A 57,671-nucleotide genomic window follows, 5' to 3' on the forward strand; every position below is an offset into this window, starting at 1 on the left:
CGAAGCCGACTCATCGACGACGATGTCCCAGGAACTGCCTACCTGTGCGCACTCCAGCTCAGCCGCTAGGTGTGCTGGCGTAGGCTCCTCGGGGCCACTGGGTGGTTCCGGCGCTTCCGGCGCGACAGGTTCATCGGGTGACTCATCACCAGCAGGTGATTCCTGTACGGTAACGGTGATACGAAGCTCCGCCGCCTCGTAGCCGGCGGCAGTAGCGCGCAGGGGATAGCTATACGTACCGGCAGCGAGCTGACTGGTATCCACCGAGACCGTTACTTCAGCAAAAGATTCCCGCGCGGTGCCGCTGGTACGGTTGACCCTTACCCAATCCGGCAAGGCCGATGCATCGATCCGGTAGATCACTTCGTCCTCCGCGCTGTAGTTGACCAACAGAGCAGTGAGGTTACTGGTGGTGGAGGCATTGACGTTAAATGTAGCCGGGTAAAAACCGAGGTCCTGCTCGGTATTCTTGCCGAAATAGGTAGCACGCACATCCCGGGCGGGTACATTGACGGCGATTTCACCGCCGACCATGACGTAGAGCACTTCGTCGTGTACCCGGGCACCGGGAGCGATGAGCCGCAGGGGCAGCTCGAGGTCGTCACGTACACGCCAGCGGTCTTCCTCCGGCGTGTACTCCCACACCTCGTCGCTGCGTTCCGCCTGGCCGCCCAACGAATAGATCTTCTTATTGTAGGTGAATGTGCTCGGCTCGGTGTGCGACTGTACATCCGGCAGGTCCGCCAGACGGGTCCATTTATCGGTCAGCGGATCGTAAACGTGTACCAGTCGCATGTTCTTCCCCTTGAGGCAACCGTCATGACCGTACTGACCGCCCACGGCGTACAGCTTACCGCCAAGCACCGTAGTACCGAAATGGTTACGGGCGTTTGGCATGGGGGAGCTATCCGTGTAGTCCTGCCAGCCCGCCCTGGGGTTATCCAAGTCATATACCCAGTGGTCATCAGCATCGCACTGTGCTAAGGCATCAAACCCACCTACCCAGTGTAGCTTGCGACCGAGCCGGGCCAGTCCGCCGGCTCCCCGTGGGGCAGGCAGGGCGGGTCCCTTCGACCAACTGTCGGCAGATATATCGTAGAGGTATACCGCGGAGGTGACCTTACCGGGGTGACTGCCGATGCGGCCGCCTACGATCCAGACCACGTCATCGACCAGGGCGATACCGACGTGGGTGGCAGCAATTTCTTCCCCATCGGGTCCCAGGGGGTGGGGAGCCAGTGGGGTCCAGGTATCGGTAGTCGGATTATACTTCTCGTTGTTGGACTGCAGGAGCAGTCCGCTATCGAAACCGTTGAAGTGGTAAAACTCCCCCCGGTAGGTGATTATTTGTCCTTCGGCACGGAGGTGCTTGGAGGAGGTCCGCTTTTCCCATCCATCGGCAGCAAGCTGCGCCCGATCACCTATGGGGACAACCCCCCAAGCGCTTTCGGTATTCCCATGCCCAGCGGTCTGAGCAACTAATGGTGAGGTGGTGAGTACTCCAAATAGTAGGAGTAGAAACAAATGTTCCTTACGTAAAATAGTAGCCATAATACAGTGTGTTCCAGTCTAGCGTGTCGTCGCGGTAAAAGTACCTACAATGTATCGGCGGACGATTATTAAATAATGCTATTTCAGCGGCTCAGGGCAATACGCTCGAACTCCGTCGGGTGGATTGGTTATACGCTATGCCAGCTAAGGTGTTAGCGGGCGGATTTGTTCGGCCTCAACCAGCTAGAACTGCCAAATAAATCAGAGATTAATGACTGACAATCAAAGAATTAATGCCCTAGTCCAGTTGGGCAATCACCTAAAACGTGCTCCGGATGAATTTCTGATCGCCCTGCAGAAGCGCACCGAATTTCACAACGCTTGGTTCACCCCGGCCTTCCAACAGCGCGCCTTGGAGCAGTTGGCAGACAGTCTATTGAATGAAAATTCGCTACAAAAGTGGCTCGCGCGGTACACCCTCACCGCACCGGCGGCCCCGCCCCCTACTACCGTGGGCCTGGTGCTGGCGGGAAACATCCCACTGGTCGGACTCCATGACGTGCTCAGCGTCTTCCTGGCCGGCCACCGGGCCCAGATCAAGCCGAGCAGCAAGGATCCCTACGTACTGCCCTACCTCATCAAACTACTGGCCGGTATCGATCCGGCTACGGCAGATTACTTCCAGCTGGTGAGTCAATTGCGCCACTTCGACGCCATCATCGCTACGGGTAGCAACAACAGTGCCCGCTACTTCGAGTCTTACTTCGGCAAGTACCCCCACATCATCCGCCACAACCGCAACGGGGTAGCCTTACTGACGGGCCGGGAAAGCGCCGAAGAGCTGCACCGGCTGGGCGATGATGTATTCGCCTACTACGGCCTGGGCTGCCGTAACGTGTCCAAACTCTACGTGCCCCGCGGCTACGACTTCACGCCCCTGCTGGAAGCCTTCCACGACTGGAAGCACTACCAGAACCACGTGAAGTGGAAGAATAATTTCGACTACAACTTCGCGCTACTGACCCTCAATAAGGAGCCGTTCTACCATAATGGCGCCATCATCCTGCGCGAGTCGCCCGAGATCGCTAGCCACATCGCCGGCCTGTACTATAGCTACTACGACAGCATCGGGGCGGGGACGCAGGTGCTACGGGACCAGCAGGAGCACATTCAGCTCGTCGTAGCGCAGCCAGGTGTACTCGACCTACCCACCCTCGATTTTGGCCAGGCGCAGCAACCGGGGCCCGACGACTATGCAGACGGAGTAGATACGATGCAGTTTCTAACTACCGCGCTATAACCACCGTACGGTGCCAGTGGCCCTCCGCGCCGCGTAGCTTAAGGAGGTACACGCCTGCCGGCAGGCCGGACACTTCCAGCCGCCCCGTCAGTACCTCTCCTTCCTTACGGTAGTCCCGTCGCTGTACCCTGCTGCCGTTTAGGTCGACCAGGTCCAGGGTAAGGCTACCCTCGCCCTCATCCTGAAGGGTAAAGCTGATCTCGTTGAGAGCTGGATTGGGATAGACCGCCAACGCATTAGCCTGGGTAGCAGGACCACTAGCAGCAGTTTGCTGAGATAAAGCAGACTGCGTCTCAGCGCTGCAGTTAGTGGCAAGTCCACCACCTCCGCTAGGTGGCGGTCCGCTGGCGGAGAGGTAGATCTTGTCGAGTCGTGTACCGGCCTCCCGATTGGCTACGGTGATCGTATGTGCTCCGGCGGATAGCTGGAGATCCAGCGCGCGACCATCATCGTTGACACGCACCCATTCGAAGCCCTTGGTGAGCAGATTCTGACCGTTGGGTAACTTCCAAAACTTGATCCACGGTCCGTTGTCTACCCGGACCCAGAAAGAATTTTTTCCATTGTCGATGGCATCGAGCCTGAAGTACAGCGGGTAGGCACCCGCCCGGTCCAGCGTGACCCAATAGCGGAGGGCGTGCGAAGGATTATTCGCGGCGGGTGCGGTAAACTGGTGGTTTCCGAAATAGGCAACATACCCATCTCCGGAGCTACCGCTGTGACTACGTTGGTACCAGCCTGCGGGTTGATCGGTACATTCTGCTTCCAACCACACGGTATGGCAACCATCGGGACTAGGTCTGGGCCGGTTACAGCTTGCATCTACGCCGCCCAGGTCGGACGGAAAGTGACTGGTAGAGGACAGCAGGATCTTATCTAGTTCCAGCCCGTCTTCCCGGTAGGCGATGTCGAGGGTAGCGCGACCGGCGGGCAGGTAGGATGGACCGGTTGGTGCCCTACGCCAATCAAACCCATTGCCGTAGGTTGTCAGGCCACTAGACCAGCGCACCCAACTCCCGCCGTTGAAGCGATAATAGAACGAGTCATCCGCCGTGGTAGGGGCCTTGATCCGGCTGAAGAACTGGTAGTGATCGGCACGGGGCAGGTCGAAGTCGAAGGTCACAAGATTAGCAGCTGTAGGGGCCGGCGCCCCGGCGGTGCTATTCAGGCCGGGTCTGATGTGTACCGCCGCTCCGGCGGAGGCATCGGCTTGTTTTTTGAGCACCCAATTGCCGCCTACGGTAGCACACTCCGCTTCCCGGAAAGCGCGGTACGGGTTGGTGGTGGTTCCATCCCGGCCTACCGTAAAGGAGACCTCCAGCTTCGCCTGAGCATATCCGATGGCCGTAGCCCGCAGGGTATACCGATAGCTCCCGGGGGTGAGTCCGCTAGGGTCTACGCTTATGCCAAGTTCAGCGAAGGACTCCCGGGCCCGGCCGGTCTTATGGTCGACGGACAGCCAGGGGGGTAGGTCATCAGTTTGTACGGTATAGACGACTTCTTCCTCTGCGGAGTGGTTGGCTAGTATCACTTCGGTCGTACTGCGTACGCGACCGTCGACCGGCAGGCGTGCTGGATGAAATACCAGGCGACGGTTCCGGTTGGGCAGGAAGTTGCGGACCCGGGTAGTGGCTCTGGCCTGGTTGACGGCAACTTCCCCACCGGTCACCACTACCAGGTTACCCTCGAATACCCGGGCACCGGGGGCGATGAGGCGTAGAGGTAAGGTGTACTCAGGCAGCGTGCGCCACGTATTAGTCGCCGGATCGTATTCGGCTACTTTGGCACTTTCGGCACCCTGCCCTCCCAGGGAGTAAATCTTCCCGTTGTAGGCAAAGGTGCTGGGCTCGATGTGCGACTGAACGTACGGGAAGTCAGCCAGCCGCTCCCAGCTATCGGTGTGGGGGTCGTAGGCATGGACGACCCTGAGGTTCTTGCCTTTTTCACAGCCTTGGTGGCCGTGCTGTCCGGCTATCGTGAAGAGCTTACCTCCCAATGTGACGGCGCCGAAGTGATTGCGGGCTTCCGGCATGGGGGAAGTGCCGCTGTAGTCCTGCCACCCGAGATCGGGCCGATCCAGGTCGTAGACCCAGTGATCGGCTACATCGCAGGCCGCTCGTTCGTCGAAGCCTCCTACGTAGTGCAATTTGCGTCCCAGCCGCGCCAGGCCGCCACCGCCGCGACGGGCGGGAAGCGGTGGCCCCGGTTGCCATCGGTCGCGGGGTATGTCGTAGATCCATACTTCATTCGTCGTTCGGTAGCCGGGGTTGCCCGACCGTCCGCCGAGTAGCCAAACCGTATCGTCCACCAGGGCCACACCGGTGTGGGTGTAGCCCCCAAAGGAGCCGTCGGCACGGCGGGGGATAGGACTTATGGTACGGTAGGTATTGGTTGCCGGGTCGTACTCCTCGTCACGCTCCAGAAAGCGCGTACCCGTAGTGAAGCCGTTGAACAGGTAGTACTTGCCGCGGTACGTGACCAGTTGCCCCTCCGCACGCGGGTACGTGGCTGCACCGATGTTAGTCCAGCGCGGAAAGTCACCCGCCGCAGACGTTTGGCCGTAGCCTGTGAACGGGAATACTATAATAGCAGACAAGACAAGGTAGATAAATCGTAGCGTAGTGGTTAATGTCATGGGTCAGAGGTTCGAGGGGACTGATCTACCCTACGGGTATTCAATCCTCCTTCTATAGGTGATTGAGACTGAATTAGTCAAATTTAGCGAATCATGATTATTCGCCGCATTTGGATCTCACATTTAACATACCATCCTATCTTGGCCTATAACCAGTACCAAGACATGTCCGAGCCCAGCCTACCCCTGCAGATCACAAGCTTCCAAGAGTACCAACAGGTATACGATCGCAGCATCGCGGATCCCGAAGCCTTCTGGGCGGAGCAGGCCGAGACCTTTCACTGGCACAAACCGTGGGACCGCGTACTGGATTGGAACTTCACCGACCCCCGCGTCGAGTGGTTTCAGGGGGGCAGCCTCAACATCACGGAGAACTGCCTGGATCGACACCTCACGACGCGGGGCGATCAGACGGCCATCCTCTTTGAACCCAACGAGCCGGGAGATCCGGAAGTAAAGCTGTCCTATACCGAACTACACACCGCTGTCTGCCGGGTCAGCAACGCACTGCGCGCACTCGGCATCGGTAAGGGCGACCGCGTGTGTTTCTACATGCCCATGGTACCGGAGCTGGCCGTCAGCGTGCTGGCCTGTGCCCGGATCGGCGCGATTCACTCCGTAGTATTTGCCGGCTTCAGCGCGCAGGCCCTGGCTGACCGGGTCAATGACGCGGATTGCGCTCTGATCATCTGCTCCGACTACAACCGCCGGGGGGCTAAGAACATCGCCGTAAAGGATGTGGTAGACGATGCGATCGCACTGGGCTGTCCGAGCGTGCGTCACGTACTGGTACACCGCAATACCGGGGAGGCCGTAAAGTGGAATGAGAATCTAGACCGCTGGTACCACGAGGAGGTAGACGGACAGCCTGCCAGCTGCGCCGCCGAGGTGATGCAGGCCGAGGACGTGCTGTTCATTCTATACACGTCAGGCAGCACCGGCAAACCGAAGGGCGTGGTACATACCTGCGGCGGCTACATGGTGTACACCGCCTTTAGCTTTCTCAACGTCTTTCAGTATCAGCCGGGCGATGTCTACTGGTGCACGGCCGATATCGGCTGGATCACCGGACACAGTTATATCCTGTACGGTCCGCTGCTGTGTGGTGCTACCACGCTGATGTTCGAGGGAGTACCCACGTACCCCGACGCCAGTAGGTTCTGGCAAGTTTGCGCCAAACACAAAGTCAATCAGTTTTACACCGCACCCACCGCGATCCGGGCGCTCATGGCCCGCGGTAATCGCTTCGTGGATGGTCACGACCTGAGCGACCTAAAGGTGATCGGATCAGTCGGTGAGCCCATCAACGAAGAGGCCTGGGAGTGGTACCACGAGCACGTCGGAAAGGGTCGGGTACCCATTGTCGATACCTGGTGGCAGACCGAGACCGGTGGCATGATGATCTCCGGACTCGGCGGACTGAGCCCCCAGAAGGCCACCTTTGCGGGCTATCCCCTGCCCGGTGTCCAGATGGCGCTGATAGATAAGAACAGCGGCGAAGAAGTATCGGGGAATCCGGCCAGCGGCTTACTCTGCGTGAAATTTCCCTGGCCAAGTATCCTGCGTACGACCTGGGGGGATCACGAGCGCTGCCGCACCACCTACTTCACGACCGTACCGGGCATGTACTTTACCGGAGACGGCGCCCGCCGGGATGCGGACGGGATGTACCGCATTATCGGACGGGTCGATGATGTAATCAACGTAAGTGGTCACCGCCTGGGCACCGCCGAAGTCGAGAACGCCATCAACGAGCACGCTCAGGTGGTAGAGTCTGCCGTAGTGGGCTACCCCCACGACATCAAGGGGCAGGGCATCTATGCCTACGTGATCGTAGCGGACGGCGTACCCGCCGGCGACACCCTACGGGAAGAGATCGTGGCGATGGTACGTCAGGAGATCGGTCCTATTGCCAAGCCCGACAAGATCCAGTTCGTCGACGAGCTACCCAAGACCCGCTCGGGAAAGATCATGCGCCGCATACTCCGTAAGGTCGCGTCAGGAGATACCGGAGCGCTGGGAGATACCTCTACCCTACTTAACCCGGAGGCGGTAGAGTCGGTCATTGCAGGAGTCGTGTAGCCGCCCCGGCCTGCTAGTCGAGAAAGGGGTAGCGGTGGTCGACGGGGGGTGCGAAGTTCTCCTTGATGAGGCGGGGGCTGATCCAGCGTTGCAGATTCAGGGCACTTCCGGCCTTGTCGTTCGTACCCGATGCGCGGGCACCGCCGAAAGGCTGCTGCCCGACTACGGCTCCGGTCGGCTTATCGTTGATGTAGAAGTTACCGGCGGCGTTGCGCAGCGCCTTGCTGGCCTGCTCGATGACGTGGCGGTCCGTAGCGAATACTGCTCCGGTAAGGGAGTAGGGAGAGGTACCGTCTACTAGTTCCAGGGTAGCTTCCCAGTCGGCATCCTCGTACACGTAGATGGTGATGACCGGACCGAACAGTTCCTCTTCCATCGTAGCGGAGTGCGGATCCTTGGTAAGCAGGATCGTAGGCTCGATAAAGTAGCCTTCGGACTTATCGTACCCGCCACCAGCGATGACCTCGACCTGGGGGTTTTCCTTGGCCGCGTCGATGTAGCCCGCAATGCGGTCAAAAGCCCGCTCGTCGATGACGGCGTTAACGAAATTGCCGAACTCCTCCACGGTACCCATCTTCAGGGAGGCGGTCTTTTCGAGGCTCAGGCGTTTGATCTCAGGCCAGAGGCTGGCGGGTACGTAGGCACGGCTTGCCGCTGAACACTTCTGTCCCTGAAATTCGAAGGCGCCGCGGACGATAGCTACCGCCACCTGCTCCGGGAAGGCCGAGCCGTGGGCGACAATAAAGTCCTTACCGCCGGTCTCGCCGACAATGCGGGGATAGGTCTTGTAGGTGCTGATGTTCTGTCCGATCTCGCGCCACAGCTCCTGGAACACCTTCGTGCTACCCGTGAAATGCAGTCCGGCAAAGTCGGGGTGCTTGAAGACGATGTCTCCTACCTCGGGGCCGTCCGTGTAGATCAGGTTGATCACACCCTTGGGTAGTCCGGCGGCTTCAAAGAGCTCCATGATGACTACGGCGGAATAGATCTGCGTTTCGGCCGGCTTCCACACTACGGTGTTGCCACAGAGGGCCGGGGCGGCGGGCAGGTTACCTGCGATACTCGTGAAGTTGAAGGGCGTGATGGCCAGGATAAAGCCTTCCAGCGCGCGGTACTCCAGGCGGTTCCAGATCCCGGGGGGAGAGTGCAGGGGCTGCTCGCGGTAGATCTCCTGTAGGAAGTAGGCATTGAAGCGGAAAAAATCGCACAGCTCAGCCACCGCGTCGATCTCTGACTGGTAGGCGTTCTTGCTTTGTCCCAGCATAGTGGCTGCATTCATCCGGGCGCGGAACGGGCCGGCCAGCAGATCAGCGGCGCGCATGAATACGGCGGCACGTTGCTGCCACGGCAGGGCCTCCCAGCTGGGCTTGGCCGTCAGGGCGGCATCGATGGCACGGTGTACGTGCTCCTGTGTGCCCCGGAAGAAATGACCGAGCTCGAAGCTGGTCTCGTGGGGAGGATGCACCGTGACCCGCTCGCCCTCCGTAATGCGCTCGCCGTTGATGAAGGCAGGAAGTTCCTGAGCATTCGCCTTAGCGTCCTTCAGGGCCTGCTGCAAGTCCCTGCGTTCTGCGCTACCGGGGGCGTAGCTGAGCACGGGTTCATTGTACGGAATGGCGATGTTAAAGATGGCGTCGGACATGGTGGATTGGCTAGGGTAAACAGAATCTTGAGCCGCGAAGGTAGCCAACCTACTTTTTGCGGGCCGGTACTGCGTCCGTCACCCGTTCCAGGGCTACCCGCACGTACCGCCGCTGCTTGTTTTCCAGACTCACGATCAGGGTGCGTTTACGGTAGCCCGGCGCACTGACCTGCAGGCGGTAGGTGCCGGGTGCGAGGTAGCGATAGAAATCACCGGACTGCAGACTACTGTACACCGAGGACTGCATTTCGTCGTGACCCGGTATGGTGATGTGCGCCCGGACGGGCCGTCCGGTGAGCCGATCCGTGACCATGCCATGGATGCCATACGTGGCCTCGAGTAAGTAGCCCAGCAAAGCACCACGCAGGGAAGTCCAAAGCAAGGGTAGTTCCTTCGCGGGCAGTCGCTTAGCCGTAGTGATCTCTACCGTTGCTTCGCGCGTACGGTGGTAATAGTTCATATAGTCCTGCCGGGAGCCGGCGATGGGGTACCAGTCGTGGCCATTGGTGACGCCATTACTCCGGTCCTTGAAGTAGGTACCGTCGGGACTATCGTGCTGCGCGCGCTGGGCGAACTCGCGGCTCACCTTACGCCACCAATCGGTATCCGGATGCCGGGTGCGAAAGGTATCCCAGGGGTAGTTGAACAGCTCGGCCCCGCCGTGAAAGTTGATCGCCAGGTCGAAGGCGCGCTGCTCGGCCGCACGCATAAAGATGCGGGTTTCGGCCTGGTGCACGTTGCCGTCCGGGTAGCGGCCGTCGTCGGGATCGGGGTAGTTGCGATTCAGGTCCACGCCGTTGGCGTTGCCGCGGCGGGCACCGGCCAGGGTGTGGTTGCCGCCGGCAAACGCTCCGTCGGGGTTGGCCAGGGGATTGATGTATACAATGGCCTGCCGCAGTAAGTCGTGCTCGTCATTGCGCAGCAGGTCTTCCGCCAGGCGCAGCAGTACCCAGTAGCCGGCCAGTTCATCGCCATGCATCGCCGCGGTACACAGCACCCGCGGCCGCGGCCAGTCAGTGTGAATGCCCTGCGTGAGGCGCAGCGTCAGGATGCGACGACCGGAGGACAGTGTGCCCCAGACCTCTACGCGGCAGCGATCGGGGTAGCGGCGGGCCAGCTCGAACAACAGGTCTTCGTAGGCACCGTACGTCGGATAAGCAGCCTCGGGAACGATCCGACCACGTGTGGGGGGCCGCTGATCGTACGTCTGTAGTGCATCCTGGGCGCCCACCGGGCCGGGCCCGCTGACCCATATGATGACTAGCATGACGATCCACTTCACAACCGTAAGGTACCACCGGAACCACAAATTGTTTAAGGATGGGGCCTACGGGGCAATGCTACGGACTAAGTCCGCAGATGTTACCTTAACCGCCCTTACCCCCGTCACCCATGCAGCTTACCTCCCTGGACTGGATCATTGTTTTTGCCTTTTTTGCCATCACCCTCGGGATCGGCCTGTGGGCCAGCCGGGATTCCGGCAAGTCGACCAGCGAGTTTTTTCTGTCGGGCCGTAACATGCCCTGGTGGCTGCTGGGCGTATCGATGGTGGCTACCACCTTTTCAGCCGATACCCCTAACCTGGTCACGGATATTGTACGCAAGCAGGGGGTAGCCGGTAACTGGGCTTGGTGGGCCTTCCTGCTTACGGGGATGCTGACGGTGTTCGTGTACGCCAGATTGTGGCGGCGCTCGGGGGTGCTTACCGATCTGGAGTTCTACGAGCTCCGGTACGCGGGAGCTCCGGCCCGCTTCCTGCGGCAGTTCCGGGCGATCTATCTGGGGGTGTTCTTTAACGTGATGATCATGGCTACGGTCTGTCTGGCAGGCATTAAGATCGCCGGCGTACTGCTGGATATCGATCCGGTCACTACGGTGGTGATGGTCTCGGTAGTTACCGTAATCTATTCCGCGCTCGGCGGACTCAAGGGGGTGATCCTGACCGACTTCGTGCAGTTCATCTTCGCCATGGTGGGGGCGATCTGGGCGGCCTACGTGATCGTCAACCTGCCTGAAGTAGGCGGGCTGGACGAGCTGTTCGCGCATGCGGAGGTCAGCGAGCGGCTGGATCTACTGCCCGACTTTACCAACCCCGAGATGTACGTTCCGCTATTTGTGGTCCCCATTGCAGTGCAGTGGTGGAGTGTCTGGTACCCCGGGGCCGAGCCCGGCGGCGGCGGCTACGTGGCCCAACGCATGCTGGCGGCAAAGGGAGAGAATCATGCGGTAGGGGCTACCCTACTATTCAATGTGTTCCACTACGCGCTGCGGCCCTGGCCGTGGATCCTGATCGCGCTCTGCTCGATTGTAGTGTTTCCCGACCTAGACAGTATTGCAGCGGCATTCCCGAACGTAGCCAAGAAGGTGATCAACGACGACCTGGCCTACCCCGCTATGCTGAGCTACCTGCCCACCGGCCTGCTGGGCCTGGTGATCGCCTCCCTGATCGCCGCGCTGATGTCTACCCTATCTACCCACCTCAACTGGGGATCGAGCTACGTGGTGCACGACTGGTACCACCGCTTCATCGATCCCGAGGCGAGTGAGGACCGGTTGGTGCTCATCGGCCGCATCAGCACCGTCGTACTGATGGTGCTGGCGGCGTTCTTTGCGCTGGCGCTGTCCAATGCCCTGCAGGCCTTCAATATCCTGCTGCAGATCGGAGCCGGTACCGGACTGATCTTCATCCTCCGCTGGTTCTGGTGGCGCATCAATGCCTATACGGAGATCGCGGGCATGTTCGTGAGCTTCGTCGTGGCGCTCTTTCTGGAGTTCGGCTGGGATGATCTAGGGCTGCCCGCTCTGCTGGATTACCAGAAACTTTTACTGGGGATCGGACTCACTACCGTCGGATGGCTCGCGGCCACCTTCGCGACCCGCCCCACCGATATAGCCACCTTACAGAACTTTTATACTACTACACGGCCGGGCGGACCGGGCTGGAAACCGGTGGTCACTACCCTACCGCAACCCATTAGCACCGGGCACGACGGGCAACTGCCGCTGCGTATCCTGGCGATGCTGGTCGGTGCGATCGCGATCTACTCCCTGCTCTTCGCTACCGGCTTCTACCTGTATGGTGAGTGGACCAATGCGATCACGGCCGGCGTAGTCGCCGCCGCCGGTATCGGTGGTTTGCTGCTGATCTGGAACAATCTTAATCCATCTCCTCCCGCCGGCCGGACTCCGTAGCCATCGGCAGGTACACCCCATTACTCCAGCCGAAGCCGTCCTGCACGGGGTACTCTCCACCGCCGGCCTCTAGGGTGATGTCCTCGACGTTATACTTCTCGACCATCTTGTCTACGTTCGCGTAGACCCGCTCGTTGTTGTCCATCCAGCGGCTACGGATCGTTTGGGCCAGGGCATCGTGGCCATAGTCGCGCAGTCCGGCATAAGCCATCCACTGCAGTGGGGGCCAGCCGTTGGGGGCATCCCACTGCTGTCCGGTGGCCTTTAGGCTGGTGCGTAATCCACCGGGGGCAAGGAAGTCCGTCTCGATGCGGCGGGCTACGGCGGCGGCGCGGTCGTCCGGTGCGGCGCCCACGAACAGGGGGTATACACCCGCGAGTGTGAGGTAGCCGGTGTGCTGGCCGCTGGTCCAGTTCAGGTCTTCGTACCACTTGGTCGCGTCGCTGTAGAGGTATGCATTGATGGCCGCACGCCGGCGTTCGGCGCGGCGGGTCCAGGCCTCCTTTTCCGGGATCAGTTCGGTGTGCTCGGCGATCAGGGTTTCGAGTTTGTACAGCAGCGCATTCAGATCCGGTGGAATAATGTCGGTGGTGATGATGGTTGCGATATTCGTCCCGTCAGCAAACCAGCGGGCGGAAAAATCCCAGCCTGATTCTGCCCCGCTACGCAGGTGGCGGGCCACGAGCTGACTATCGCGGCCGCTCTCGCGGATGGTGAGCACATCCTCCCGGTAGCTCTCCGCCCGCGGCCGGTCGCCGGCATCGTAATAGCGATTGAGTACGGTGGAATCGGCCAGCCAGACCACGTGCTCTACGGCGCGATTGTTGCTGCTGACCTCCGCTTCCCCCTGCATCCAAAATGCGTGCTCGGCCTCTAGTTGTGGCATAAATTCCGTGTACACCGCCTCACCTTCAAGACCGGCCAGCACCTCGACCATGAGACCGAAGAAGGGCGGCTGGGACCGTGTGAGGTAGTACGTCCGGTTGCCGTTGGGGATGAAGCCTAGCTCGTCGATCTGGTAGGCGAAGTTGGTGACCATGGAGCGGACCAGACCATCCCGGCCGGCAGCCGCCAGGCCCAGCAGGGTGAAGTAGCTGTCCCAGTAGTACACTTCACGGAAGCGGCCACCCGGCACCACGTAGTCTTCCGGCAACACGATGAGGCTACCGGCGCTGCCCTCGTCGCTACCCGCCTGCCGGGTCAGTACCGGCCAGAGGGTGTTGATGTGGTCCGTGATGCTGCGCTCGCCGTTGGTCGTGAAGCCGCTGTCGGGGCTGGCGGGCGGGTCGAAGTAGCGTTCCACAAAGGTCTGCAGATCAAAGTTTTCCGACCGCCGTTCTTCCTCGTAGGCGGCCATGATCGCGGCGGCCGATTGTTTCGGGATCATATCCACGAACGTCTTCCCATCGGCAAACACCTGCTCCATCTGCACGGTGCGAAACAACGCACCGAATAGCTCGTCGGGTGCCTGCGGCCGCTCTGCGTCGAGGGAGTCGGTGACCACCCGCACGGTCTGGGCCGTGCTGGCGTCCGTCGGCCGGCTCTGCGGATCACGGTCGGCGTTGCAGCTGTAGGTCAGTACAAGGAGGGCGAGGGCGTAAAGTAGACGTAGCATAGCGTGTGTTGGCCGGGAAAGGTACGCAGGAGAAATTCGGCTGGCGGCGTATTGACCCCGGGCGTATCTTAAGGGTATGCGACTCCTCTACTGCCTCTTCCTCCCACTTTGGCTCGCGGCGCAACCCGGTACGGCACCGGTCGTACCGCTGGACCACGACTTCGATACCGTGACCTGGACCAATCACTTGCGGTTGACACAGCCAAGTCTACTACTGACGCCGGAACGCGTGGATACGCTACGGTCGATCCTTAGCGAAGATTCCACGGTGGCCGACTACTTCCGTGGCCTGCAACACCGAGCGGATGCACTGCTCGACGTCCCGCCACTCGAGCGCAAGCTGGTAGGCCGCCGGCTGCTGGCTACCAGTCGGGAGGCGCTACGCCGCATCAGCACCCTGGGCATGGTCTGGCAAATGACCTCCAAAACCGCCTACCTGGATCGTATGGGCAGCGAGCTGCAGGCGGTGAGCGAATTCAGCGACTGGAACCCCGCACACTTTCTCGACGTGGCCGAGATGTCGCTGGCCGTAGCCATCGGGCTGGACTGGGGCGGCCGGGCCCTTCCGGGGTCGGTGCAGTCCGTAGCCTACGACGCGCTGCTCAACAAGGGGCTGCGCCCCGCCGTAGCCAGTACGGACTGGTGGGTAACGACTGACAATAACTGGAACCAGGTATGCCATGGGGGCGCGATCGCCGCCGCCCTGGTACTGGGCGAGCGGGAACCTAAGTTATCCGGACAGGCGATCGCCCGGGCACTGGAGAATCTACCCTACGCTTTGCGGGCCTACGCACCCGACGGAGCCTATCCGGAGGGCCCCACCTACTGGACCTACGGCACGAGCTATTCGGTGACCACCATTGAGATGCTACGTAGCGCATTGCACACCGACTTCGGTCTGGCGGAAGCGCCCGGCTTTATGGCCAGTGCCATGTTCAGGACGCTCAGCCAGGCCCCCAGCGGGGACTACTACAACTACGGGGATAGCCGGGCGGACGCAGGTACCAACGGGGCCGAGATCCTCGCCTGGTTTGCTGCCGAAACGCAGCAGCCCGCCTACTATCAGGAGAATACCCTAGACCGCGTATACGTAGCCAACCGGGCCTCCACCCGCTTTTCCGCTATTGCATTCCCCTGGGTGGTGCGGGCCATGCAACGGGTAGGAAATACCCCGAACGATGACCTTCCCCTGGCCTGGTCGGCGGCGGGTGCTAACCCCATCAGCTTCCTACGGGATGCGAGTGAACCGACCTTCTTCCTAGCCGCCAAGGGTGGTCGCGCATCCATCAGCCACGGGAATATGGACGCCGGTAGCTTCGTCTTCGAACTCGATGGCGTGCGCTGGTCGGTCGACCTGGGTATACAGGAGTACAATGCCCTGGAGCAGCTCGGATTCGACCTCTGGAGCGATGGACAGGATGCCCCCCGCTGGACCCTGATCTCGAAGAACAACTTCAACCACAGCACCCTCACCGTCAATGAAAGCTTGCACCGGGTGGATGGGTACGCACCGCTGCAGCAGACCTCCGCCAACTCGCTGCGCATCGACCTCAGTGATGTGTTTGCCGGACAGCTCGATGCAGCCAGCCGCAGTTTTACTAAAACCGGGCCCCGAAGTCTCCTCGTTTCGGATACTCTGGATACCAGCGCCGCCACCGAATCGGTCACCTGGCAGCTGATGACTACCGCCAATGTCACCCTCACCCCCTACGGCGCACGCCTGCGGCAGGGAGACCAGTGGCTGGATGTGCGTATCGAGCAGCCCGCCGGCCTGCAGTTCTCCGTTACGCGCCTGAACCCACCGCCGCTGAGTTACGATATGCGCGTATCGGGTCTGCAACGATTGGAGCTACACATCCCGCCCGACCTGCTGGAACTACAGACGGTACTGCACGTACGGCTTACCGGAGACGAGCCGGAGCGATAACTTCGCCCCCTCAGCTTCGACCCCTCTATGCCCCACTTTACCGCCGACTACGTCTACCCCATTGCCTCGCCACCCATCCGCAACGGTATCGTAGAGGTGGACGAAGGGGGGACCATTCTCAGCGTGACCGACCCGATCGGACCGGAATTCACCGCACCGGCGGTCCCGCCCCAACGCGTAGACGGCATACTGATCCCTGGTTTCATCAATGCGCACTGCCACCTGGAGCTCAGTCACTTGCGGGGAAAGAGTGCCACGGGCAAAACACTGCTGCCCTTTCTGGTCGACGTGATCACGCTGCGGGAGTCAACACAGCAAGCCATTGATCAGGCCATCGCCGAACAGGACCGGCAGATGTGGGAACGCGGCATTCAGGCCGTCGGCGATATCTGCAATAAGCTGGATACGGCGGAGGTAAAGCGGGTCAGCCCCATCACCTACTACAGCTTCGTGGAGATGTTCGACTTCCTGCAGCCGGACCGGGCGGAGGCCAGCTACGCCATGTACCGACCGGTGTACGACGGTCAGCCCGCGCCGAAAAGTGCCGTGCCCCACGCACCCTATACGGTAAGTGATGCACTCTATCCCCTGATCAATCAGCTCAATACGAACAGTGAGACGGTCAGCATTCACAATCAGGAAACCGTGGCCGAAGACCGGCTCTTTCAGACGGGGGAGGGTCCATTCCGGGACTTCTTTACCGGTTTCGGGGCCACGCTGGATCACTTCGATGCGCCGGGGACGCCGTCCATCTACCACGCGCTGCAGCGCATGGATCCCGCTAAGCGGACGCTATTCGTGCACAACACCCTCACCACCGAGGAAGCCATCCTGGCCGCCCAGGCCTGGGGCGAGAACGGTGTATACTGGGCCACCTGTCCCAACGCCAACCTCTACATCGAGAACCGCCTGCCCCGCTACGACCGCTTCCTGAACACGGGCGCCAAAGTATGTGTAGGTACCGACAGCCTGACCTCCAACTGGCAGCTCGACATACTGGAAGAGCTCAGGACCATCACCCGCTACCAAAGCTATGTACCCTTTGCCGCCCTACTACGCTGGGCTACGCTCAACGGCGCCGAAGCCCTGCAACTGGACGACCGTATGGGAAGCCTGGAAGTGGGCAAACGGCCGGGGCTACTGCAACTCACGGGTCTGCAGGGGCAACGGCCGGAGCACTTTACTATCGGGGCGCGGACGCAGGTGCGCAGGTTGGTATAACAAGCGGACCAACTCTGACGCCGCACTGGGTGTCTTATGGCTATGCTCAGACTCTTCGTGCTCCTGCTGCTTAGCTGCCCCCTAGTTGCCCAGACCGCCCGACTAGACCCCGAGGCGGTGGCCGCGCCGGACAAGAGTTGGGAAGAATCACGCCGCTGGCTGCAGGTTGACGAGCTCGCGGGCCGCTTTCGCATTGAGACGCCCGGTCCGCTGGAGCACAAGATCGATACCCTGGACACCGCTGTGGGGGAGCAGATCTTCCACACCTACTTCTTCAAGGTTCCGGACCTGGAGCGGGCCGAGAACGTGATCTACGTGCTTAGCTACGTCGACTACCCGGCGGGCGCGCTGCACCAGGATAGCACGGAGCTGGTACAGGAGCTGCTGCGGTCTACCGAAGAATCCGCCGCCGAAGCCCTGCGGGGCGAGGTGGTGTACGCTACGGAGCGGGAGGTCACGGGCTTTCCGGGCAGGATCTGGCGCATCGACTACAAGGAGGGGGCGGCTACGGCGCGCACGCTGGCCTTCGTGGTGGAGCAGCGCTACTACGAGCTCAAGACCTTTTCCCTGACCGGGCGGGGGCTGAGCGAGTCGTCCGATAAGTTCTTCAAGAGTTTTCGGCTGCTTTCTACCGGCCCCGGTTGATCGGTAAACACTCCACGTATATCTCCCGCGATGTGCCGGCCGGTACGCGCACCTTCTCCCCCCGCCAGTGCAGGCTGACGTCCCGCCCTGCGCTGCTCACCGTACCCCGAATGCCCGATTCACCGGATCGTTGCAAGTCAAAGCGCACTCCACCCCGCCCCCGTAGGAAGGGGTAGTACCCCTGCATGCTAGTCAGGTGTCCGAAGGCCGGCCGCATAACTACCTGCCCCTCAGGATTTATATCGTCGATCCCTGCCAACAGGGTATAAACGAACAGCGCCGGTGCTGCCCCCCAGGGATGGGCCTCCGAACGGGTGGGCTTGGTGGGTGTCTCGAAGCGCTCGACCTGGGTGGTGGCCCCCTCGGCAATCATATCGTACCAGGGTTGCAGGGCGTGGCGTAGGAGATCGGCCCGCTGGTGGAGTCGCAGGGCTTCCAGCAGGTAATAGCGGAAGTAGTACGTGGCGGGCACCAGGCTACTATCGCGTACGGTGGTTTGGAGTACGGCATCGATAGCTGCTTCGGGAATCACCCCCGTCAGGACCGCCAGGATGTTGCTGTGCTGATCAAAGAAATCCAGACTGGAGCGCTCGGCGACCAGGTGACGATCCGGGAGGTAGTACTTGCTACGAATGGCCTCCACGACTTGCCGGTGACGTGTCCCGTAGTCGTCTCCCGTTTGCTCCAGCGCAGCAGCCAGCAAACTTGCCGACTGAAGGGCATGCGCGTACTGTAGGGTATAGGGGACCGAGGCATTGGGGTCACCCCCCTCGGCCAGGCCGTGTTTACCGTTGGGGTACCAGTCTACGAAGGGTTTGTACATCACCCCCCTAAGTAATCCACTGGCCGGGTCGTAGTGCCGGGCAAAGTAGTCCAGCGTCAGGCGAATACCGGGCAGCAGGGGGCGCACGAAGGCTGTATCATTGGTGCGTGCGAAATAATCCCATACCATATCCACGTACACCAGGGAATAGCTGGAGTGAAAGAAGTTGTGCCGTAGCGGGAAGCAACTTTTAAGCATACCCTCCGGGTTGCGTCCGTGGTGAAAATCCAGCAGGGCGTTGCGGGTATGGCGGTCGTCGCCACTTAGGGCCTGCCAGACTAGGGCGTGCACCTTCGTGTCACCGACGTACTGCATCGTCTCGTAGTACGCATCGCTCAAGAAATAATCCTGCGTGCAGAGTTCGACCGTGCGCCGGCCCGCGGCCACTATGCTATCCAACCGGGCGTCGTCACTCTGCCAGCTAGCCGTAATGGGGATACTACTCGTAACCCGGTCCAGCGTAGGCGCATACAACTGTAGCGGGTGTGCAGCCGTCTCGACCAGGATCTCCAGGTAGCGGCACGTCCGGTACCAGGTGGGCACGTAGCTGCGCTCCGCGCTACCATCCGGTAGCACCACGTCGAAGTACCCCTTGACCAGCTTACCTGCCGTACTATCCCGGTGGGGCTTCGTTCGATCCTCGTTGAAGAGATTTTCCGCCCAGGTATACTTGATCCTGGCTCCCGCCCCGCCCGACCAGCGTAGGGTAGCAAGGCCCAGGGTCACTTCCTGCATGTCCAGCAGCAGGCGGTAACTGCCGTGGGCGGGCAGGTCCACGGCTTCGCTACCGGCAGTCCAGTCCGGGGGCAGGCGTACGCCCTCCTGGATCGGCACCCGCCGAAACCTCTGCTGGCTTCGCCGCTGTGGTGGCACGGTACGCGGCTGTAGCATCCATCGGAATCCGGTGCCGTCCGTCACCTCACTGCCCTGCTCGATAAACACCGCTGGGCGCCAGTGCGCCGCGTCGTACACCGGCTGTTCCCAGCCCCACGGGTGGGCCGCGACGTGCAGGCTGTCGGTGGGGTTGTTGGCGTACAGACCGCCGATGATGTCGTTATTCCCCGTACGCCACTTCACCTCATGCGCCCTGATGCTGTTATCGATCAGGCATTGATAGTTTCCGTCATACCCCGTCGTAGTCAGCACCTCGGCCGCCCCGTAGCCCTGTACCAACAGCGCCGTGTGTACACTCTGCAGACCGAACATGCGGTGGTAGCCCCAGTTGACAACCTGCACCGCCAGCGTGTTTTGCCCGGGGCGCAGGTAGTCCGTCAGGTCGATACGGTCCAGCCGCCAGTGCTCGACATCGCCAAGCTGCGGACCGAACGCCACCCACGCTCCGTTCAGGTAGAGCCGAAAGTGGTTATCCGCCGTCACGTCCACCACGAAGCTATCCGGTAGCGTAGTCACCTCAAAGTCCCGGCGGAACAACACTACGCCATGCTCCTGCCCCGCTACCTCGGGATGGGTGATCCAGTTCGCGCCTAGGCGGTATTCCGCCGCGGGCCAGGGCGGGGCCGCCGGTGCAAGGGCCAGGACGGGAAGGGCATACCACAGCAGATTTAGCACGGTGAAGGACTGTAGGAAGCTCATCCTCCTAAGGTAGCGAACCGCTGCGTTACCCCAGTCGTTGAACGGACAAACCCTACCCATGCAGATTGATTTAGCCGGCCAGACCGCCATTGTCACCGGATCAAGTACCGGCTTGGGTAGAGCCTGCGCCCTGGGCCTGGCCGCCGAGGGAATGAACGTGGTCGTGAACTACCACAGCAGCAAGGAAGAAGCAGACGGCACGGCACAGGAGATCATCGATTGCGGCGGGAAGGCTATCGTCGTACAGGCCGATGTCTCCAAGGAAGAAGACGTGCAGCGCATGTTTGCCGCCTGCCAGGAAGCCTATGGCCACCTGGATGTAGTAGTGGCCAACGCCGGTCTGCAGGCCGATGCCGCGTTTACGGAAATGACCCTGGCCGAATGGAATCGCGTGATCAGCGTAGACCTCACGGGGCAGTTCCTCTGTGGTCGTGAGGCCGCCCGGGTGTTCCGCAGGCAGGGGGTAAACGGGCACAGTAAATCCGCCGGTAAGATCATCTGCATGAGCAGCGTACACGACGAGATCCCCTGGGCCGGCCACGTCAACTACGCCGCCGCCAAGGGGGGCGTCAAGATGCTCATGGAGTCGATGGCACAGGAACTAGCCATCGACAAGATCCGCGTCAACGCCATCTCCCCCGGCGCCATCCGCACCGATATTAACAAGGACGCCTGGAGTACCGACGAGGCAATGGACAAGCTGCTGCAACTGATCCCCTACGGCCGCATCGGGGAGGGGGAGGATGTAGCCAACCTCTGTGTGTTCCTCGCCAGCGACCTGAGCGACTACATCACCGGCACCTCGATCCACATCGACGGGGGCATGATGCTCTACCCCGGCTTCCGGTACGGGGGGTAGCCGAACAGGAGCATCACGAGGGTGAAGAGGGTAACTCCCGCGGAAGTCTCCAGCGTATTTTCTACCAGACAACTGAGTACGAAGACGGTCCACAGCGCAAAGAACAGCGGATCACGCCACCTACTACCCCCAAAGCCGATCAGCAGGAAGCACCCTATAGTGATCGCACACCCCACTACCCCACCCGCCGCCAGCGCACTGACGAACTGGTTGTGTGGACGCTTGCCGGACGTGCCGGGTAGCGCCTCGGCGTACTGTTCGTCCATTGCCTGCCGCAGGTTACCGTAGCCTACCCCCAGCAGCGGGTGCTCTTGCCAAACGTTTAATCCAAGGCGAATGCTGGTCAGCCGGCCGGTGTCCGAGTAGTCAGCGGTATCCTGAGTAGCATCGCGGTGTAGCAGCTCGTAGCGCATGTACTGTAGCTTAGTCCGGAAGGTGGGTACCGTCAGGTATGCAACTAGGGGCAGTAGACACAGCCCGACGAGTCCGATCACCAGCCCCCGGTACCGCCCCTGCTGCACGGCGCGCCAGAGGAGCACTACGCCCATACCTGCGTACGCCGTAGCCAGTCCGGACCGCACCGCCAGCAGGTGCAGACCTACGAACAGGCAGCCCCCAAGTCCCAGCAGCCACTGCTTCCTGTACTGTAGACCGCTGTGTACTCCTATGACCGCGGCCAGGGCCACCAGCAGGCTGAAGCGGATGTGATTATTTCGCGGTACTGGCATCGCCTGACCCTTGACAATCAGTGCGTTGATCTCCTTAAAGTGGAGTCCATAATTAACCAGTACGCCGGCCAGTACGACACCAATGAAGGCACAGAGTAGCGTACGGAAAAGCAGGGCGCGCCGGCCACCCGCGCTGGTGATAATCCACGTACCCGCCCAGGCGATCGGCAGGAGTAGCAAGGGAATCTTGATGCGCAGGCGTTCCAGCAGGTAGCTCCAATCCTCGGTCTGCCAGATCGATACCAGCATAACCAGGTAGAGCCCGGCTAGGCCCCAGAACAGCGAGCTGCGGAGCATGTCGGGAAGGTGGGTGAGCCAGCGCCGGTTGACCCCCGTGCGGGGGTGTAGGATCAGTACGATCACCGTAAGAATGGTGGCGATGGAAAGCACGACCGGCGAGAACACCATGCCGATGAATATGCCAGGGATCCCGATCCCCAGCCACCCGACCTCCCGCGCCAGTTGCTTAGCGTTCACCCGGGCAAGATAGCCTGACTCGCCGCAGCGTGGCTATCTTCGCCGCCCCATGGAAGTATTCGATCGCCTCAACACCCTCATTACCGAAATTTTATCTACCCCAGCCGCTACGACGGAGGAGGTAGAACGCTTTCGCATCACGTACCTGGGTACGAAAAACGTGCTCAAGCCCCTGATGGGGGAGATCCGTACCATACCCAATGAGCGCAAGCGGGAGTTCGGACAGCTCGTGAACCGCGCAAAGGAAGTGGCACAGCAACGGTACAACGATTTGCAGCGGGCGGTGCAGCAGGAGCAGTCCGAGCAGCAGGGCAGCAGCCTTGACCTCACCGCCCCGGCCGAACCCCTACCACTGGGTAGCCGCCACCCGATTGCACTGACCATGCGCCGTATCATATCCATCTTCGAACGCATCGGCTTCACGGTAGCCGAAGGACCCGAGATCGAGGACGACTGGCACAACTTCTCGGCCATGAACACCCCAGAGGACCATCCGGCGCGGGATATGCAGGATACCTTTTACGTCGCCGCCGGCATGCCCGCCGGACCCGACCACACCGCGATGCTGCTGCGTACGCACACCAGCTCCGTACAGGCACGGACGATGGAGTCACAGGCTCCCCCCATCCGCATCATCGCTCCCGGCCGCGTGTACCGCAACGAGACCATCAGCGCGCGCAGCCACGCGCAGTTCCATCAGGTCGAGGGACTCTACATTGCCGAGGGGGTGAGCTTCGCGGATATGAAGGCTACGCTGCTGCACTTCGCCCGGGAGATGTACGGGGCCGATACTAAAATTCGGCTGCGTCCCAGCTACTTCCCCTTCACCGAGCCCAGTGCGGAGATGGACATCTGGTGGGGACTGGAAACCAAACACGACCACCGCATCACCAAGGGCACCGGCTGGCTCGAGATCATGGGCTGTGGTATGGTAGACCCCCAGGTACTCACCAACTGCGGTATCGATCCGGAACGTTACACCGGCTACGCCTTCGGTATGGGCATCGAGCGGCAGGCTATGCTACTGTACAACATCACTGACATCCGCCTGATGTTTGAGAACGACGTGCGCTTCCTGCGCCAGTTTGCTTCGGTACTGTAGTCAGACTGAGCGGCGACCAGGCTACACGTAAATATCCAGGATGGAGATCACTCCGAAGGCTACGCTGGCCACCCCATTCGTCGTGAAGAACGCCAGATCCACCCGGCTCAGATCACCCGGCCGCACCAGGCTGTGCTGGTAGGCCAGCAGACACAGAAATAGCACGCCCCCCACTACGGTCAGCCAGCCAAACTCGGGATACAACTGCAGCTGCAAATACAGCGCATACGTCAACACGGCCGCACAGCACAGGTGCAGTAGTCGGCCTAGGCGCAGTGCATTGACCGTGCCGAGCTGCACGGGAATGGAGTAGAGTGCTTCCCCCCGGTCGAATTCTTCATCCTGCAACGCGTAGATGATGTCGAAGCCGGCTACCCAGAGCAGTACAACGAGCCCGTAGAGCAGCGGCAGCAGCGCCCAGTGTGCGGTCACTGCCAGGTAGGCACCCACGGGGGCGAGGGCTAAGCCCAGCCCCAGCACAAAATGACAGAGGTAGGTGAATCGCTTCGTGTAGCTGTAGCCCAGGATGACCAGCAGGGCCACCGGCGACAGTGCCAGACAGAGCGGATTGAGCAGGGCCGCTGCACCCACGAAGGCCGCACCATTCAGAATAACGAACAGCAGTGCGGCGCGTGCGGAGATCGTGCCGGCCGGTATTTCCCGCACGGCCGTCCGGCTATTCTTTCCATCGATGTCGCGGTCCAGGTAGCGGTTGAAGCCCATGGCGGCCGAGCGGGCGAACACCATACAGGCAATGACGAGCAGCAGCTTGCGCCCGCTGACTACCCCGTCGGCCAGGGTGGCCAAAAAGAAGCCAAGCAGCGCAAACGGCAGCGCGAATACGGTGTGGGAGAATTTGACGAGGGAAAGAAAACTGCTGACCCGGCGCAGGGTGGACATAGGCGGTAGCAACTGGCGGCGGAAGGTAAAAGCGGCAGCCCGCTACTTTGTTGCTCCACAAAATTTTGCGCGTCACCAACGAAGGTGCCCGGCCACTACGTCTAGCCCGACAAATTACCCCACTATGCGCATCCTACCCTACTTAGTTGCCCTGCCCCTACTGCTGCTGACTGCTTGCCTGAAGGACGAATGCCGCGACACGATCCGCTACCAGGCCTACGATCCGGTGTACATCACCGCCGGCGAGTGGCGCACGGACGATTTTACCTTCGCCCCCTCCGTAGAGGTCTGTGAGCCCACCGGGTTTTACGTCTACGGTGACTACCTCTTCATCGTAGACCGCAACGCGGGCATGCACATCTACGATAACCGCGACAACGACAGCCCCCAGGCGGTGAGCTTCCTCCCCATTCCGGGCGGACAGGGGCTGGCCGTGCGCAACGATATTCTCTACGTCAACCAGTACACTGACCTGCTGGCCTTCGACTTGAGCGATCCCAGTGCTCCACGCTTTCTGCACCGTAGCGAAGACGTCTTCGAAGCCACCAGCGTGTTTGCCGCCCAACTGGGTGGCGGCCAGTTCATCGTAGAGTACACCCCCTCTACGCAGACCTACGAAATGAGCTGCGAGGACGCCCGCTTCGGCTTCCCCACCTTCTGGATGGAAGACCAGATGTTCGTGAATGACATGCTCGCCTTTAATCAGTTCAGTTCTCCCCAGACTGGAGGAGCCTCCGCCGATGTAGTCGGTATGGGGGGCAGCCTGGCGCGCTTCACTATCGCCAACGGTAGTCTGTTCACGGTGGACGACTACACCCTGCGCACCTTTTCGCTGAGCGATCCGGCCCGGCCCGAACTGGTTACCTCCACCGAACTCGGTTGGGGGATCGAGACCATCTTCCCCTACAAGGACCAGCTCTACATCGGCTCCACGACCGGCATGCACATCTACGACGTGAGCTCCCCGCGTGCTCCGGAGCACCTGTCCACCTTCGAGCACGTCCTGAGCTGCGACCCGGTCGTGGTGCAAAACGACATCGCCTACGTCACCATGTGGGGCGGCAGCGACTGCGGTAGCCAGACCGATCAGCTCAGCATCATCGACGTAAGTGACCCCCGGCAGCCGCTTGAGCTAGAGTCCGTGCCGATGGAGCAAAGCCACGGCCTGGGCGTGAGCGGCGACCGGCTCTACCTCTGCGCGGGCACCCTAGGCATCAAGGTATTCGAGCTCACGGCGGAGGGCCGGCTCGGCAAGCTTTTATCCACCCGGCAGGACTTCAACGCCCGCGACGTGATCGTGCGCGGCGACCGCCAGGAGCTCATCGTATTCGGTTGGGAGCAGGCCGGTATCCGGCAGTACGACTACACGGCATCCGGTGAGCTGACGGCGGTGAGTGCGCTATCGGTCTGCCCACAGCCCCTATAGGCTGCCCCTCACCTACCGTATTTTACTCCCTTATCCCATCCCCATGCGCTACTGCATCCTTGTCCTGCTCTGTCTGTCTGCCCCGGCGCTGTTCGCACAGGCTCAGGCAGACGGTTCCTCCCCCCGCCCGTGGCTCCACCAGATCAGCACGACCGTCGGGCTATCCAAAACCGAACCGCCCGCCTGGACGGGCGAAGCGCCCCGCACGAAAACCGGTGTAGGCCTGGCCTACCATATCGTGCGTCCTTTGGGCCGACTCCGGCTAGGGCTAGGTGGGGGTGCGGAGCTTATGGATGAGCAGTGGCGACAGACGCTGCTGCAGCTGACCGGTCTGGCGGAATACCAATTGGGGAACCGCCGTGTGCGTCCGATCGCCCGCCTGCTACTGGGAGCTAACCTCCCGCTCGGAAACAATGATCTGCGGCTGGAGTCGCGCGCTATCGGTCCGGTCGTGCACCCTTCGCTGGGCCTGGTACTACACCCACCCCACGGTAGCCGGGGCAGCATCTTGCTTGACGTAGGTTACCGCTTCAGCCGGGTCGACTATTCGGTGCTCGACGTTAAGGAGGAGCCGATCGACCGGCAGATCGACTACCGCCGGCTCACGTTCACCCTGGCTACCCGCTTCTGAATGGACGGACCGAGCACAGAACGCGAATTAGTGGCGGCCTGCCTGAGGGGGGATCGCCGGGCGCAGGAAGCCTTCTACCGGCGGTATGCCCCGGCCGCTCTGGCCAGTTGCCGCCGCTACGCCCCCGACCGCGAAGAGGCGATGTCACTGCTCAATGGCGGCATGATGAAGGTATTCGAAAAACTACCCCAGTACCGCTGGGAGGGCAGTCTGGAGGGCTGGGTCAGGCGCCTGGTCTTCCGCCATACGGTCGACGAATTCCGTCGCCAGCGGCAACGGCCCGTACTGGAACTAGCCAACTGGGACCAACCCACGGAAGACGCCGTCACCCACCGCCTCTTTGCTGACGACCTCTGCAAACTCATCGACCTACTCCCCGAAACCAGTAAGGAGGTCTTCTGGCTGTTTGCCGTAGAGGGCTACAGCCACGCCGAGATCGCCGCTAAGCTGGACTTCAGCGAGGGCAACAGCCGCTGGCACCTCAACAAGGCCCGTCAACTTTTGCGTGAACGCCTGGCGCACTCCACCCATCAATACAGCCGCTATGCTGGATAAGCACACCCCCCCCTCCTGGTCGCCCGACGAAGCCTTCTGGAACGAAGGGTGGCAAGACATGGACCGCCGCCTCACCGCCCGCCGCCGGCGCGCCCTCCTACCCTGGTTCTTTCTGGGGCTGCTCCTGATCGGACTCTTCATTGCGGGGACGCAGGTGCAGTGGACGGGCCGGGAAACAGACGCTACCGCGACTGCACCCCTGATCTCACCCGTACCGTCCACTACATCCAATACCCCTTCGGCAACAGATTCAGCCACGGCTGCACCGCCCGTGCGTCAGCCAGTGCTCAAGCAGGAGGCCGGCGACCTGCTCACCGTCCGTCGGCCCGCCCGGTTAGCAGCTATTGAGCCTGATGGACAGCTAGCTGGTCGCAACCAATCGGCTACAGAAACCGCCCCCGCACCGGCGCGCCCCGCCCAGCTACCCAGGGAAGTCGAGCCGGGCCGTGACGCAGAAGACCCACGTGACGTACTGCCTGCAGCCGGTACCGTCGCTTCGCTTGCCATAGCACCTATTCCGGTAGCCTGGAGCCTGCCTGAGCTTGCAGCTAGCGCCGCGCTCTCCTACCGCATTGAAGCCCAGGGTCACCAACGATTCAGTATCGCGGTGGGTGCGAGCACCTTCATCGGTTCCTGGCGACCGGGGGGCTACGGACAGCTGGACTATCGGCTCGGACGGGGGCGGTGGCGCTTTCCGGTCAGTCTGCGCTATGACTACGGCCAACGGGATACTCGGTTGGACCAGGATGCTTTGCCGCCGCTGGAGGACTTGACCCAGGTGCCTGTGGTAGGTCTGGCCGGACTATCCGGCGATCCCCGCCATGAGGTACTCGTGTCTCACGAACTGACCCTGCGGGGCGGAGCCGAACGGCACTGGGGCTACGGTGGGCGATTTACTACCGCGGCTGGGCTGGGGCTAGCGTACTTCGCCGGGGGATACGGACCGGTGTACTCGGCCATTCCCGGCCAGGGGGCCCTGGAGCAGCTCGCCGTAAATGATCCAGTAAGCTACTTCAATCAATCGGGTAATCCGGCCCTTTCCGAGCAGGTGCTGCTGAACTCCCAGGTACACCGACTCACCGGTAGCGGCTGGTTACAGCTGGGCTATCGCATCCGGCGCGGTTACGCGGTTCGATTTGGCCTGACGCACCAACTCACGCCGGCTTATGAGGAGGCCGGAATTAGTGTCCATCGGACACGCTTGGACTTAGGCTTGAGTAAAGGCTTCTGAAAGTGCTACCTTCGCGGCCCATTTGCGAATGTGCCCATGAACAAAGACATCTCTCCCCCCGCGGTAACCGGTGTAGGCGTGGCCGTAGTGCCCCGCCAGGATACCGACGAGGCCCTCTGGGACATCTACCTGATCAACCTACGCGATACGCCCCTGGAAAATATCCTGATCACTAGTCAGGGGTATGGAAGCGTCGATGGGGTGGATAAGACCACCACCATTCTGCGTCATTTCCACCAGACGCTCCCCAGCCGGGAGGCCATTATGATCGAGCCCATTCAGAGTTCCCTCTTTGCGATCAGCAACGAGTACTGGGTGAGCTTCAACGACGGCGAGCATATGCTGGACAAGCGCTACGTCTTTGCGCCCGGCACCATTTCCGAGGATACACTGGTAGACCTGCCCGTGCTCGATCGCCCCGGAGTGATCCAGCAGTGAGCCGCCCCGACGCCAAGCGCGTAGCGGACAGCTTCACCACCATGTCGGAGCTGGTCATGCCCAACGACACCAATCCCCAGGACAACCTCATGGGCGGCAACATGCTGCGCTGGATGGATATCTGCTGTGCCATCTGTGCCGGCAAGCACTGCGCCCGGCCGGTCGTCACCGCCAGTGTAGATAACGTGGCCTTCCAGAGCGCGATCCGCAACGGAGAGGTCATCACCCTGGAGGCCAGCGTGACCCGCGCCTTCACCACCAGCATCGAAGTGTACGTCGAGGTCTTCGCAGCCACCATGCAGGGCACCCACCCCCGCCGGACGCACCACGCCTATTTTACCTTTGTGGCGCTGGACAAGGACAACGGCTCCCCCACCCCGGTCCCGGAGCTGCTGCCGCTGACCGAGATCGAGGAGCAGCGGCACGCCGCCGCCCTGCGCCGCCGCGAGCTACGCTTGGTCCTGGCTGGCCGCATGAAGCCCGCCGACGCCCGCCACCTGCAGGAGCTCTTTAGCGCTTAACCTTAACCCCCTTTACCCCCTAACCCCTTGAGAATAGTCACGTACAACGTCAACGGCATCCGCGCCGCCCTGAAGAAGGGACTGGCCGAATGGGCTGCTAATACCGATATCGACGTACTCTGCATTCAGGAGATCAAAGCGCAGCAGGAACAGGTGGATATGGCAGAGCTGGCCGCGATGGGGCTACGCTTCGGCGCCTGGCACAGCGCTACCAGTAAGAAGGGTTATTCCGGCGTCCTGACGCTCAGCAAGGTGGCGCCAGATTTGGTTGTGGAGGGCTGCCAGCTAGCCGACTACGACTGCGAGGGCCGCGTGATCCGTACCGACTTCGGGGAGCTTACCATCCTGAATTGCTACTTCCCCAACGGCGGACAGGGTGATCACCGGCAAGCCTATAAGTACCGTTTTCTGGATGACTTTCTGGCCTTCGTGCAGGACCTGCGGCAGACCCGTCCGAACATCCTCGTCGTAGGAGACTACAACATCGCCCACGAGGCCATCGACCTGCACGCCCCCAAGCGCAACGAGGCTACGACCGGCTTTCTGCCCGACGAGCGCGCGTGGATGACGCGCTGGTTTGCCGAAACGGAGACCGTGGATACTTTCCGCCACCTGTACCCCGATACCGTGGCCTACAGCTGGTGGAGTTACCGCGCCGGAGCCCGCAACAATAACAAAGGCTGGCGCATTGATTACCACAGCCTCAGCCGCAGCTACCTGGACCGCCTGGTCAACGTGCAGCACCTCTCCGACGCCAAGCATTCCGACCACTGCCCCATCCTGCTGGAGCTTAACTAAACCGCCCGCCCCTTGCCCGCCCGCATCTTCCTCGACAACGCCGCTACTACCCCCCTGGACCCCACCGTGTTAGCCGCGATGACCGAAGTCATGGCCGACACCTACGGCAACCCCTCCAGCATCCACGCCGAGGGGCGCAAGGCGCGCAGCCTCATCGAAGCGGCCCGTAAGACCGTAGCCAACGCACTCAACTGTAGCATCGGAGAGGTCTTCTTCACCTCCGGCGGCACCGAGGCCAATAACATGGCGCTGAAGAACGCGGTACGCGATCTCGGCGTGACCCGCATCATCTCCTCCCCCCTCGAGCACCACTGCGTACTCCATAGTCTGGACGCCATCCAGGCCACCGGCGCGGCAACGGTAGAGCAGGTACGCATCGACGCGCTAGGCCACGTAGACCTGGAGGACCTGGCCCAACGGCTAAACTCGGACGACGACCGCAAGACGCTGGTCAGCCTCATGCACGCCAACAACGAGATCGGCAATCTGCTGCCCCTGGAGGAGGTCGCTATTTTGTGCGCGGACGCGGGTGCACTGTTTCACTGTGATACGGTGCAGACCATGGGCTACTACCCCCTCGATCTTGCGGCTACGCGGGTGAATTTCCTGTCCGGCTCGGCCCACAAGTTCTACGGACCCAAGGGCGTAGGCTTCGTGTACATCAGAAACGAGAACATCATCAAGCCCTACCTGGACGGCGGCGCGCAGGAGCGCAATATGCGGGGCGGCACGGAAAACATCTACGGCATCGTCGGTCTGGCTACCGCCCTCGAGCGGGCCCTACTGGAGCAGGACGACCGGATGGTGAAGATGCACGACCTCAAGCGCTACTTCGTGGACCAGTTGCGGCAGCGGGTACCGGATGTACGCTTCAACGGCGATACGGAACGCAGCCACGCCAAGGTGCTGTCGGTGAGTTTTCCCGAGTCACCGAAGGGTGATCTGCTGCTCATGAACCTGGACCTGAACGGCATCTCCGCCAGTGGAGGATCAGCCTGTTCCAGCGGTATCGACGTGGGCTCGCACGTAGTGGGCCACCTGCACCCGGAGTCGCTGCGGCACACCATCCGCTTCAGCTTCAGCCACCACAATACGCGGGAGGAGGTGGATGAGGTAGTGCGCAAGTTGGGGGGAATGCTGTAGGGGATTATCTTTACCCTATGCCTCTAGTGAGAATTCTGCTTCTTATTTTTTTCAGTTGCCTGCTGTTTGCTTGTAACGACGACTACGAAATCCCCCATGCCACGGTAGAGGTTGTCATTGAAGTGATCGAGGCAGAAAATTACAGCGCGGTAGATCTGGGCTTTGATCAGGTAAGAAAACGTACCGCTACGGGCCAGGGAGCTGACGAGACGATCGGCAAATTCAGTCTCGCTCCCGATCTGCTCGATGCGGGTCAGGCCGACTTCACCTTCGATCTGGACCAGGCTACCACCCCATTCCTCACCCTGTACACCGGGGTAGGAGACATCGAAAGCGTGGCACCGCGGTTCACCTCGGCCACCATCCTGGATAAAACTACCGGCGAAGAACGCATCATCGACACCTGCGTCCCCGAGTGGATGGCACTACCCACAAGTACAACCATCGAAGCGGGGGCTACCTACCAGTTGACATTCACGATGGACATGAATCAGCTGCACGTGATCAACGGCGTATGGGCCGTAGATTTCACCTATACGGATCCCGTCCTTACCCGCAAATGATCCGATTGTAGCAGCTACGGGCTGTAGTGCACGCGGCCGAATTACGATCAGCCCCCCCCACCATGTACGAAACCACTATCGGGCTAGAGGCTCATGTTCAGCTAGCTACCGCCAGTAAAGCGTTCTGCGCCGATCGCAATCAGTACGGTGCGGCCCCCAATGAGCAGATCAGTATAGTCAGTCTGGGCTATCCGGGGACCCTACCCTACCTCAATGAGCGACAGGTCGAGTACGCCATCCGCCTCGGACTGGCCCTGGGTTGCCGCATTACACGCCGCAGCACCTTCGACCGCAAGAATTACTTCTACGCCGACCTGCCGAAAGGCTATCAGATCACCCAGGACGAGTCGCCGATCTGCGTGGGTGGTGCACTGCCCGTCCGCTATACCAACCAGCAGGGCGAGGAGGTCGTGCGCGGCATCAAGATCCACCACATCCACATGGAGGAAGATGCGGGCAAGTCCATTCATGCCGCCGGAGAGCCCTGCAGTCGGGTAGACCTGAACCGCGCGGGCACACCCCTGCTCGAGATCGTCACCGAACCCGATCTGCGCAGCGCCGAGGAGGTGGATTCCTTCATGAGCGGTATGCGGCAGCTCGTACGCTGGCTGGACATCAGCGACGGCAATATGGAAGAGGGCAGCCTGCGCTGCGATGTCAACATCAGCGTACGCCCCCACGGTCAGGAAGCCTACGGGACCCGCGCCGAGATTAAGAACATGAACTCCATGCGCTACGCCCGCCGCGCCATCGCCCATGAGGTAGAACGGCAGATCGGCATCCTGGAGTCCGGCGGCAAGGTGCAGCAGCAGACCCGGCAGTTCGATCCGCAGACCGGCACGACCTCCGCCCTACGTACCAAGGAGGACGCGCACGACTACCGCTACTTCCCCGATCCAGATCTGCCCCCGGTGGTGGTCACCCAGGCCTACGTAGACCAGCTGCGGACCAGCCTCGGCGCACTCCCCTGGGACGCCCACGCCGAGCTGCTTGCGCTCGGAGTACACACCGAAGACGCTAGCCTCATTTCCGCCGACCGCATGCACCACGCCACTTTCCTGCGCTACGCGGCCGCTTCTGCCGCCGTGCCGGAGCTCAGCAAGCTCTGGGTCAACCGCATCCTTCCCCACCTTCAGGAACGTCCCCTGATGATCAGCCCGGAGCAGCTTGTCGATGTGCAGCGGCTGATTACCGACGGCTCGGTGAGTGCGGCTAATGCCGCATCCCGTTTGCTGCCCGACCTGCTCGATCGGCCCGGTGATCCACACGCCAGAGCGGAAGAACTGGGCCTGGTCCAGAATACGGATACCGATTTTCTGCGTCAGGTCGCCACCGAAGTCATTGCTGCCCATCCCGATAAGGCGGCCGCCTACCGCAAGGGTAAGAAAGGACTCATCGGCTTCTTTATGGGTGAGGTGATGAAGCGCAGCAAAGGAAGCGCCGAACCCAAAGAAACACAGGCCCTTCTACGTACACTCTTAGCCTAAACCCTCCCCAAAATGGAGCTTACCGATCTTTCCACCTACCGCAGCCACTGGCAGCAGGACGGGCACCAGGCGACCGCAGCCTATACCGAAGGACGTAGTTCCTACATCGCCGATCTTCCCCCCCAGCTAGCATTGGAGCTGTCCGGGATCGAACTGGCTAAGATCCTCTACGCCCGTCTAGGGGCCGCAGACTTCACCGCCGCCCTCAACCCCCAGCATACCGTAGCCAGTCACCTGGCAGACCGGCCCGACGGCGAGTGGCTAAAGCGTTGCAATACCGTAGGCATCAACGTACGGACCATCGGCAGCTTCTGGAACGTATTAAAGTACGCGCTCACCCTACCCGATCACATCCGGGGCATACATCTGCTCCCCATCTGGGAGCCCGGCGTGGTCGGAAGTCTCTACGGCATGGCCAGCTGGAACCTCAATCCGGAATTCCTCGACCTGGAAGCCCTGCGCATGTACCCCCAGCTGCGCACCGTCGAGGCACAGCTTAAGGTGGTCATCAATCTGCTACATACCATGGGCAAATTCGTAGGTATGGACGTCATCCCCCATACCGACCGCTACAGTGAAATGGTGCTCGCCAACCCCAGCTACTTCGAGTGGCTGCGGCGCGATGATCTCACCATCACCGACCACCGCGAGCAGCTACACGAAGACGCCAAGCTAGAGATCGTCAACTGGCTAAATAGCGTGAGCGACGGGAATACCTACCTGGCCGATACCTTCTTTACTCAGTCCGAAGCCGAGCGGCTCATACAGCTGTTCGGTCAGCCACAGGATCACACCGGCCGCCGTGAACGTCGCGTAGCCCTGGTCGATCACCTCTACCGCGCCGGCTTAGAGCCCGTGCCCGCCACCATGGCCCCGCCCTACCGTGGTTTGGAAGTAGACCCCGACCCCGCCGCCCTCACAGTGGACGAGGCCGGTCGTCGCTGGCGGGATTACCGCATCACGCAGCCCACCGAAATGAGCCGCGTGTTCGGCCCCCTGACCCGCTTCAAGCTTTACGGACGACAGGACGATAACCGCGATTGGGCCATCGATTTCGACCGACCACGACCGGAGGTCTGGACATATTTCACGTCGCACTACGCCGACATCCAGGCCCAATACGGCTTCGACTTCATGCGCGGCGATATGTCGCACGTACAGATGCGCCCCGCCGGTGTGCCCGAACAGATCGACGACTACTACGACCCCCTGCGGGCCGTCAAACTTCGCATCGCAGAGACGACACCTCACTTCGCCTACTTCGCCGAGAGCTTCCTCACTCCGCCGGACTACATGGCCTACGGCGATGAGGTACAGCACCTTATGGCAAGCGAGGCAGAAGTTACACTAGGTAACTTGCAGTCCATGGTACCCGGCTCGAGCGAGTTCATGGACGCTCTGGAATCTTATCTGGAGATCGCCGAAGTAACCTCCGTCACGCCGGCCTTTACCGCCATCACCGGTGACAAAGATGATCCCCGCTTCGATCACTTTTACCACCACGGCGAGCTGGCCCGGGTATTCACCGGCTTATTTATGGACCAGCTACCGCTATACTATTCCCTCGGTTTCGAGCAGCGCGATCGCCATCTTTCCCCCGCCCCCAATGAGGTGTACACCAAGCTGTACGTATTTCAGGAGCGCAACGGACCGAAATCGGTCACCGGACCCTGGCAGTGGGGCAGCAACCTGGAGCTGTTCACCGCGCTGCAGGAGCTGCACCGGTTTGCGGCCGGTAGTCTAGCCCATATGGGCGGGGCCGCCGGTGCGGTGCACGTACAGGAAGACGGCGTCGTGTACTGGCAGCGTCCGGACACTTACGGAGATGCCGCCTACCTCTTCGTAGTCAATTTCGCGGCAGAGCTACGTAGCGTACGTATGTCCCTGGTCACCCGATTTACTGCGGCGGAGCTGCTGTACGCCTGGCCGGAGACCGTCCACCATCAGCTGCAGATCGAGGAGGACGTTTCGCTGGGTGATCTGGGTCCGGGTGCCATCAGGTGCTACCGATTGCTTTAGTCTATGGCTGGCCCAGTCTGGCACCTAATCTTCTTCGTCCGAAGATTCCATTTCTAAAACGATGAGTGCCGGAGCAGTGATGTCATCCCGCAGATGGGCTAGTAGGTCATGACGGTTTGCACCCTCGGACTCCCGTAAGACGATCAGGTCCGTATCACTCACTTCGGCTTGCAGTGCCTCAGTGAGTTGTTTCGACTCTGCGTGACGCACCGTGAGCTCGGCGGAACCGATGCCCGCCCGGGCGACCAGGCCGCGCGCCTTAGCCTCGAAGTCATCTTTCCAGTGGGACTCGCCTTCGGACTCGAGTGGAAGCAGGAGCAGCGGACGCTTGCGCACCTCGGTCAGTTCCCGGAGAATAGTGACCAAACGCAAGCCAAAATCTGCCGGACGGCTCAGTGGTAGGACCAGGCGATCGACCCGCTGGATACCGGAGTGGATCAGAATGGCCTGACACTGTTCCTGCTCAGCGTAGCGACTTAGCAAAGCAGCCGCATCGGAGGTGTAGGCCAGATCGTGCTCGATACGCTTACCCTCAACCGGAATAGCCTCGATGTCGCGTTCCAACTCCTTGGTGTAGCTGCCGTCGTCCGCCTCGCGGGCCTGCTGGGGGCTGGTTTGCTCCGGGATTATCCGGTAACCGAGCACGAATAGCTGCAGCCGGGCAAAATTGTTGAGTAGGTCGAAGGAAGGAAGCTCGTCCTGGCCGTCCCCCTGCAGGGCAACGGGAAGCAAGACATAGGGCCGACGGATCTCGGGCGCAATGTGTGTAGGCTGGGGGGCAGTGACTTCTTTATTGCGATCGTAGTAGAGGTACCAACCGAAAGAAAGCGCGATCGCGCCCAGACCGATATAGATCGACAGTGCCTCCATCAGTGCGATGAGCCCAAAGCAAGTCAGCGCACCCAGAATGGGTATGACCGGATACAGCGGAATGCGAAAGGTAGGTGCATACCACAGTTCACGCCGTCTACGACAGAGTATGAGCGTTATACAGATGAGTCCGTACAGTATGAGGTGCAGCAGCGAAGCTACCTCGGCCAGTATCTCCAGCCGCCCGATAAATAGCGACGCGATGATGGGTAAGCCCACAATCGCCAGCGCGATGTAGGGCGTGCCGAATTTCGGGTGCAGTTCTCCGCTCTTCTCTGGTAGTATGCTGTCTCGACCCAGCGCGTACACGGTGCGGCTCGCGCTCAGGATGGATGCATTGGCGCTGGATAAGGTGGCTAGTAAGCCGGCAATCAGGATAGCCAGGGCACCGGTGGCACCGACCAACTTTCGGCCTACGTCTACCGTAGCCGTTTCGCCCAATTCACTCAACTCATCAGCGGTAAACAGGCTGGTGGTGACAAAGACGACCAGTACGTAGATCAGCGTAGCGGCCAGCACGCTGCCGGCCAGGGCGCGGGGTAGCGTTTTGTGGGGTGTTTTCACTTCCCCTGCTACCGTGGCGATCTGCACAAATCCGAGAAAAGAGGTGAAGACGAGCGCGGTGGTAGTCAGTATGGCCGTGAATCCATTCGGCATCACTTCTGTAGGTAGACTGGGATCACCCCTCACCCCGAATACATCCAGCAATCCGTAGCCGAATAGCGTAAGTAGTATGATCAGCAGCCCGGCTACGATATAGTTCTGAGCTTGCCCGACCTTCTCGGTACCCGTCAGATTGAGTAGCAGGAGCAGGATCGCCATGCCGCCGCCGAGCAGCGTCACCGGCGAGCCAATATCGATGTCGAACTCAGCGAGCAGCTCCAGGACGTATTCGGCAAAGCCGGAGAGATAGAAGGCGGTGGCGAAGACCAAACCGATCGTCTGCCCCAGCCCTACCAGCGTACCCAGTCGTACCCCCATAACCCGCGAAACGAAGAAGTAGCCCCCCCCGCTCTGTGGCATGGCTGTAGCGAGCTCGGCAGTGCATAAGGCCACCAGCATGGCAATAGATCCGGCGATTACGAAGCTGATACTAGCTCCCGCACCGGCCTCACCGCCCGCCAGTCCCGGAAAGACAAATACGCCCGCGCCCACCATCGTGCCTACGCCGATAGCCAGGGCGGGCAGCAGGCCTAAACTACGTTCGAGGGTTTTTTCTTCTTGTTCAGCCATATGTATGGGCAGTACGCAGCATGAACTAGAGATGTGCACGAGCCAACCATCCGGACCACCCGGAGTTAGACCACAAAATCTACCGAATGCCCTATCAACGCCTCCGCCTTCTGCTGGGTGATCAACTCAACGAACAGCATTCCTGGTTCGCTACCGTCAACGAGGATACCGTCTATGCCCTGTTCGAATGTCATGCGGAAGCCACCTACTGCGAGCACCACATCCAGAAGATCACCGGCTTCTTCCTCGCCATGCGCGCCTTTGCCGATCGCCTGCGGGAGCTAGGCCACCAGGTCATCTACCGCACCCTCGACGAGACCCGGGCGGCGAAGCTGGAGCGCATCACGGATTGCGTAGATCACCTGGCAAAAGACCTAGGCGTCACCGCCTTCGAATACCTGCTACCGGACGAGTACCGGCTCGACGTAGAACTGAAAGAATACGCGGAAAAAGTTGGCGGAGTAGCCTGCGATACGGAGCACTTCATGTCTGCCCGTGACGATCTGGCACAGCTGTTCGAGGGCAAGCAGACCTACCTGATGGAGCGCTTCTACCGCGAGATGCGCAAGCGCAACAATGTGCTCATGGACGCCAACGGCGAGCCCGCCACCGGGCAGTGGAATTACGACCAGGAGAACCGCGGCACCTTACCCAAGGACATCAGCTTCCCGGCGGCCAGTGTGTTCGACCGCGACGCCAGTCACATCGCCGAGCTCATCGACCGCCACGACATTCAGACGATGGGCCGCATGAAGGACAACCGCTTCACCTACCCCGTCACCCGTACAGAGTGTCTGGAAGCACTGGACGACTTCTGCACGAACCGCCTACAGTTTTTCGGTACCTATCAGGACGCCATGACGGTGCACGATCCCCTACTCTACCACGCCAACCTGAGCTTCGCCATGAATACCAAGCTGCTCACGCCCCGCGAGGTGATCGATGCGGCCGTGGCGGCCTACCAGGCCGATCCCGAGGCCATCACCTTCAACCAGGTCGAAGGCTTCGTGCGCCAGATCATCGGCTGGCGCGAATACATGCGCGGCGTCTACTGGGCGCAGATGCCGGAGTTCGAGCACGTCAACAGCCTGGAGCACGACCTGAGTCTGCCGCGCTGGTACTGGACCGGTGAGACCAAGATGAACTGCCTTTCGCACGCCGTCAACCAGAGCCTCGACCTGGCCTATGCCCACCATATCCAGCGGCTTATGATTACCGGCAATTTCGCCCTGATCCTCGGTGCTCACCCGGACGACGTAGACGCTTGGTACCTAGGCGTGTACATCGACGCGATCCAGTGGGTAGAGATCACCAATACCCGCGGGATGAGCCAGCGCGCCGACGGCGGACTCATCGCCACCAAGCCCTACTGCAGCAGCGCCAACTACATCAACAAGATGAGCGACTACTGCAAGTCCTGCCACTACGATCACAAGCAGCGCACCGGCGACCGCGCCTGCCCCTTCAATAGCCTGTACTGGGACTTTCTGGACCGCCACCGCGAGCGCTTCGAGGGCAACTTCCGCATGAAAATGATGTACAAAGCCTGGGAGCGCAAGGGCAGCGAGGAGCAGACCGCCATCCTGGAGCGCGCCGCCTGGGTCAAGGCCAACCGGGAAGCACTCTAAATCTACCTATCTTGGCCGCCCACCAAAGATCACCCCCATGAACCTGCACGAATACCAGGGCAAAAGCCTCCTCACCGCCCACGACGTCCCCATCCAGAAAGGCTACGCCGCCGACACCGTCGAAGAGGCCATGACCAAGTACGACCAGCTGGCCAAGGAAACCGGCAGCCCCCTGGCCGTCATCAAGGCCCAGATTCACGCCGGCGGACGCGGTAAGGGCGGCGGCGTGAAGCTGGCCAAGAACCGCGAGGAAGCGAAGCAGCACATCAGCAACATCCTGGGTATGCAGCTCAAGACCCCCCAGACCCCCGGTGGTATGGAAGGCGCCGGTAAGCAGGTCAATAAGGTGCTGGTCGCCGAAGATGCCTATGCCCCCGACTTCGATGCCAACAAGGAGTACTACGTGTCTATCCTCATGGACCGCGAGCGCAAGCAGAACGTTATCATCCACTCCACCCAGGGAGGGATGGACATCGAGGCAGTAGCCGAGGACACCCCCGACCTGGTACACAAGACCTACATCGATCCGGAGCTCGGCATGCAGAGCTTCCACGCCCGGGAAGTGGCCTTCAACCTCGGACTGGAAGGCACGGCCTTCAAGAACATGAGCAAGTTCATCGCCAAGCTGTACAAGGCCTACCTAAGCGCCGACGCCAGCCTGATCGAGATCAACCCTACCCTACATACGGGCGACGACCGTATCGTAGCGGTAGACTGCAAGTTTGCCGTAGACGACAATGCCCTGTACCGCCACAAGGACATCGCCGGCATGCGCGACGAGAGCGAGGAAGACGCCACCGAGGTAGAAGCCAAGAGCTACGGCCTCAACTTCGTCAACCTGGACGGCAACGTAGGCTGTATGGTCAACGGCGCCGGACTAGCCATGGCCACCATGGACATCATCAAGCTCAGCGGCGGCGAGCCGGCCAACTTCCTCGACGTAGGGGGCACCGCCGACGCAGCCCGGGTCGAGCAGGCCTTCCGCATCATTCTGCGCGATGAGAAGGTGGAGGCTATCCTGATCAACATCTTCGGCGGCATCGTCCGCTGCGACCGCGTGGCCCAGGGTGTGGTAGATGCCTACCAGAACATCGGTGACATCAAGGTGCCCATCATCGTACGCCTCCAGGGTACGAACGCGGACATCGCCAAGGAGCTCATCGACAACTCCGGCCTCAACGTGCGCTCGGCCGTCAGCCTACAGGACGCTGCGGAGGAAGTAAAGAAAGTGCTCAACTAGTCAAGCACGGCACCCGATCCGGAAGGCCCCGTTGCAGCAGCTGTAGCGGGGCCTTCCTATTTTTTGCTGATATCGATCACGAGCTCCCGGACGCGCAAGTCGAGCGCTCGGGCCAGTTCGGAGTCACTCCGTACGGGCACATCGCCGAGCAGCGTATCCGGCAGTCCGCCTTCGGGCACGCGTTCTGGCGCATACTGTAGACGCGCAGTTACTCCCTCGAGCCTCCCCCCTTCCCAATCGGTGACGGTACCGCCGTAGTCCCAGCCGAAGCCACGGAAAACGAAGGGGGTGCCATTCGATTCTTCCAGTTCGCGCAGACTCACCTTCATCATCACGAAGCCGGGCTTGGCGGCGTACCAGCGCGACTCCGGCTTGCGGATCAGGACACTGGCGGGTTGCTGGTCAGGTCCCAATCGGATGATCGCCTCGTCCCGGCTGTCCGGGAAGAGCACGTAGACCGGCTCGCGCGTGCCTTCGTCCGTGCGCATACGGCGGCTCACGAGCTGATCGGCGCCGTAGATGGATTCTATTTCTACCACGGTCATCCCGGCGCGTATGGCACCGAAGCGTTCACCAGGCACGAAGGAGCGGTCGGCCTGTACGGGCAGCGCTGCCGAGGGGGCGGACGGGGCCAGGTGCTGGGGCACGGTCTCCGGCTCCTTGCCACTGCCCATGCATCCCCACAGTCCCGTACTCAGCAGGAGAAGTAGCACTAAACGAATGGGCATAGTCCGTACGATCTTGTTGGGTGTACCTCATAGACCACTGTCGCCCGACTATGGTTCACCGCCCGCGCCCCGGGTAGGCAAAACGCGGGTAGCGCCTACCTTTACGCCATGGGCAAGAAGGTCTTTTTACTAGCCGTGGCCGCTGCCCTGTTCCTGCACCACGCCTACTTCTTTTACGGCTACTTCGGCTTTGATGACCTGCACTACGCCGAGCTGGCCCACCGGCTGCTGCGGGGGGAGGTGGACTTCGCCAACCAGTATACCTATCGCATTCTCCCCCTAGCCGTCACCGCTGGGAGTTACCACATGTTCGGGGTATCCGACTGGTCTTCGGCGCTGCCAGCGCTGCTGGCGTCCGTCGTCGTGCTGTACCTCTTTTACCGGGTATTTCGCACCGGCCCCTTCTACTTACTCCTACTGGCCGTGGTCGGCTACCTAGGTATGCCATGGAATCTGTTCTACTCCGACAAGCTCATGCCCGATATCTACGTGAGCGCCGGCTGCTTCGGGGGCTGGGTAGCATACCATCAGTGCAGGGTCGGTAGTGGGCGGGGTGCGCGGGTGCTGGGGCTTTTGGCGGCCTGTTCCCTGTTCCTCGCCTTTAACTCCAAGGGGACAGTGATCCTGCTGGTCCCCCTGTTTGCCAGCTACTTCCTTGGCGATCTACTACAGCGGCGGCGGTGGCGCTTCTGGCTTACCCTCAGTGCCGCGACCTTAGTGCTACTGGGGGTGTACTTCTACGGACTACACGCGCTGACCGGCTCCGCCCTGGCCCGCTTCGAGGCTATCGCCGGCACCCACTACCTGAATCCCTGCTCGTACGATATCCTCCCCCGGCAGCAGTTGATCGAGCGGCTGACTACCGGATTCTATACGCTGATCCGGGACGCCGGTATACTGCCACATGCAGGCATCGCTATGCTTGGTGGGGGGTACCTCCTTACGATCGGCCGATCGGTTGCTGCGCACGCCCTGTTCTATCCGGCCACGGCACTGCTGAGTCTGTTATCGATCAATTTCATGACCATCTCGCTGACCTCCTACAATCCGGTCTGTCTGGACCCGCGGCACATCCTACTGTTCTCTCCCATCCTGAGTGTGTGTAGCACCCTGACCATCGCCGCCATCCTTCGCCACAGCGGCTGGCGTAGTGACGGGTGGCCCTTCCGGCTCTTTCTGCTGGGCTTATGCGTCCTGTTACTGCTTCCGGCGGTCCGTCAGGTCAAGTACGGCACTAGTTTGGAATACAGTAAGGTACGTCGTGCATACACCGAGCTCATCGACAGTAGTCCACGCCCGGTGGTGTTCTACGGCTCGGAGGTAAGTCGCAACCTGGGCAACTTTTACACTGGCTATACCGGCGAGACGGAGGGTATCCACTTCCGTAATTTCACGCAGCTTTCCGACTGCTCTGTGACTCAGGCGGATACCACGCGCTATCTACTACAGTCCTGGTACGCCGACTGGCACGCGGGACTATCCCGTCAGGCCATCACCACTGAGGTGCGCAGCCACGCGGTGGAGCGAGATCCTAGCGACCTGACCGTACCGGGACTGGAGCTCGAGCGTATCCGCTGCCGCTAAAGTCTACTTAGCATATCGTCGAGAAAGTCGCGGTGATTGGCCAGGCGGGGCACCTTATGCTGTCCGCCTAGCTTACCGCGGTCGGCCATCCAGCTGCGGAAAAAGCCCTGGGGCATGACGGTCAGCGCATGGCGGACGATGGCGTAATCTTTGCTTCGCTTAGCGGCGTAGTTGTAGTTCTGCTCCTGGAGCGCGGCATCCAGCGCGGCACTGAAGACCTCCGTATCCTCCGGCGGTCGCTCAAACTCGATGAGCCAGTGGTGGCGGCCCTGCTTACCGACTTCGATGTAGTCGGGGCCGACCGTAAACTCCCGAACCACCGCACCCGCGACCCCGCACGCCTGGAGCAGGGCCTGTTCTGCCTCCGACCGGAGGAGATCTTCGCCGAAGGCATTGATGAATTCCTGGGTGCGGCCCTTGATGACGATGCGGTAGGGATCGGTCTCGGTGAACTCGATCAGGTCACCCATGGGGTAGCGGTAGAGTCCGGCCACGGTGGTGATGAGCATCACGTAGGTCTCGCCGGTAGTGACGCCGGCCAGGGGAATAGCCGCATCGTAATCCGCCCGCTGGTAGGCTTCCCAGGGAATGAATTCATAATAGATCCCGGTGGTGAGCAGGAGCAGCATGGTCCGGAGATCGTCGCGATCCTGTACGGCGAAGAAGCCCTCCGTGGCGTTGTAGATCTCCTGAAAGAGAAAGCCCGGCTTAGGGAACAAACGCTCGAACTGCTTGCGGTAGGGTGCGAAGTTGACTCCGCCATGCTTAAATACACTGGCGTCCGGCCAGACGTCCAGCATGTTGTCGCCCCCGTGGATCTCCAGGATACGGCGGTAGAGGGGCAGGTTCCAGGTCGGCACCCCACCCAGGATCGTGATACCGGGTTCATGAGCGGCGATATGCGCGATCTGGGCGATCTTTTCCTCGTAGTCAACTCCCGTAGCCAGCTCTACATCAGGGATATACAGCGGTCGCATGATGCGGGGAATGCTACGAATGATGACGGCACTGATGTCGCCTTTGGGGAGGCCGGACTGCGCATCGATCCCCTTATAAGCTCCGCCGATGAGCAGGTTTTTGTGGCTGAATACTTGCAGATCCTCATCCTTTTCGTAGAGTGCGGCCAGACTGAGCCAGCTCCCCTTGAGGTGGATGCCGCTGACGGCCGACTGTGGTAGGGGCAGGTACTTGACCGAGCCGGTCGTGCCGCTGGTGGTGGCGATCCAGGCGGCGGGATCGTAGGTGACTACGCGCTGCTCACCGGCCAGAATGCGGTCGATGTAGGGTCGGTGCCCCTCGTAGGTGCGCACCGGTACCCGTTCACTGAAGCGACGCGGATCTTTAAGTAACTGGCCGAACTGGTGCTCCTTGCCGAAGGCGGTACTGCGATTGTAGCGAAGAATGTCCTGCAGCACCCCGGCCTGGAGGTGTAGGGGCTCGTCGTAGTGGCTACGCAGCTCCCGGCGGTAGCGGGTGAGGTAGGTTTTGAACAGCGAATTGACGACGGCCAGCATACTCAGGTCAGCGTTTCGAGCAGTTCCCGCTTACTTTCCAGGGAGCGCAGAATGTAGGGAAGGCGCTTCACCGTATGGTCATACCCGATGTCGTGCAGGTCGGTCAGCCGGTTGAGGTTGAAGATATGGTATTCGTTGAGGCCGTTGGGCTCTAGTACGACGTCGCAGAGCTCGGCCGAGGGCAGGGTATTGGCCATGATCGACAGGTCGAAGCAGCGCCAGACGATGCCTACGACCGTCTTCACGTCTGCGGCCTTCAGGTTTTCGTAGGGCATGAGGTTACTGCCGATAATGAAGTCAGACTGACTGAGGAGCGGCTTGACGGGCATATTCTCGATCACCCCACCATCTACGTACTGGCTGCCATTGAGCACGACGGGACGGAACAGGAAGGGGATACCACAACTGGCCGCTACTACCTCGTGGAGCGGACCGCTGTCCCAGCACTCCAGCTGTCCGGTGTTCAGGTTAGTGATGCCTACGTCCAGGTGATAGCGCAGACCTTCGAACGTGTTTTCCGGAATAACGGTGGCGAGCCGCTCCTTCAGGTAGTCGCTACTCGTGAGCCCCATCAGCGGCATACCCAGCTTATAGAAGCGGAAGAGCGAGCTCTCGGTGGCGAAGCTCATCATATCGTCAAAGGGGACGCCGGCAGCGTACATCGCGCCCACCAGTGCGCCGGCACTTACGCCCACTACGCGGGTGGGTACAATACCGGCCTCCGTGAGTGCCCGCAACGCCCCAATGTGCGCCGCACCCCGCGCCCCGCCGCCCGACAGCGTAATCCCGATGGTTAGTTCCTGCATCCCCTACTAGACAAGCGGCCGAGCGGCCTGGTTTACCCCCCAACCTTTAAAGGGACGCCGCGTTGGGAGCAGCATGGAAAATCTAGCAAACAAGACCGCCTACGTAACCGGCGGCAGCAAGGGAATCGGCTACGGCATCGCCGAAAAGCTCCTGGCAGCCGGCGTCAATGTCATCATCACCAGCCGGAGTCAGCAGAGCGCCAATAAGGCCGCCGACGAACTGGAAAAAATGGGCCACCCCGGTAAGGTGCTCGCCGTAGAAGCCGACGTGCGTAACCTGGATAGTCAGCAACGGGCCATCGCCCTGGCCATGCAGGAGTTCGGCACCCTGGATATCGTAGTGGCCAACGCCGGCGTGGGTCACTTTGCCCCCATCCAGGAGCTCACCCCCAAGCAGTGGCAGGAGACCATCGACATCAACCTGACCGGCGTATTCAACACCGTGAAGGCGACCCTGGACGGACTCACCGACTCGAAGGGCTACCTGATCACCATCGCCAGTCTGGCGGGCACCAACTTCTTCGCGAAGGGCTCGGCCTACAATGCCTCCAAGTTCGGCCTAGTAGGATTCACCCAGGCCGTTATGCTCGACGTGCGCAAGCAGGGCATCAAGGTCACCACCATCATGCCCGGCTCCGTAGCGACCCACTTCAACGGCAACAGCCCGGACTCGAGCGACGCCTGGAAGATCCAGATCGAGGACCTCGGCCAGCTGGTGATCGACCTGCTGAAGATGCCGGCGCGTACGCTGCCCAGTAAGGTGGAGGTGCGGCCTAGTCAGCCTGGGTAAGGGATTTAAACACAGATTACGTGGATTATGGCACGGATTAGGCACGGACTAAAGAATCTGTAAAGTAATCCGTGCCTACATCTGTGTAATCCGTGTTTAACCCACGAGCGTCAGCGAGCAAATAACCACTATCTACTCCCCGGTACCGATGCTCTCACTAGGATCCTCGGCGGCCGTCTTGCGCACCACCTTGTCGATGCGGGTGGCGAGTACCTGATGGTCATAGGCGGAGTTGCGGCCCAGGACGTTGGACATGAGGGCGACCATGTAGCGGGTGCCGTCGGGCTGCTCCACGATGGCTACGGAGTTCATGTAGTTCATGCGGTTGCCGCGGTACTTGCCGCAGCTGGTGCCGGGCTTGCAGCCGTACAGGCTTCCTGATTTGAAGTAAACGGCGGCCGAGTCCAGCACCGGGGCGTGAGCGTAGCGGATGCGGCGGTCGGTCATGTACATCAAACGCTTGATCTCCAGGCTGCTGGCGGGGTCGGCTACGCGTCCGGATTCCAGCGCCGTGAGCCACTGCATCAGTCCGCGTACGGTACCGTTGCTGCCTCCTTTAGGGGGTACGATGCCGCTGGCGCCGCGGGTAAACATGGTGCCCAGCCGCCAGGCGTCGCCGTCGATGCCCAGGTCGCGCAGGGGGCCGTTGACGATATCCTCGCCCAGGTCGCGCAGGCGGCTGCGGTCGATGGTGTCGAAGTAGGTCATCATATCGTTGTAGCCCAGGTCGGGATAGTCCTTGCCGAAGGCGCGCATCAGTAGGGCTTCGCGCCAGACGATGCTGGCCGCGCCGTTGTTGCTTACCGACAGCATATGATCCACCCACTGGTAGAGGTTGAACTCGTCGCTCTGGTCGACACGCTTGCGGGCATAGCGCTCCGAGGCGGTGTCGTACAGCGGGATGGTGTGGTGGTCGTACACACCGAAGGGACCGGCCTTGACCACCTTCTTGCGCATCAACTCCCAGCGGGCCTCGTAGTCTTCGGGGTATAGATTCTGTAGCTCGCAGAAAAAAGCGGTGACCACGGCGAGCTTGCCTACGCTGCCGGGCTGGTAGCCGGCCGTGGGGTTGCGTTCGGCGTAGCGGTTGGGGCGCCCCTCTGACATATCGAACACCGCTACGGAGTACGAGGGGTGCATATTGGGGAAGATCTGACTGATCTCTGCCTGCAGTTCGGCGTCGACTTCGGGCAGCTCCAGGATGGGGTCGTCCATCAGGTTCAGTCGTACGTACTCGAGCTCGTAGCGGGCGCCGTAGGGCAGGGTGCGTACCAGGGTGCTGCTATCCATCTTTGTGAGGCGGACCAGTCGCTCGATCCCCGTCAGCGCAAAGCCATCGATGGGGTAGCTGCCGGCGGGTTGCCAGGGGTATACCATGGCGATCACTATGGCTACAAACAGGGGAAAACGGAAACGATTTGACTTCATCTTTCGGGGTATGTGACTACCTAACGCAGGCAATTAGGCATTGTGTTGCGGTCTTACCGATAGCCGGGGAGCGCAGGTGCGGGGCAATTTACCACAACCATTCCGCTGCGCTTCCCGTTCGCTATCGTCCGCCGTACCTTTGCGGGCGCAAACCAACGAAGCTTACACTATGCCCGATACCCAAACCCGCCCTACCTATAAAGTAAAGGATATCAACCTGGCCGACTGGGGCCGCAAGGAGATCCGCCTGGCCGAAGCCGAGATGCCCGGTCTGATCGCCCTGCGCGAGCAGTACGGAGAGAGCAAGCCCCTGAAGGGTGCCCGCATTGCCGGCTGCCTGCACATGACCATCCAGACCGCCGTACTCATCGAGACCCTCGTGGAGCTCGGTGCCGACGTCACCTGGTCGAGCTGCAATATATTCTCCACCCAGGACCACGCCGCCGCCGCCATCGCCGCCGCCGGTATACCCGTCTTCGCCTGGAAGGGCATGAACGAGGAAGAGTTTAACTGGGCCATCGAGCAGACCCTGCGCGCCTTCCCCGGCGGTGAGCCCCTCAACATGATCCTCGACGACGGGGGCGACCTCACCAACATGGTATTCGATAAGTACCCCGAGCTAGCCGCCGGTATCCGCGGCCTGTCGGAAGAGACGACCACCGGCGTACACCGTCTGTACGAACGCCTGAAGAACGGCACCCTGGTGATGCCCGCCATCAATGTCAATGACTCGGTAACTAAGTCCAAGTTCGACAATAAGTACGGCTGTAAGGAATCTGCCGTAGACGCGATCCGCCGCGCTACCGATGTGATGATGGCCGGCAAGGTCGCCATCGTAGCCGGCTACGGCGACGTAGGTAAGGGCACTGCCGCCAGCCTACAGGGAGCCGGAGCGCGCGTGATCGTCACCGAGATCGACCCCATCTGTGCCCTGCAGGCCGCTATGGACGGCTTCGAAGTGAAGCGGATGGACAACGCCGTACCGCGGGCCGACATCATCGTCACCGCCACGGGTAACTTCAACATCCTCAGCGAGCGCCACTTCCGCGCCATGAAGGACAAGACCATCGTCGCCAATATCGGCCACTTCGACAACGAGATCGATATGGCCTGGCTCAACGAGAACTACGGCCACACCAAAGACAGCATCAAGGCACAGGTCGATCTGTACAATATCGACGGCAACGACGTGATCATCCTCGCCGAAGGCCGACTGGTCAACCTCGGCTGCGGTACGGGCCATCCTAGCTTCGTGATGTCCAACAGTTTCACCAACCAGGTACTGGCACAGATGGAGCTCTGGGAGCACAACGATAAGTACGAAAACAAGGTCTATATGCTGCCCAAGCACCTCGATGAGCAGGTCGCGCGCCTCCACCTCGAGAAGATCGGCGTAGAGCTCGAAGACCTCAGTGAGGCCCAGGCCAAGTACATCGGCGTAGAGCAGAACGGCCCCTTCAAGCCCGAGCACTACCGGTACTAGTCTTGAAGTTCTGTAGTGGGTAGTTCTGTAGTGGTCCTTACCCTACAGCTACTATCCCCTACAGAACTACCAAACTACAAGACTACAGAACTACACCCCCCCAAATGGGAAGTCCAAAGAAAAGTGCCTCACCGCCTACCTGGAAGCTGATGCTGGTCAAGTGGCTGGGATTGATGCCTGCCCTGCTCGTTATCGCCTACACCCTGAAGTGGCTCAAGGTCGAACCCCTTTGGTTCAAGTTGATCTGTGAGACGGCCATCCTAGTGCCGTTGCTCAATTACGTCATTACCCCACTGGTCGATAGCCTGTTTTCAGAGTGGCTGTATAAGGGGATCGACGCGGAGCAGCAGAAGAAGAGCGTTGATATCGGCGCATAAGCCGGGTGCTAGTGTCTATCTACTTCGTCCGTCGTTCGCGCAGGACTACCTGGGTATTATCGGCTTTGGCTACGTCTAGAAAGAACTGGCGGAATTCGGCGTAAGCCTCCCGGGGCAAGTCTACGGGTAGCAGCTTGAGGGTGCGGATCCAGCGGGCGCCGTCCTCCGTAGCCTCCATACGTGCATCGTATACGCCCGCTGCGTGGGTATAGTGCAGGGGTTCGGTAAAGAGGCCACTCTCGATCTCCATTGTGGGTGGAAAATGAAGCTGAACGGTATCTACCATCATGCGGGTTTCGGTCAAGTGAATGGGTAATTGCCGGTCGTCATCTGCTTCCGGCACCCGGTTTATCCCGTAGTAGCTATTGATGGGTACGAACATGCGGGAGCCGAGTTTACGTACGTAGTCTGCGACCTCCGTCCGGTAGTGCACTGTTGCTCGCGGTGCGTCGGGATCTACCTTCAGGCTGTACGCGCTACCGGAGACATCCGGCAGCAAATCTCTGCGGTGTAGAAGTTCGATCTGATCCTTCGTTCCGGATAGCTGCTCATTGAGCTGGCGGAACCATTCCTGCGCACCTCCGTAGAAGGTAGCCCGTATATCGAGTGCGGTCTTACCGGTGTCGGTCAGCGTGACGTCGATCGTCCGGGTGTGACCGTTCTCCGCGGGCAACTGGGCGGGGGTACGGTGCAGTTCGCCGCCCTCGGGAGTGATCCAGAGTACGTTGCGGTCCTGCTTGTCTTCGCCGAGGTAGCCGGTCGGGGCATTGTTGCTCGTGCACTCCAGGTACGTATCCTGCGATGGCACGTAGAGTACCATGTGGTTAAAGGCAGGCGTTACGTAGTCGTCGACTACCGGGTAGTTGTCCGATTCATCCCAGCTGATGAGTACCGGGTAGGAAGGAATGTCTACCGAAGCCAGCATGGCCCCCATATAGTTACTCAGCGCCTTGCAGTCCCCGAAGCGGTTCTGCTCTACGTAGTCCGCCGAGAAGGGCTGCCAGCCACCCAGGCCCAGCTGGATGCTGACGTACCGCATGCGCTGTTGCATGAAGCGGTAGAGGCGATCTACCTTCTCCCATTCCGTACGGGCTCCGGCTACTACCTCCTGCACTTCCTGCGCCAGGCGTGGGGGCAGGGCATCGCGCCCCTGCATGATCGTCTGCATAAAATTGCCGTACTCCTTCCAGCTCCGAAAGCTACCGCGGTAGCCATCGATCTCGAAATCAGCTAGGGCGAGTCGCAGGTACGGAAGGGTCGTAGCCGAGGAGGGCGCGCAGGACTCGTCCAGTTGCGCCGCACGCGGACCGGTAGTCCAGGCATACGTACGTGACTTACCGTCACTGCTGATCACTGGCTCGGACAGATCGCCGGCGCGGTATAGTACATCGTTGTCCAGGGGTACGCTTACAGTGAGGCTGGCCCGCAGCAGGCTTTGATCGCGCTTCTGCGGTTTCCAGTGGTTGAAGCCGGCGACCAGGGCAAAATCATTGAGCTGCTCCTCCACCTCGAACACTACGGTACAGGGATAGCTGGGGCAGGCCACCGCCACCTGTTTGTAGCGGGTGTTTTCGTAGAAGGTGCTCTGACTGGTAAAGCGTCGGTCCGCGATATCACCTGATCTGGCCCGATCGATCTGATTGCCCAGCGCGTCGTAGGAGGCCGCCGCGAAGCTGGTGATCTTACTGTCCGCGTCGTAGAACTCATACAGCGTGTTTCCGTATTCGTGGTCGCTGTCGAGCAGGGTGATCACCTTGCGGTACGCTACGGTCGCCGAGCTATGGTCCTGGATGCGGTAGTCGGTAGTGTATTCGAGTACGACACTACTGCCCGTGCGGAGCGAATCCGGAATAGCCAGTGAGGTAGGTTCCAGTTTCTGACTCTGCACCTGCGCACCCGCCCAGATGAATACTAGTAGGAAAAGGTATCGCATTACTTGGCGCGTTTGTAGACGAGCGTGGTTTCCTGCAGGTCGATGATACGTCGGTACATACCGCGCAGCGTAGGATAGTCCGTAGCCTGGTAAAAGGTGCGGTCCATGTCTACAGAAAAATTGATGATCACGGTGTGGTCCGGTTGTACGGTCGTAGTGAAGGTGGCCGTCATCCCGCCGTCTTCGGAAACCATGCGGATGGATTCAGGCACTTCATCCAGCACGTAGCCCGCTGGCACGTGGACCGTAGTGATGAACTGCTCACGCCAGGGAAAGGGAAAGTCGACGGGGTACAGTCGGGCGTCGACATCGTCGAGCGCGTCGTCGAGCGCGGGAATAAGAATGGGCTGTATGTAGAGAAAGTCCTGGGTAGCCACCGCTACGGGCAGATCGAGCTCGACCTTGTAAGTGAGGGGCTCCAGACTGTTATCACCGCCCGAGAGCACGGCATTGCTGCGGATGCTGGCAGCGGGAAAGCGAGCGATCACCTCACGGGCCACCGGGGCTTCCGTAGCCTGCTCCATGGCGTGCAACTGATTGCGACCGGCAAAGGCGTAGTAGCTTTCCAGACGGGCGGTGAGGTCAACGGCAGTGTGGCCATCCTCGGCTATCTGCATATCGGCCAGCACGACGCGGCGGGCGCGGGGCACTTCGACACTGATCCAGTGGGGGTTGCGCTCATCGGCTACCCAGCCCCGGTGGTTGAGGGCTTCGATACGCGGTAGCCCCGGTGGGCGGTCGCTACCGTTCACGTCCAGCAGGATCATTTTATCGTCTACCTCGGCGTACACCATCAGGTGGTTAAATTGATTGATCAGTGGGTAGTACTCCATATGCGCGCCGCGATCACGCAGCGATACCAGCAGGGGATGCGCCTTGATCCCGGCCTCGTTCAGCAGGGCGAGCAGACATAGGTTCAGATCGGCGCTGTTGCCGCTACCGGCCGCCAGGACATTATTGGGAGAATCGGAGCCCAGTATATTGTACTGCTCATTCCACTGCAGGTTGCTGGCCACGAAGTAGTAGGCCGCGGCAATGCGCTCCTGGGGGGTGGTCCCGGCCATGATCTGCGCTTCAGCCTGTTTCCACACCCGATTGTAGTGGGCCTTGCCCTGGTAATAGCGGCCGAAGTCCTGCCGCTCGTGCAGGGTTCTTACGGTTGTTTCCCAGTTGTTGAAAACGGGCTGCGTCATCGTGTTGGGGTACTCCACCGACTGGAGCTGCAGCTTTACGCGCGGCAGGTAGTCCGTCAGGTTGTTGGTATAGGGCTGGTACTGGAACGGTGGCAGGTCCTTGAGTACGTACCGCATGTCGGTGAAGCGTATGGACGAGGTATTCCCCTGGCCGCGGGCCAGCGTCATGTTCCAGTTGCGGTGGGTCTGCTCTACCTGTTGGATGAAGTAGTTACCCTGAGTACCCAGGCTGGCGTAGCGGTAGTACTCGGGGATACGGGCCGTGTATTCGGACCACCGTACGGGGATATCTTCCTGGAAGGTGTAGGAGGCAGGAATAAGAATGCTCTCACTGCGGCGGGTGTAGCTGTATTCAATGATGGCTCCGGGCGTGATCTGCGGGAAGGTGAAGGAAATGCGGCTCTTGTCGTCCGCCCCCTTATCGGTGATGAAATCACGATTGCGTAATTGAATGGTACTGCCGTCCGGAAGATGTACCTCGGCATCCAGATTACCGATGGTCTCGTAGTCGGAATCGTAGGAAAGCGTGACGTTGGCCCGCTCGAAACTGGAAGGTTTGATGAGCTTCACGCGCCGGTGATAGGTCTCCAGCGTTTGGGGGCCCTTGTCGGGTACAAAATCAAAGCGGAGATCGAGCTTGTCGTACAACACGTAGGCCTCGGCACTACTGTCACCGGGCGCCACCATCAGACTACGGTCAGCGTCGTCGATTTTACCGAATTTGAGTCCGTCCTCGTACTGCGCACTCAGGCTACCGGCATACAGGATCAACATAATAACAAGGCGTACAATCATTCTCATAACATAAAGGGGTATAGGTGTGGGATTATTTAGCGCGCTTGAGCACGATGGGGGCTTGCTGCAGATCGATGATGCGGCGGAACATCTCGCGCAGCCCGCCGTATTCGCCGGAGGTGTACAGGGTACGATCGAGTTGGACGGCGAAATTGACCGTGACGGCCCGCAGGGCGACGTTCTCGTCCACGCTGTATACGACCGCGATACTGCCATCATCGGCCTTCAACCGTAAAGAGGCGGGCAGTTCGTCCACCACAAAGCCCTCCGGCAGGTTGATCTGCGCGACATAGCGCTGTATCCAGGGGTAGGGAAAGTCGATGGGGTAAAGCCGGCTTTCCACGTCGTCCAGTTGGTCATCCAGCATGGGCAGTAAGACCGGCTGTATGTACAGAAAGTCGTTCATCGCCTGACCGGCGGGCAGCTGCAGGTCTACGTCCAGACTCAGTATATCTGAGTTAGCTCCCTTGGCGGCGCCCTCGTGGGTGGTCTTCAGGACGACCGCGTCGGGGTACTGCGCAATAATGACCGAGGCTAGTGGCGCTTCGCGGTCGTTGGTCATGTCGTTGAGTGCGCTACGGGCGTCGAAGGCGTAATAGCTTTCCAGGCGCGAACGCAGGTGCGCGGTGGTCTGCCCGTCTGCCGCTACATCCATAGACACCATAACGGTCTGCTTGGCGGGGGGTACCTCAATATTGACCCAGCGGGGATTGCCCTTTTCGGCTACCCAGCCCCGGTGGTTCAGGGCAGCTACGCGGGGCAGACCTACGGGGCGGTCTGCGTCGTTAGCGTCTAGCAGTACTGTCTGGCCGTCCACTTCGGTGTATACCATCAGGTGGTCGAATTGCTGCAGCATGGGGTAGGCCTCGATGGGTGCGCCTCCGTTGCGTAGAGAGACGAGTAGCGGATGGGCGTCAATACCGGCTTCGTTGAGGAGGCTGAGCAGTGCGATATTGAGGTCCGCACTATTGCCCCGGCCATTCTCGAAGGTTTTATTGGGTGCATCGGTAGCCAGGATGCTGAAGTAGCCGTTCCAGCGGTAGTGCTCTACGACGAAGCGGTAGGCGGCTTCGATCTTACCGCGAAGGTCGGCGGCGGCGGCTATATTAGCCTCGGCCGCACTCCACAGCCGGCCGTAATTGATCTTATTGCGGTAGTAGCGGCCGAAGTCCTTGCGGTCCTGCAGTTCGTCCACCGTTTCTTCCCAGGTACTGAATATGCTGCGCTTTCCCTCTCCGGGGTACCATACGCCACGAAGTTGCAGGCGGGCCTTGGGTAAGTAGTCGATGAAGTTATTGGAGTAGGGCTGGTAGTCGTAGGCGTCCAGGTCCGTCATGACCCAGCGGATCCTGGTGTGATCGAGCTCGTTGCGGCTGGCGTAGGGGCCGGTAGTGAAGCTGGGCCCCCACTCCCGACTTATGATTTTTGATTCGTTGATGTGATAACGCCCCGATGCGCCCAGACTTACGTAATCGTAATAGGCGGGAATCGTCGCTGTGTACTCCGCCCAGCGCACCGGGATATCTTCCTGGAAGGTGTATACGGTGGGGGTCAGAATACTCTTGGTCCGCTTTACGTAGCGGTATTCGATGGTGGCCCCGGGGCACAGGCGGGGGAAGGTAAATTTGGTGGTCATCGTTAGGCCCTCCCCCTTCTGCGTTACGATATCGGCGGAGGTGAGCAGAATGGAACCTCCCTGGGGTAGGTGAACGATACCCTCTACGTCGGTGTACTCCACGTACTCCCGGTTGAAGCTGAGGGTAATATTAGCCCGCTCGTAGGCGGAAGGCTTGAATAGTTTGAGCCGCCGGTGGGTGGTCTCGACGGTACTGGGTCCTTCGCCGTCCCGGTAGGCAAAATCGAGATCGAGGTGATCGTAGAGTACGTAGGCTTCGGCGGCACTATCTGCCGGTGCCTGAAGCAGGGCGCGATCTGCATCCGATATGCGACCGTATTCTACCACGTCGGTCGCCTGGGCGGAAAGAAAGGTGGTACAAAGCAGCGCAAGCCAGGTAAGCTTGCCGAAACATGAAATCATAGAAGAAATGCTTTGCTATAAGATATTTATAAATGTCATCGGTCACCTTTCCAACGTAGTATAATTCGGTCAATAATGAACTTTAACTAAATCCTCCGCGGTACTAGCAGTAATGAAGTTTGGACAAGTATCTAATCCCGCCGATGTAGAATTCCAGCTCCCCGTAGAGCCCCTGGCCAACCGTGCCCGCCTGGACCGCTACGAGCTGGGTAGCGGCGAGGGCCGGCCCGCCGTATACCTCGGCGCTACCGGCTGGAGCATGAAGGAATGGGTCGGCAAGTGGTACCCCAAGGGAGCCAAGCCGGCCGACTATCTAGGCTACTACGGTGAGCAGTTTAATACTATTGAACTCAATACTACGCATTACCGCATACCCAACGACGATACGGTAGCCAAATGGTATGCAACGGTGCCGGCTGACTTCCGTTTCTGCCCTAAACTACCCAAAACCATTAGTCACGTCAATGACCTGGGAGCCGGTGGGGAACAGTTGCCGCGCTTCATCGCGGCGCTCGACGGACTTAAGGAAAAGCTAGGCTGTGCATTCATTCAATTACCGCCCTACTTCGGCAAGGACCGGCTGCCCGTAGTGGAGCGCTTCCTGGACCGCTGGCCGCGACTCCTTCCGCTGGCTCTGGAAGTACGCCATGCAAGCTGGTTCGACGACCCCTACGCGACCGAGGCCCTAATGGATGCACTGGCCGCCCGCGGGGTGGCAGCCGTGATCAGTGATGTAGCCGGACGGCGCGACGTACTACACGGCTACGTGACCGCACCGCGGACCATGGTGCGCTTCGTCGGCAACGGGCTCATCGATAGTGACTATACCCGCCTGGCTGACTGGGCTGAGAAGCTGCGGCAGTGGAATCTGCCGGAATCGTTTATCTTTCCCCACGAGCCCGAGAACGTGTTAGCTCCGGAGGCCTCGGCCTGGCTGGCCGATCACCTGGCCACCCTCGATTTTGCCCGCACCCGCGGCCCCGCCCCCCGGAGCGACGGCCCGGAACAGATGAGTTTGTTTTAGCTTGGACCCTATGAAAGACTACCCGGCCATACCCCGCGATATCAGCTGGCTCTCCTTCAACCACCGGGTGCTGCAGGAGGCTAAGGACGAGAGCCTGCCGCTGTTCGAACGCCTAAAGTTTCTGGCGATCTACTCCTCGAACCTGGATGAGTTCTTCCGCGTACGCATGGCCAACCACCGCAACCTGCTGCGGGTCAATAAAAAGACGAAGCGCGAGCTCGACATCAGCCCCAAGCAGACGGTGCGTACAATTCAGCGGATCGTCAATCGGCAGCAGGAGGAGTTCAGCCGCATCTTCGAAAAGAAGCTCATCCCCCAGCTGGCCCGCCACGGCATCTTCCTGAAGCGGCGGCTGGATATGACGGAGGAGGACCAGGAGTACGTACGCAACTACTTCCGCGAGTTCATGCTCCCCTACGTGCAGCCCGTGCTACTGATCAAGGATATGGTACGGCCGTTCCTGAACAACGCACAGCTGTACCTCTCGATCCACATGAAGGATAAGGAGAAGGGTAAGACCGCCTACGCCATCGTGAAGATCCCCAGCGATCACCTGCCGCGCTTCATCGAACTGCCGAGTACGGACGGCGAACACAACCTGATCATGCTCGACGATATCGTGCGGCACTCCGTATCGTGGATGTTCCCGGGCTACGAGATCCAGGATACGTACAGCATCAAGCTGACGCGCGATGCGGAGCTGTACATCGACGATGAGTTTTCGGGCGACCTGCTGGCCAAGATCAAGGCGAGCCTTAACCGCCGTCATGTGGGTCCGGCCAGCCGCTTTGTGTACGACCGCACCATGCCCGATCACCTGCGGGAGTACCTGCAGGATACCTTCGAGCTCGACCGCTTCGACATCCTCACTGAGGGGCGGTACCACAATAACTTCGATTTCTTCAGCTTTCCCACCTTCGGGATGACCAAGCTGCTGAACCCGCCCCAGCCCCCCCTGGCCTACCCCGCCCTGCAGGAGGCTGAGGACTACTGGGCGGCCATCCGCGCACAGGATCACCTGCTGGTGTATCCCTACCACCAGTACGAGTCGGTGGTACTCTTCTTCGAGCGGGCGGCTGAGGACCCCCTGGTGAGCCACATCAAGATCGTACAGTACCGCGTAGCGCGCAAATCGCGCATCATGCAGGCCCTGATGAAGGCCGTAGCACTGGGTAAGCAGGTCAGTGTATTCATCGAGGTGAAAGCGCGCTTCGACGAGGAAGCCAATCTGCGCTGGGGGGAGAAGCTGGAGGAGGCCGGTGTCCACGTCCACTACAGCTTCCCCGGCGTGAAGGTGCACAGTAAGCTCGCCCTGGTGCGCCGCGTAGAAAACGGGGAAGAGCAGATTTACAACTACCTGTCTACGGGCAACTTCCACGAGGACACCGCCAAGGTGTACAGTGACTTCGGACTCTTTACGGCCGACGAGCGGCTGACCAGCGAGGTGGCCCGTATTTTCAGCTTCCTGGAAAACGTGATGATCCCCGAGCAGCCCTTCCGGCACCTGCTGGTCGGACAGTTCAACCTGCGGGGTGGATTGGAAGACCTGATCGACTTCGAGATCGCCGAGGCCACGGCCGGCCGACCCGCCGCCATGACCCTGAAGATGAACAGCCTGCAGGATAAGCCCATGATCGACCGGCTGTACGCGGCCAGTGCCGCCGGGGTGCGCATTAACCTGATCATCCGCGGCATCTGCGTGCTGGTGCCGGGGCGCAAGGGCTACAGTGACAACATCCACGGGGTAAGTATCGTGGACCGGTACCTGGAGCACGCCCGCGTATTTCACTTCCACCACGCCGGGGAGGAGCGGGTGTACCTGTCTTCGGCCGATTTCATGACGCGCAACCTGAGCCACCGCGTCGAGACCACCTTCCCGGTGTACGACGAAGAGATCAAGGATCGTATCCTGGAAATCCTCGACATCCAGCTGGCGGATAATGTCAAGGCACGGCTGCTGAGC

43 protein-coding genes (2 of these 43 cut by a window edge) are annotated in these 57,671 nt (G+C 60.5%); 27 read left to right on the plus strand and 16 right to left on the minus strand.

The window, feature by feature from the left end; all coding sequences use genetic code 11:
- Nucleotides 1-1,551, minus strand: the 5' portion of a protein-coding gene (locus tag MJQ68_RS14485) for a Kelch repeat-containing protein (protein WP_238751849.1). Its footprint begins 1,278 nt before the window's first position; only the first 1,551 of its 2,829 coding nucleotides appear in the window; it begins with the start codon at nt 1,549-1,551; the stop codon falls past the left edge of the window.
- Nucleotides 1,552-1,762: 211 nt separating this feature from the next.
- Between MJQ68_RS14485 and MJQ68_RS14490 the strand changes: the two genes are divergently transcribed.
- Nucleotides 1,763-2,791 carry an acyl-CoA reductase gene (locus tag MJQ68_RS14490; RefSeq protein WP_238751850.1) on the plus strand — a complete coding sequence of 343 codons (1,029 nt, stop codon included), beginning with the start codon at nt 1,763-1,765 and terminating at the stop codon, nt 2,789-2,791.
- Here MJQ68_RS14490 and MJQ68_RS14495 read toward each other — a convergent pair.
- A complete protein-coding gene (locus MJQ68_RS14495; protein ID WP_238751851.1) occupies nt 2,778-5,387 on the minus strand; it encodes a Kelch repeat-containing protein in 2,610 nt (869 codons plus the stop codon). The genes MJQ68_RS14490 and MJQ68_RS14495 overlap by 14 nt on opposite strands.
- A gap of 204 nt (nt 5,388-5,591) precedes the next feature.
- Here MJQ68_RS14495 and acs point away from each other — a divergent pair, with 204 nt between their 5' ends.
- Nucleotides 5,592-7,508: an acetate--CoA ligase gene (acs, locus tag MJQ68_RS14500; protein WP_238751852.1), complete on the plus strand. Its 1,917-nt coding sequence runs from the start codon at nt 5,592-5,594 to the stop codon at nt 7,506-7,508.
- Between the two features lie 13 nt (nt 7,509-7,521).
- Here acs and pruA read toward each other — a convergent pair whose 3' ends face one another.
- Both pruA and MJQ68_RS14510 read right to left on the minus strand, forming a co-directional pair.
- On the minus strand, nt 7,522-9,150 hold the full coding sequence (gene pruA / locus MJQ68_RS14505) for an L-glutamate gamma-semialdehyde dehydrogenase (RefSeq protein WP_238751853.1): 1,629 nt from the start codon (nt 9,148-9,150) through the stop codon (nt 7,522-7,524).
- A 49-nt stretch (nt 9,151-9,199) separates the two neighbouring features.
- Nucleotides 9,200-10,432, minus strand: a complete 1,233-nt coding sequence (locus MJQ68_RS14510; RefSeq protein WP_238751854.1) for a M14 family zinc carboxypeptidase — start codon at nt 10,430-10,432, stop codon at nt 9,200-9,202.
- Nucleotides 10,433-10,542: 110 nt separating this feature from the next.
- On the opposite strand from MJQ68_RS14510, the gene MJQ68_RS14515 reads away from it, so the two are divergent.
- Nucleotides 10,543-12,342 carry a sodium:solute symporter family protein gene (locus MJQ68_RS14515; protein ID WP_238751855.1) on the plus strand — a complete coding sequence of 600 codons (1,800 nt, stop codon included), beginning with the start codon at nt 10,543-10,545 and terminating at the stop codon, nt 12,340-12,342.
- Here the strand turns inward: MJQ68_RS14515 and treF are convergent.
- Nucleotides 12,308-13,957: an alpha,alpha-trehalase TreF gene (treF, locus tag MJQ68_RS14520; RefSeq protein ID WP_238751856.1), complete on the minus strand. Its 1,650-nt coding sequence runs from the start codon at nt 13,955-13,957 to the stop codon at nt 12,308-12,310. The two genes, MJQ68_RS14515 and treF, sit on opposite strands and share 35 nt — an antisense overlap.
- 76 nt (nt 13,958-14,033) lie before the next feature.
- On the opposite strand from treF, the gene MJQ68_RS14525 reads away from it, so the two are divergent.
- The 3 genes from MJQ68_RS14525 to MJQ68_RS14535 are packed head-to-tail and all read left to right on the plus strand — an operon-like array spanning nt 14,034 to nt 17,750.
- Nucleotides 14,034-15,884 (plus strand): heparinase II/III domain-containing protein, encoded by a 1,851-nt coding sequence (locus MJQ68_RS14525; protein WP_238751857.1) that lies wholly within the window; start codon nt 14,034-14,036, stop codon nt 15,882-15,884.
- A gap of 27 nt (nt 15,885-15,911) precedes the next feature.
- Nucleotides 15,912-17,105, plus strand: a complete 1,194-nt coding sequence (locus MJQ68_RS14530) for an amidohydrolase family protein (protein WP_238751858.1) — start codon at nt 15,912-15,914, stop codon at nt 17,103-17,105.
- A 42-nt stretch (nt 17,106-17,147) separates the two neighbouring features.
- Nucleotides 17,148-17,750 (plus strand): hypothetical protein, encoded by a 603-nt coding sequence (locus MJQ68_RS14535; protein WP_238751859.1) that lies wholly within the window; start codon nt 17,148-17,150, stop codon nt 17,748-17,750.
- Here MJQ68_RS14535 and MJQ68_RS14540 read toward each other — a convergent pair.
- Nucleotides 17,734-20,166 (minus strand): alpha-L-rhamnosidase-related protein, encoded by a 2,433-nt coding sequence (locus MJQ68_RS14540; RefSeq protein WP_238751860.1) that lies wholly within the window; start codon nt 20,164-20,166, stop codon nt 17,734-17,736. The genes MJQ68_RS14535 and MJQ68_RS14540 overlap by 17 nt on opposite strands.
- Nucleotides 20,167-20,224: 58 nt before the next feature.
- On the opposite strand from MJQ68_RS14540, the gene MJQ68_RS14545 reads away from it, so the two are divergent.
- Nucleotides 20,225-21,025 (plus strand): SDR family oxidoreductase, encoded by an 801-nt coding sequence (locus tag MJQ68_RS14545; protein ID WP_238751861.1) that lies wholly within the window; start codon nt 20,225-20,227, stop codon nt 21,023-21,025.
- On the opposite strand, the gene MJQ68_RS14550 is transcribed toward MJQ68_RS14545, so the two are convergent.
- On the minus strand, nt 20,998-22,230 hold the full coding sequence (locus MJQ68_RS14550; protein ID WP_238751862.1) for an O-antigen ligase family protein: 1,233 nt from the start codon (nt 22,228-22,230) through the stop codon (nt 20,998-21,000). The two genes, MJQ68_RS14545 and MJQ68_RS14550, sit on opposite strands and share 28 nt — an antisense overlap.
- A gap of 49 nt (nt 22,231-22,279) precedes the next feature.
- Here MJQ68_RS14550 and pheS point away from each other — a divergent pair, with 49 nt between their 5' ends.
- The gene (pheS, locus tag MJQ68_RS14555) at nt 22,280-23,332 is read left to right on the plus strand and encodes a phenylalanine--tRNA ligase subunit alpha (RefSeq protein ID WP_238751863.1); all 1,053 of its coding nucleotides are present in this window, start codon (nt 22,280-22,282) and stop codon (nt 23,330-23,332) included.
- Between the two features lie 21 nt (nt 23,333-23,353).
- Here the strand turns inward: pheS and MJQ68_RS14560 are convergent, their stop codons facing one another.
- Complete coding sequence (locus tag MJQ68_RS14560; RefSeq protein ID WP_238751864.1) at nt 23,354-24,232, minus strand: UbiA-like polyprenyltransferase; 879 nt, start codon at nt 24,230-24,232, stop codon at nt 23,354-23,356.
- Nucleotides 24,233-24,356: 124 nt separating this feature from the next.
- On the opposite strand from MJQ68_RS14560, the gene MJQ68_RS14565 reads away from it, so the two are divergent.
- The 11 genes from MJQ68_RS14565 to MJQ68_RS14615 all read left to right on the plus strand — a co-directional run bounded on the left by MJQ68_RS14565 (nt 24,357) and on the right by MJQ68_RS14615 (nt 35,044).
- A complete protein-coding gene (locus tag MJQ68_RS14565; protein WP_238751865.1) occupies nt 24,357-25,658 on the plus strand; it encodes an LVIVD repeat-containing protein in 1,302 nt (433 codons plus the stop codon).
- 43 nt (nt 25,659-25,701) lie between these two features.
- A complete protein-coding gene (locus MJQ68_RS14570) occupies nt 25,702-26,289 on the plus strand; it encodes a hypothetical protein (protein ID WP_238751866.1) in 588 nt (195 codons plus the stop codon).
- Nucleotides 26,290-26,844 (plus strand): RNA polymerase sigma factor, encoded by a 555-nt coding sequence (locus MJQ68_RS14575; RefSeq protein ID WP_238751867.1) that lies wholly within the window; start codon nt 26,290-26,292, stop codon nt 26,842-26,844.
- A complete protein-coding gene (locus MJQ68_RS14580; protein WP_238751868.1) occupies nt 26,834-28,075 on the plus strand; it encodes a hypothetical protein in 1,242 nt (413 codons plus the stop codon). The genes MJQ68_RS14575 and MJQ68_RS14580 overlap by 11 nt, the downstream gene beginning before the upstream one ends.
- Nucleotides 28,076-28,111: 36 nt before the next feature.
- Nucleotides 28,112-28,513 carry a hypothetical protein gene (locus tag MJQ68_RS14585; protein WP_238751869.1) on the plus strand — a complete coding sequence of 134 codons (402 nt, stop codon included), beginning with the start codon at nt 28,112-28,114 and terminating at the stop codon, nt 28,511-28,513.
- Nucleotides 28,514-28,554: 41 nt separating this feature from the next.
- Nucleotides 28,555-29,034 (plus strand): acyl-CoA thioesterase, encoded by a 480-nt coding sequence (locus MJQ68_RS14590; RefSeq protein WP_406613065.1) that lies wholly within the window; start codon nt 28,555-28,557, stop codon nt 29,032-29,034.
- A 27-nt stretch (nt 29,035-29,061) separates the two neighbouring features.
- Nucleotides 29,062-29,832, plus strand: a complete 771-nt coding sequence (locus MJQ68_RS14595; protein WP_238751871.1) for an exodeoxyribonuclease III — start codon at nt 29,062-29,064, stop codon at nt 29,830-29,832.
- Nucleotides 29,833-29,844: 12 nt separating this feature from the next.
- A complete protein-coding gene (locus MJQ68_RS14600) occupies nt 29,845-30,975 on the plus strand; it encodes a cysteine desulfurase family protein (protein ID WP_238751872.1) in 1,131 nt (376 codons plus the stop codon).
- A 26-nt stretch (nt 30,976-31,001) separates the two neighbouring features.
- Nucleotides 31,002-31,538: a hypothetical protein gene (locus MJQ68_RS14605; RefSeq protein ID WP_238751873.1), complete on the plus strand. Its 537-nt coding sequence runs from the start codon at nt 31,002-31,004 to the stop codon at nt 31,536-31,538.
- A 62-nt stretch (nt 31,539-31,600) separates the two neighbouring features.
- Nucleotides 31,601-33,025 carry an Asp-tRNA(Asn)/Glu-tRNA(Gln) amidotransferase subunit GatB gene (gene gatB, locus MJQ68_RS14610; protein ID WP_238751874.1) on the plus strand — a complete coding sequence of 475 codons (1,425 nt, stop codon included), beginning with the start codon at nt 31,601-31,603 and terminating at the stop codon, nt 33,023-33,025.
- A 12-nt stretch (nt 33,026-33,037) separates the two neighbouring features.
- Nucleotides 33,038-35,044 carry an alpha-amylase family protein gene (locus MJQ68_RS14615; protein WP_238751875.1) on the plus strand — a complete coding sequence of 669 codons (2,007 nt, stop codon included), beginning with the start codon at nt 33,038-33,040 and terminating at the stop codon, nt 35,042-35,044.
- 24 nt (nt 35,045-35,068) lie between these two features.
- Here MJQ68_RS14615 and MJQ68_RS14620 read toward each other — a convergent pair whose 3' ends face one another.
- Nucleotides 35,069-37,147: an APC family permease gene (locus MJQ68_RS14620; protein WP_238751876.1), complete on the minus strand. Its 2,079-nt coding sequence runs from the start codon at nt 37,145-37,147 to the stop codon at nt 35,069-35,071.
- An 86-nt stretch (nt 37,148-37,233) separates the two neighbouring features.
- Between MJQ68_RS14620 and MJQ68_RS14625 the strand changes: the two genes are divergently transcribed.
- Both MJQ68_RS14625 and sucC read left to right on the plus strand, forming a co-directional pair.
- Nucleotides 37,234-38,775, plus strand: a complete 1,542-nt coding sequence (locus MJQ68_RS14625; protein ID WP_238751877.1) for a cryptochrome/photolyase family protein — start codon at nt 37,234-37,236, stop codon at nt 38,773-38,775.
- A gap of 37 nt (nt 38,776-38,812) precedes the next feature.
- Nucleotides 38,813-40,015: an ADP-forming succinate--CoA ligase subunit beta gene (gene sucC, locus MJQ68_RS14630; RefSeq protein WP_238751878.1), complete on the plus strand. Its 1,203-nt coding sequence runs from the start codon at nt 38,813-38,815 to the stop codon at nt 40,013-40,015.
- A 56-nt stretch (nt 40,016-40,071) separates the two neighbouring features.
- Here sucC and MJQ68_RS14635 read toward each other — a convergent pair whose 3' ends face one another.
- Nucleotides 40,072-40,743: a hypothetical protein gene (locus MJQ68_RS14635; RefSeq protein WP_238751879.1), complete on the minus strand. Its 672-nt coding sequence runs from the start codon at nt 40,741-40,743 to the stop codon at nt 40,072-40,074.
- 108 nt (nt 40,744-40,851) lie between these two features.
- Between MJQ68_RS14635 and MJQ68_RS14640 the strand changes: the two genes are divergently transcribed.
- The gene (locus MJQ68_RS14640; protein WP_238751880.1) at nt 40,852-42,327 is read left to right on the plus strand and encodes an ArnT family glycosyltransferase; all 1,476 of its coding nucleotides are present in this window, start codon (nt 40,852-40,854) and stop codon (nt 42,325-42,327) included.
- On the opposite strand, the gene MJQ68_RS14645 is transcribed toward MJQ68_RS14640, so the two are convergent.
- Entirely contained in the window at nt 42,324-43,841 is a 1,518-nt protein-coding gene (locus tag MJQ68_RS14645; RefSeq protein WP_238751881.1) for a GH3 auxin-responsive promoter family protein, read from the minus strand. The genes MJQ68_RS14640 and MJQ68_RS14645 overlap by 4 nt on opposite strands.
- Nucleotides 43,842-43,843: 2 nt before the next feature.
- Nucleotides 43,844-44,647: a patatin-like phospholipase family protein gene (locus MJQ68_RS14650; RefSeq protein ID WP_238751882.1), complete on the minus strand. Its 804-nt coding sequence runs from the start codon at nt 44,645-44,647 to the stop codon at nt 43,844-43,846.
- A gap of 73 nt (nt 44,648-44,720) precedes the next feature.
- Here MJQ68_RS14650 and MJQ68_RS14655 point away from each other — a divergent pair, with 73 nt between their 5' ends.
- Complete coding sequence (locus tag MJQ68_RS14655) at nt 44,721-45,437, plus strand: SDR family oxidoreductase (RefSeq protein ID WP_238751883.1); 717 nt, start codon at nt 44,721-44,723, stop codon at nt 45,435-45,437.
- Between the two features lie 132 nt (nt 45,438-45,569).
- Here MJQ68_RS14655 and MJQ68_RS14660 read toward each other — a convergent pair whose 3' ends face one another.
- Nucleotides 45,570-46,865: a serine hydrolase gene (locus tag MJQ68_RS14660; protein ID WP_238751884.1), complete on the minus strand. Its 1,296-nt coding sequence runs from the start codon at nt 46,863-46,865 to the stop codon at nt 45,570-45,572.
- 169 nt (nt 46,866-47,034) lie between these two features.
- On the opposite strand from MJQ68_RS14660, the gene ahcY reads away from it, so the two are divergent.
- Both ahcY and MJQ68_RS14670 read left to right on the plus strand, forming a co-directional pair.
- Nucleotides 47,035-48,348 carry an adenosylhomocysteinase gene (gene ahcY, locus MJQ68_RS14665; RefSeq protein WP_238751885.1) on the plus strand — a complete coding sequence of 438 codons (1,314 nt, stop codon included), beginning with the start codon at nt 47,035-47,037 and terminating at the stop codon, nt 48,346-48,348.
- A 104-nt stretch (nt 48,349-48,452) separates the two neighbouring features.
- The gene (locus tag MJQ68_RS14670) at nt 48,453-48,725 is read left to right on the plus strand and encodes a hypothetical protein (protein WP_238751886.1); all 273 of its coding nucleotides are present in this window, start codon (nt 48,453-48,455) and stop codon (nt 48,723-48,725) included.
- Nucleotides 48,726-48,744: 19 nt separating this feature from the next.
- Here MJQ68_RS14670 and MJQ68_RS14675 read toward each other — a convergent pair whose 3' ends face one another.
- The 3 genes from MJQ68_RS14675 to MJQ68_RS14685 are packed head-to-tail and all read right to left on the minus strand — an operon-like array spanning nt 48,745 to nt 54,684.
- On the minus strand, nt 48,745-50,658 hold the full coding sequence (locus tag MJQ68_RS14675) for a DUF3857 domain-containing protein (RefSeq protein WP_238751887.1): 1,914 nt from the start codon (nt 50,656-50,658) through the stop codon (nt 48,745-48,747).
- Nucleotides 50,658-52,625, minus strand: a complete 1,968-nt coding sequence (locus tag MJQ68_RS14680; RefSeq protein ID WP_238751888.1) for a DUF3857 domain-containing protein — start codon at nt 52,623-52,625, stop codon at nt 50,658-50,660. The genes MJQ68_RS14675 and MJQ68_RS14680 overlap by 1 nt, the downstream gene beginning before the upstream one ends.
- A gap of 52 nt (nt 52,626-52,677) precedes the next feature.
- A complete protein-coding gene (locus tag MJQ68_RS14685; protein ID WP_238751889.1) occupies nt 52,678-54,684 on the minus strand; it encodes a DUF3857 domain-containing protein in 2,007 nt (668 codons plus the stop codon).
- A 112-nt stretch (nt 54,685-54,796) separates the two neighbouring features.
- Between MJQ68_RS14685 and MJQ68_RS14690 the strand changes: the two genes are divergently transcribed.
- Both MJQ68_RS14690 and ppk1 read left to right on the plus strand, forming a co-directional pair.
- On the plus strand, nt 54,797-55,708 hold the full coding sequence (locus MJQ68_RS14690) for a DUF72 domain-containing protein (RefSeq protein WP_238751890.1): 912 nt from the start codon (nt 54,797-54,799) through the stop codon (nt 55,706-55,708).
- Between the two features lie 10 nt (nt 55,709-55,718).
- Nucleotides 55,719-57,671: the 5' portion of a polyphosphate kinase 1 gene (gene ppk1 / locus MJQ68_RS14695; RefSeq protein WP_238751891.1), read on the plus strand. Its footprint extends 126 nt past the window's final position; only the first 1,953 of its 2,079 coding nucleotides appear in the window; the start codon lies at nt 55,719-55,721; its stop codon lies beyond the right edge, outside the window.

Source organism: Neolewinella maritima, from assembly GCF_923081025.1.
GTDB lineage: Bacteria > Bacteroidota > Bacteroidia > Chitinophagales > Saprospiraceae > Neolewinella > Neolewinella maritima.

Excerpts from the sequence above, each read along its gene's own strand:
- MJQ68_RS14490 (WP_238751850.1), top strand. The coding sequence starts at position 1,763 with ATGACTGACAATCAAAGAATTAATGCCCTAGTCCAGTTGGGCAATCAC.
- acs (WP_238751852.1), top strand. The coding sequence starts at position 5,592 with ATGTCCGAGCCCAGCCTACCCCTGCAGATCACAAGCTTCCAAGAGTAC.
- pruA (WP_238751853.1), bottom strand. The coding sequence starts at position 9,150 with ATGTCCGACGCCATCTTTAACATCGCCATTCCGTACAATGAACCCGTG.
- MJQ68_RS14515 (WP_238751855.1), top strand. The coding sequence starts at position 10,543 with ATGCAGCTTACCTCCCTGGACTGGATCATTGTTTTTGCCTTTTTTGCC.
- treF (WP_238751856.1), bottom strand. The coding sequence starts at position 13,957 with ATGCTACGTCTACTTTACGCCCTCGCCCTCCTTGTACTGACCTACAGC.
- MJQ68_RS14525 (WP_238751857.1), top strand. The coding sequence starts at position 14,034 with ATGCGACTCCTCTACTGCCTCTTCCTCCCACTTTGGCTCGCGGCGCAA.
- MJQ68_RS14530 (WP_238751858.1), top strand. The coding sequence starts at position 15,912 with ATGCCCCACTTTACCGCCGACTACGTCTACCCCATTGCCTCGCCACCC.
- MJQ68_RS14535 (WP_238751859.1), top strand. The coding sequence starts at position 17,148 with ATGCTCAGACTCTTCGTGCTCCTGCTGCTTAGCTGCCCCCTAGTTGCC.
- MJQ68_RS14540 (WP_238751860.1), bottom strand. The coding sequence starts at position 20,166 with ATGAGCTTCCTACAGTCCTTCACCGTGCTAAATCTGCTGTGGTATGCC.
- MJQ68_RS14545 (WP_238751861.1), top strand. The coding sequence starts at position 20,225 with ATGCAGATTGATTTAGCCGGCCAGACCGCCATTGTCACCGGATCAAGT.
- pheS (WP_238751863.1), top strand. The coding sequence starts at position 22,280 with ATGGAAGTATTCGATCGCCTCAACACCCTCATTACCGAAATTTTATCT.
- MJQ68_RS14560 (WP_238751864.1), bottom strand. The coding sequence starts at position 24,232 with ATGTCCACCCTGCGCCGGGTCAGCAGTTTTCTTTCCCTCGTCAAATTC.
- MJQ68_RS14565 (WP_238751865.1), top strand. The coding sequence starts at position 24,357 with ATGCGCATCCTACCCTACTTAGTTGCCCTGCCCCTACTGCTGCTGACT.
- MJQ68_RS14570 (WP_238751866.1), top strand. The coding sequence starts at position 25,702 with ATGCGCTACTGCATCCTTGTCCTGCTCTGTCTGTCTGCCCCGGCGCTG.
- MJQ68_RS14575 (WP_238751867.1), top strand. The coding sequence starts at position 26,290 with ATGGACGGACCGAGCACAGAACGCGAATTAGTGGCGGCCTGCCTGAGG.
- MJQ68_RS14580 (WP_238751868.1), top strand. The coding sequence starts at position 26,834 with ATGCTGGATAAGCACACCCCCCCCTCCTGGTCGCCCGACGAAGCCTTC.
- MJQ68_RS14585 (WP_238751869.1), top strand. The coding sequence starts at position 28,112 with ATGAACAAAGACATCTCTCCCCCCGCGGTAACCGGTGTAGGCGTGGCC.
- MJQ68_RS14590 (WP_406613065.1), top strand. The coding sequence starts at position 28,555 with ATGTCGGAGCTGGTCATGCCCAACGACACCAATCCCCAGGACAACCTC.
- gatB (WP_238751874.1), top strand. The coding sequence starts at position 31,601 with ATGTACGAAACCACTATCGGGCTAGAGGCTCATGTTCAGCTAGCTACC.
- MJQ68_RS14615 (WP_238751875.1), top strand. The coding sequence starts at position 33,038 with ATGGAGCTTACCGATCTTTCCACCTACCGCAGCCACTGGCAGCAGGAC.
- MJQ68_RS14620 (WP_238751876.1), bottom strand. The coding sequence starts at position 37,147 with ATGGCTGAACAAGAAGAAAAAACCCTCGAACGTAGTTTAGGCCTGCTG.
- MJQ68_RS14625 (WP_238751877.1), top strand. The coding sequence starts at position 37,234 with ATGCCCTATCAACGCCTCCGCCTTCTGCTGGGTGATCAACTCAACGAA.
- sucC (WP_238751878.1), top strand. The coding sequence starts at position 38,813 with ATGAACCTGCACGAATACCAGGGCAAAAGCCTCCTCACCGCCCACGAC.
- MJQ68_RS14635 (WP_238751879.1), bottom strand. The coding sequence starts at position 40,743 with ATGCCCATTCGTTTAGTGCTACTTCTCCTGCTGAGTACGGGACTGTGG.
- MJQ68_RS14640 (WP_238751880.1), top strand. The coding sequence starts at position 40,852 with ATGGGCAAGAAGGTCTTTTTACTAGCCGTGGCCGCTGCCCTGTTCCTG.
- MJQ68_RS14645 (WP_238751881.1), bottom strand. The coding sequence starts at position 43,841 with ATGCTGGCCGTCGTCAATTCGCTGTTCAAAACCTACCTCACCCGCTAC.
- MJQ68_RS14650 (WP_238751882.1), bottom strand. The coding sequence starts at position 44,647 with ATGCAGGAACTAACCATCGGGATTACGCTGTCGGGCGGCGGGGCGCGG.
- MJQ68_RS14655 (WP_238751883.1), top strand. The coding sequence starts at position 44,721 with ATGGAAAATCTAGCAAACAAGACCGCCTACGTAACCGGCGGCAGCAAG.
- MJQ68_RS14660 (WP_238751884.1), bottom strand. The coding sequence starts at position 46,865 with ATGAAGTCAAATCGTTTCCGTTTTCCCCTGTTTGTAGCCATAGTGATC.
- ahcY (WP_238751885.1), top strand. The coding sequence starts at position 47,035 with ATGCCCGATACCCAAACCCGCCCTACCTATAAAGTAAAGGATATCAAC.
- MJQ68_RS14670 (WP_238751886.1), top strand. The coding sequence starts at position 48,453 with ATGGGAAGTCCAAAGAAAAGTGCCTCACCGCCTACCTGGAAGCTGATG.
- MJQ68_RS14675 (WP_238751887.1), bottom strand. The coding sequence starts at position 50,658 with ATGCGATACCTTTTCCTACTAGTATTCATCTGGGCGGGTGCGCAGGTG.
- MJQ68_RS14680 (WP_238751888.1), bottom strand. The coding sequence starts at position 52,625 with ATGTTGATCCTGTATGCCGGTAGCCTGAGTGCGCAGTACGAGGACGGA.
- MJQ68_RS14685 (WP_238751889.1), bottom strand. The coding sequence starts at position 54,684 with ATGATTTCATGTTTCGGCAAGCTTACCTGGCTTGCGCTGCTTTGTACC.
- MJQ68_RS14690 (WP_238751890.1), top strand. The coding sequence starts at position 54,797 with ATGAAGTTTGGACAAGTATCTAATCCCGCCGATGTAGAATTCCAGCTC.